Genomic DNA, 57,671 nt, shown 5'->3' on the forward strand with positions numbered 1-57,671 from the left:
CCCGAATCTTCGGCGAGGGCAGGGTTTATCTGCGAGGGCAGGGTCTATAGCCCCTGCTCTCGACGCTTAACCCTGCCATGGAGGAGTCGGGGTAGGGGCGATGGTTTCCGCGGCACCGGCGTCCGCTCGATTTGTCGAACGGGCCCGCCCTCGTGCTAAAGTTTCATCGTCCTCGGGGATGTAGCTCAATGGTAGAGCCTCAGTCTTCCAAACTGATTACGCGGGTTCGATTCCCGTCATCCCCTCGCGTCAGGGAGGCGGCCCAGCACGGGCCGCCTTTTCTGTTCGCAGCCGATGCAGTCATGCGACGTGTGCCGGCGGCGTCCGGTTGCACGGGGATTGTGCAGCAGGCCGCGAATGCCCGTAGACTTGCGTGTGCACTACGGGGCGTAGCGTAGTGGCTAGCGCGCCTGCTTTGGGAGCAGGAGATCGCAGGTTCGAGTCCTGTCGCCCCGACTCTGTATTCTTGGTGCAGATTTAACCCCAATAGCTATCAGGAGTTCTAACGCTGTGAAGAGCGCTGTCGAAAACCTCACCCCTACCCGGGTCAAGCTCAATGTTGAGGTCCCCTTTGAGGAACTCAAGCCCAGCATCGACGCGGCGTACAAGACCATCGCGAGCCAGATCCAGGTTCCCGGCTTCCGCAAGGGCAAGGTTCCGGCGAAGCTGATCGACCAGCGCGTGGGCCGCGGCTACGTGATCGAGACGGCTATTAACGAGGGGCTGAACGGCTTCTACCAGGGCGCCATCGAAGAGACCGGCATCCGCCCGCTGAGCCGCCCCGAGGTTGAAATCACCGAGGTTCCCGACCCGGCCGCCACCGAGGGCCAGCTCGCCTTCCACGTTGAGGTTGACATCCGCCCCGAAATCGAGCTGCCCGAGTACTCCGGCCTCGAAGTCACCGTCGAAGCCACCGAGGCTTCCGAGGAAGACATCCAGAAGGCCCTGGACGACCTGCGCGGACGCTTCGGCACCCTGAAGACCGTTGACCGTCCGGCCGTTGCCGACGACTTCATCACCATGGACCTGTCCGCCACGGTGGACGGCGAAGAGGTCGACTCCGCCGCGGACCTGTCCTACCAGGTGGGGGCGGGCACCATGCTTGAGGGCCTGGACGAGGCCGTGACCGCGCTGAGCGCCGGCGAGGACGCCACGTTCGAGACCAAGCTCGCCGGCGGCGAGCACGCCGGCAAGGACGCCACGGTCACCGTGAAGGTCAAGGCCGTCAAGGAGCGCGAGCTTCCCGAGGCCGACGACGACTTCGCCCAGCTGGCCAGCGAGTTCGACACCATCGCCGAGCTGAAGGAAGACCTGGCCAAGCAGGCCGCCGACGCCAAGGTCATGGAGCAGGGCGTCGAGGCCCGCGACAAGGTGCTGGACAAGCTGATGGAACTGGTCGAGGTTCCGGTTCCGGACTCCGTCGTCGAAGAGCAGATGGAACAGCACTTCCGCCCGGAGAACAGCCACGGTGAAGACCACGACACCGAGGAGCACCGCGCCGAGGTCCGCGAGAACACCGAGAAGGCCTTCCGCAACGAAATCGTGCTGGACGCCGTGGCCGACAAGGAAGAGCTGGGCGTCAGCCAGGCCGAACTGATCGACTACATCGTTTCCTCCGCCGGACAGTACGGCATGGACCCGAACCAGTTCGCGCAGCTGCTGGACCAGTCCGGCCAGGTCGGCATGATGGTGGGCGAGGTCCGCCGGCGCAAGGCCCTGGCCAAGGTGCTGGAGCTGGCCAAGGTCACCGACACCAACGGTGCCGAGGTGGACCTGAGCGACTTCGTCCGCCCCGCCGGCGAAGAAGAGCCCAACGTCGAAGACATGATCCAGGCCGCCGAGGCCGAAGCCGCCAACGCGGAATCCGCCGAGGAAGCCCCGGCCGCCGACGAGGCAGCCGAGGAAGCCCCGGCCGCCGACGCCGAGAAGAAGTAGGCAGCAGCAGGTACTGCTGCCGCACGGACTGACCGCCGGATCCCCTTTACGGGGACCGGCGGTCCGCCGCTTTAACGCCCACGGCTGGGGGACCGGCGGTCCGCCGCTTTAAGTTCCACGGACGACTTAACTCCCACGGACGACGCCGGTGCCCGGCTCCGGTGCGCGGGTTTCCCTCCCTGATGGGCGGCGACGGTGCCGGTGGAACCAAGCCCGCCGCCGGTCGGGGCATGCCCGCCGAAGGGGGCTCCGCCGTCGTTATTTCTGCTGGAGGCAGAGCGCTTTCCCGCGCCATCACAGGCCTGATGCGCCGTCAGCGAACAGCGCGCCGTGCGGGAGGAATCGGGCAGCGGAACACGTTACTGTCCAAGTAGGTAAACGACCTTAGGGCCACCGGTGACGGTAGTGCCCGGGGAAGAAGCGAGAGGTATTTCAGCATGTCGAATGAATCCGCCACTCCGAGAATGGCTTCGGTCGATGCGGCCAGCCGCGAAGACTACATCTACAACCGCCTGCTCAAAGAGCGCATCATCTGGCTGGGCTCCGAGGTCCGCGACGAGAACGCCAACGCCATCTGCTCGCAGCTGCTGCTGCTCTCCGCGGAGGACCCGGAGAAGGACATCTACCTCTACATCAACTCGCCCGGCGGGTCGGTGACCGCCGGCATGGCCATCTATGACACCATGAAGTTCATCCCGAACGACGTGGTGACCGTGGCCACCGGCCTGGCGGCCTCCATGGGCCAGTTCCTGCTCTCCTCGGGCACCAAGGGCAAGCGCTACGCCACCCCGCACGCACGCATCCTGATGCACCAGCCCTCCGGCGGCATCGGCGGCACGGCGTCCGACATCAAGATCCAGGCCGAGCTGATCCTGCACATGAAGCAGGTCATGGCCGAGCTGACCGCGGAGCAGACCGGCCAGTCGGTGGAGCAGATCCTGATCGACAACGACCGCGACAAGTGGTTTACGGCCGAGGAAGGCCTGGCCTACGGCTTCTTCGACAAGATTTCGGCCCACGCCGGCGGCGTTTCCGGCGGCGGCGGGACCCAGAGCGGCTCCGCCTCCCAGGATTCCTGAGCCCACGCGCCACCGACCCGAATACAAGCAGGAGAATCTCATGGACTACAACTTCGGTGCCGCTGCCGGCGGTTTCGCCGCCAACATGCCGCAGAACCGCTATGTGCTGCCCCAGTTCGAGGAGCGCACGCCCTACGGCTTCAAGCGCCAGGACCCCTACACCAAGCTGTTCGAGGACCGGATCATCTTCCTGGGCGTCCAGGTCGACGATGCCTCCGCCGACGACGTCATGGCCCAGCTGCTGGTCCTTGAGTCGACGGACCCGGACCGCGACATCACCATCTACATCAATTCGCCCGGCGGGTCGTTCACCGCGATGACCGCGATTTACGACACCATGCAGTACATCCGCCCGGAGATCCAGACCGTGTGCCTGGGCCAGGCGGCCAGCGCCGCGGCGGTGCTGCTGGCAGCGGGTACGCCGGGCAAGCGGCTGGCGCTGCCGAACGCCCGCGTCCTGATCCACCAGCCGGCGCTGGGCGGCGGCGAGCACGGCCAGGCCTCCGACCTCCAGATCCAGGCCGACGAGGTCATGCGGATGCGCAAGTGGCTGGAAGACGCGCTGGCCATGCATTCGGGCAAGGACTCCGCGCAGGTCAACAAGGACATCGAGCGGGACAAGATCCTCACGGCCGCGGGTGCCTTGGAATACGGACTGATCGACCAGGTGCTCGATTCCCGCAAGATCCACAAGCCGGCGATCACCAAGTAAGTTTCGTAAAATAGTCTCAATGCCTGCACTGCCCGTGGCGCGTCATATCGCACCACGGGCAGTGTTGTTACTGAAACTGTCGGCGCAGTGAATTAGAGTTGTTGTCAGCTGGCCTCGGCAGCGCAGTGCCTGCCCGGCAATAGTCGGGCGGCGCGGCTGCCGCGACGAGTTGCCGACGTAGACCAAGTAAGGGGACGGATATGGCTCGCATAGGTGAGAGCGCTGACCTGCTCAAGTGCTCTTTCTGCGGCAAGAGCCAGAAACAGGTCCGCAAGCTGATCGCCGGCCCCGGCGTGTACATCTGCGACGAATGCATCGAGCTCTGCAACGAGATCATCGAGGAGGAGCTGGCCGAGGTGTCGGACCTGGGCAGCTTCGAACTGCCCAAGCCGCGGGAGATCTTCGACTTCCTGCAGGAATACGTGATCGGCCAGGAGCCCGCCAAGCGCGCGCTGGCAGTGGCGGTCTACAACCACTACAAGCGGATCCAGTCCGGTCATGCGCCCAAGGGAACGGCCAACCTCTCCGATGCCAGCCCGCTGGAGGACGTGGAGGTCTCCAAGTCCAACATCCTGCTGATCGGCCCCACGGGCTGCGGCAAGACCTACCTGGCCCAGACGCTGGCCCGCCGGCTGAACGTCCCGTTCGCCGTCGCGGACGCCACGGCGCTGACCGAAGCCGGCTATGTGGGCGAAGACGTGGAGAACATCCTGCTCAAGCTCATCCAGGCCGCCGATTACGACGTGAAAAAGGCCGAGCAGGGCATCATCTACATCGACGAGATCGACAAGATCTCACGCAAGAGCGAGAATCCCTCAATCACCCGCGACGTCTCCGGTGAAGGCGTCCAGCAGGCCCTGCTGAAGATCCTCGAGGGCACGGTCGCGTCCGTGCCGCCGCAGGGCGGCCGGAAGCATCCGCACCAGGAATTCATCCAGATCGACACCACGAACGTGCTGTTCATCGTCGCCGGCGCCTTCGCCGGGCTGGAGGAGATCATTGGCTCCCGGGCCGGCCGCAAGGGTATCGGCTTCGGCGCCCCGCTCAAGGACGCGGCGGGGGAGAAGGACAGCTACGGCGAGGTCATGCCCGAAGACCTGCTGAAGTTCGGCCTGATCCCGGAGTTCATCGGCCGCCTGCCGGTGATCACCACGGTGTCCAACCTGGACCGGCCGGCGCTGATCAAGATCCTGACCGAACCGAAGAACGCCCTGCTGCGCCAGTACCAGAAGATGTTCCAGCTGGACGGCGTGGAGCTGAGCTTCGAGCAGGAGGCGCTCGAGGCCGTGGCGGACCTCGCGCTGGAACGGGGCACCGGGGCCCGCGGGCTGCGCGCGATCATCGAAGAGACCCTGCAGCCGGTCATGTTCGACCTGCCCAGCCGCGAGGACATCGCCTCCGTCGTGATCACCGCGGACGTGGTGCTGAACAAGGCGGAACCGGCGCTGATCTCCCACGACGTGGTCGCCAAGCGCCGGAACAAGTCGGCCTGACACTGCACTGCTCCGGATTTCCGGACGATCGATCGAGGACCAGACAAGGGGACACACACTATGGCCCGGACCGCCGGAAGCTCAGAGCTGCTCACCTGCTCGTTTTGCGGCAAGAGCCAAAAGCAGGTGAAGAAGCTCATCGCAGGCGGCGGCGTGTACATTTGCGACGAATGCGTGGGGCTGTGCAACGAACTGCTGGAGGAAGAATTCGGCGCCGGTGCTGCCTCCGAACTGCTGGAGCTGCCCAAACCCCGTGAGATCTTCGGCTTCCTGCAGGAGTACGTGATCGGCCAGGAGCCGGCCAAGCGCGCCCTGGCGGTGGCGGTGTACAACCACTACAAGCGCATCCGCTCCGGCCACGCTGCCCCGGGCAACGCCGGCCTGACTGCCGCCGGCGCGCTCCAGGACGTGGAGATCGCCAAATCCAATGTCCTGCTCATCGGCCCCACCGGTTGCGGCAAGACCTACCTGGCCCAGACGCTGGCCCGCCAGCTGAATGTGCCGTTCGCGGTGGCGGACGCCACGTCGCTGACCGAAGCCGGCTATGTGGGCGAGGATGTGGAGAACATCCTGCTCAAGCTGATCCAGGCCGCCGGCAACGACATCAAAAAGGCCGAGCAGGGCATCATCTACATCGACGAGATCGACAAGGTGACCCGCAAGAGCGACGGCCCCTCGATCACCCGCGACGTCTCGGGTGAAGGTGTGCAGCAGGCCCTGCTGAAAATCCTGGAAGGAACCGTGGCTTCGGTGCCGCCGCAGGGCGGACGGAAGAACCCGCAGCAGGAGTTCCTCCAGATCGACACCACCAACATCCTCTTCATCGTCGCCGGCGCGTTCGCCGGGCTGGAAGAAATCATCGGCTCCCGGGCCGGACGCAAGGGCATCGGCTTCGGCGCCCCGCTCAAGGATGTCGTCGCCCAGCAGGACAACTACGGCGAGGTCATGCCCGAAGACCTGCTCAAGTTCGGGCTGATCCCGGAGTTCATCGGCCGCCTGCCGGTGATCACCACCGTGGCCGAACTCGACAAGCCCGCGTTGATCCGGATCCTCACCGAGCCGAAGAATGCGCTGATCCGCCAGTACCAGAAGATGTTCCAGCTGGATGGCGTGGAGCTGGCCTTCGAGCAGGACGCCTTGGAAGCGGTGGCCGACCTGGCCCTGGAACGCGGAACCGGCGCGCGGGGCCTGCGGGCGATCATGGAGGAAACGCTGCAGCCGATCATGTTCGACCTGCCCGGCCGCGATGACATCGCCACCGCCGTGATTACCGCGCAGACGGTCCTGGCCGGGGCGGACCCCACCCTCATCCCGCACGACGTCGAGGCCATCCGCCGCCGCGACTCCGCCTGACCGTCCCGTATCCGGGCGCCGGTGCACGGTACCTGGCGCGTAGGCGGAACAAAACCGCCGGCGGGGCAGTTACCCACAACAGTACGTATAACCAGTCCTCCTGAAGGAGCTTTTGCCGTATGTCTGAAAGTGCTGCACCGTCGACCGTCGATTTCTGGTTCGATCCGGCCTGCCCGTTCGCCTGGATCACCTCCCGCTGGATGCTGGAGGTGGAGAAGGTCCGCGACGTCAAGGTCGACTGGCATGTGATGAGCCTGGCCGTGCTCAACGACGGCCGCGACGAGCTGCCGGAGGACTACAAGGAGTTCCTGAAGAAGGCCTGGGGCCCGGTCCGCGTGATCATCGCCGCCCGGGAACTGCACGGCAACGCCTACGTGGGGAAGCTCTACGACGCCATGGGCACCCGCATCCACAACGAGGGCAACAAGGACTATGAGTCGGTCGCGGCCGCGGCGCTGGAAGAAGTCGGCCTGCCCGCCGACCTGGCCCGCTTCGCCACCTCCGACGAATATGACGAGCAGCTGCGCGCCAGCCACGAAGAAGGCATCTCCAAGGTGGGCGACGAGGTCGGTACCCCCGTCGTGGCCTTCAACGGCACGGCCTTCTTCGGCCCGGTGCTGACCCGCATCCCGCGCGGCGAAACCGCCGGAAAGATCTTCGACGGCGCCGTGGCGCTGGCCGACTTCCCGTACTTCTACGAGATCAAGCGCTCCCGGACGACCAGCCCCGAGTTCGACTGACCGGTAGGGGCCCGGCCGGGCCCCTCATGCGGAGGTCGTCCGCGGGACCCGTGACGCCGCCGGCCGGCACGCCGTCGTTGCGGAAAACAATTTCGCAAAACTATGGCGTGTCGGCTTGCGCAGGAGTATAAATATCTATACGCATCCCCCAAAAGATGCGGGACCGAACACCAAAGATTCAGTGACAAGTAGTGGACTAGCTCCACAAACTGCCAGCCTGTGACGAGGCTCGGAAGACCTGAAGATCGGCGGAGTTCGCGAGATCCAAAGCGTCACCTTTGGATCAAAGAGTCGAAGCCCCACCAACGGCTAAACGCTGATGGGGCTTCCCCTCGTTAACGGGCCCGAACCGGACACCGAACGGCCTGGAGCCAGCTACCCGAACGCCCTGGGGCGCTCTACTCGGCCGGGGCCTCGGCGGCCGCCAGCTCGACCTTCGCGACCGTCAGCTCACCCTCCGCCTCGCTCAGCAGGACCTCGCGGGCATTGCCGGCGGCCTTCAGGTCACCGAGCCCGGCCTCAAGCTGGGCCACCTGGGCGGCCGAACCGGTGATGGTCGCGGTGAGAACCTCGGTGCGCTGCTTGACCTTGGCTTCGGACTTCGCCTTGCGGATACCCCCCAGCGCCTGGCCGACCGTCCCGAGCAGCCCCGTGTCGGCGGCCGAGGCAATCGGGGCGAGCCCGGCCGTCGTCGGCCATTCGGCGCGGTGCACCGAACCGGCGCGCCACCAGCTCCAGACCTCTTCGGTGGCAAAGGGCAGGAACGGTGCGAAGAGGCGCAGCAGGGCATCCAGCGTGGTGGCCAGGGTGGCCAGGACCGATGCCTGCTCCGCCTCGCCTGCGGCACCGTACGCGCGGTCCTTGATCAGCTCGACGTAGTCGTCGGTGAAGGACCAGAAGAAGCTTTCGGTGACCTGCAGGGCGCGCGCATGGTCGTACTTCTCGAACGCGGCCGTCGCGGTCTCCACCACCTCGGCCAGCTGGCCGAGCAGCGACTTGTCCAACGGATTGGTGACCACGGCGTCGTCGTTGGCGAGCACCGAAGCCTCGGTGGCGCCCAGGTTCAGCACGAACTTGGAGGCGTTCAGCAGCTTGATGGCCAGGCGGCGGCCGATCTTCATCTGCGCGACCTCGTAGGCCGTGTCCGCACCCAGCTTCGCGGAAGCCGCCCAGTAGCGCACCGCGTCCGCGCCGAACTGGTCCAGGACGTCGGTGGGGACCACCACGTTGCCCTTGGACTTGGACATCTTCTTGCGGTCAGGGTCCAGGATCCAGCCGGAGAGCGCCGCGTGCTTCCACGGCGCGCAACTGTTCAGCGCGTCGCCGCGCACCACGGTGGAGAACAGCCAGGTGCGGATGATGTCGTGGCCCTGCGGGCGCAGGTCGAACGGGAAGACGTTGTTGAAGAACGCCTCGTCCCGGCTCCACTTGCCCACGATCTGCGGCGACAGCGACGACGTGGCCCAGGTGTCGAGCACATCGGCGTCGCCGATGAAGCCGCCGGGCTGGTTGCGCTGCGACTCCTCGTAGCCCGGAGCGGGATCCGCGGCCGGGTCCACCGGCAGCATCTCGTCGGAGGGCACCACCGGGTTGTCGTAGTCGGGGTTGCCGGAGGCATCCAGCGGGTACCAGACCGGGATCGGCACGCCGAAGAAGCGCTGGCGGGAAATGAGCCAGTCGCCGTTGAGGCCTTCGATCCAGTTCTCGTAGCGCGAGCGCATGAACGCCGGGTGGAACTCGATCTCCCGGCCCCGGCTGATCAGCCGTTCCCGCCGGTCCGCGTCCCGGCCGCCGTTGCGGATGTACCACTGCCGTGAGGTGACGACCTCCAGCGGCTTGTCGCCCTTTTCGTAGAAGTTGACCGGGTGGGTCATCTTCTGCGGCTCGCCGTCCAATTCACCGGCCTCGGACAGCAACTCCACGACCTTCTCCTTGGCGGAGAAGACGGTCTTGCCGGCCAGCTCGGCGTAGTTCGCCTTGCCTTCCTCGGAGGTGATCCACTCCGGAGTGTCGGCCAGGATGCGGCCGTCGCGGCCCACGATGGAGCGGGTGGGCAGCTGCAGCTCCCGCCACCACGTCACGTCGGTCAGGTCGCCGAAGGTGCAGACCATCGCAATGCCGGCGCCCTTGTCGGGCTTGGCCAGCGGGTGCGCCTTGACCTCCACCTCCACGCCGAACAGCGGGGACTTCACGGTGGTGCCGAACAGCTTCTGGTAGCGCTCGTCGTCGGGGTTGGCCACCAATGCCACGCAGGCGGGCAGCAGCTCGGGGCGGGTGGTCTCGATGTGGATCTTCTCGCCGTCGGCGGTTTCGAAGGCGTAGCGGTAGTAGGCGCCGGGCATCTCCCGGTCCTCGAGCTCGGCCTGCGCCACGGCGGTGCGGAACGTGACATCCCAGAGCGTGGGTGCTTCGGCCATGTAGGCGTCGCCGGAGGTCAGGTTGGCCAGGAAGGCGCGCTGGGAAACGGAGCGGGACACGTCGTCGATGGTCCGATAGGTCAGTTCCCAGTCCACGGACAGGCCCAGGGTGCTGAAGAGGTTCTCGAAGACCTTCTCGTCCTCCACAGCCAGGGTCTCGCAGAGTTCGATGAAGTTCCGGCGCGAGACGACGTCGAAATCGCGCTGGTTCTTCGCGGGCGTGGCCGGCGGCTGGTAGTCCGGGTCGTACGCCACCGACGGGTCGCAGCGGACGCCGTAGTAGTTCTGCACCCGGCGCTCGGTGGGCAGGCCGTTGTCGTCCCAGCCCATCGGGTAGAACACGTTCTTGCCGCGCATCCGCTGGTAGCGGGCCAGCACGTCGGTCTGGGTGTAGGAGAACATGTGTCCCACATGCAGCGAGCCCGAAGCCGTCGGCGGGGGAGTGTCGATCGAGTAGACCTGCTCCCGCGTGGTCTCGGGATTGAACTTGTAGGTCCCCTCCTCGCGCCAGCGCCGGGTCAGGGCGTCCTCAAGGCCTTCGAGGGCGGGCTTGTCGGGAACGTTAACGGTGACGGGCGTGTCTGTGCCCGGGGTATGTTCTGCCATGCTGGCCATTCTTTCATGCCGGGCACGGAATGAAGATTCTGCACGACGGCGGTGCAGCCTACCTGCCTTGGCCCGCCTCGCGTAGCATGCGGCCATGGCGAACGTTCACATCAAGCGGGTCTACGAACCGGCCGACGACGGCGACGGCTACCGGGTGTTGGTGGACCGGATCTGGCCGCGGGGGATCAAGAAGGACGAGGCGGGGCTGGACCTCTGGCTGAAAGAGGCGGGAACCTCGGCCGAGCTGCGCAACGAGTTCAGTCACCAGCCAGAGAAGTTCGACGCGTTCACGGTGGCGTACCGTCAGGAACTGGACGGTTCGGAGGCGCTGAAGCGCTTGTTGGAACTGGCCCGCGAGCATCCGAAGCTTTGCCTTCTCTACGGCGCCAAGGATGAGACGCACAACCAGGCCGCGGTGCTGCGGGACCTGATCCTGGAAGAACTCGGCGAGGAATCCGGCTGACATGCCGCGGCGGATGGGGGAGTTGCTTGGTGTCGGCGGCCCGCGAGTGCGGGTGACTCGAGCCGGTAGCCGTGACACATGGCGCGGTGCCGTCCTGGCCCTGGTGGGCGCGGCGGTTCTGGGCGGTTCCATGGCGGGCTGCGGGGTTGTCCCCGGGCTCGATGCACCGCCGTGTCTCCCGCCGGAGTATTCGGTGAGCCCTGCGGAGGCGATTTCAGGCCAGGCTGTGACGGTGTCAGCGCCGGACGCCGACTGTGACCCGCGTTATGGCAGTGACGCCCGGATTGAAGTGATCGTGACAGATGCTTCCGGCGCAGAAGTCGTTCACGAAACCGCTCCGATGAACGACGGCGGCGGCTTCACCTATACCTTTACGGTCCCCTCCGAGACTGCGGCCGGCAAGGCCTCGGTGACGGCGCTGCCCTACAACGTCGACTGGTGTGATGACACCGGCCGGAACGACCGCGATTCGGGAACTGCTGGCGAAGACAGCGTCGAACTGGAGCGCGTATCGTGCGCGATCCCGGTGAGACCCCTCCTGATCAACCGGTAATCCCTGCTGATCACTCGGTAATTGCGCCCTCGCTAGGCGAGTTGGTCTTTCCCGCCACTCAGGCACAACTGGGCCTGCAAGTGACGGACGGATCCAGGGCAGGCTGTGGCATCGGCGAGGCGTCGTACCGTGGGTCCCGTTTTCGTTGGCCATTAGGCTGGGATCCATGACCAAACGCGCAGTAGTAACGGGAGCAAGCTCAGGTATCGGCGCCGCCACCGTGCGGGCACTGCGCGGAAGCGGTTGGGACGTAGTGGCTGTGGCCCGGCGTGCAGACCGGCTTGCCGCGCTCGCCGAAGAAACCGGCGCATTGGCGATGCCAAGCGATGTGACCGACCAGGCCTCTGTAGATCAGTTGGCGGCCGACGTGCTTGCGGGCGGCGGGATCGACGCGCTGGTGAACATCGCCGGGGGAGCCTTCGGAGCGGACACCATCGGTGAGGGCAAGCTTGCCGATTGGCAGAAGATGTACGAGGTCAATGTCCTCGGCTCCCTGCGGATGATCCAGGCGTTTCTTCCGGCCTTGCGCGACAACGGCGAAGGATCGGTCGTGCTGCTGACCTCCACCGCGGGGATCGTGGCCTACGAAGGCGGCGGAGGCTACGTAGCCGCCAAGTTCGCCCAGCACTCGATGGCCGGCACCCTGCGCCTGGAAGAAGCGGAACACAACGTGCGCGTGATCGACATCCTCCCGGGCTTGGTGCAGACGGAGGAGTTCTCGCTGAACCGGCTCGGCGGTGACCGGCAGGCGGCCGACAACGTCTACGCCGGTGTGGAGAAACCGCTGCTGGCCGAGGACGTCGCCGACGTCGTGGCCTACTCGCTCAACCTGCCGCATCACATAAACCTTGACCAGATCGTCATGCGTCCGGTGGCACAGGCCGCCGCCCACAAATTGATCCGGAAGTAGCATGCGCAAAGAACGGCAAATTTCTTCCTACTGTGGATGCCTGGACTAGGAAGGCCAGACTCTCCGATTCTTGCCGTGGTGGGCGACTATGTGTCCGCGCTGAGTTCATCAGGAGTAGCGAATACCAGTGGCCGACTTGTCCGCCAACCCTCTACACGCGCAGACTCGTTCTCCAGAAGCGCCCGCCTGTCCTCTGCACTGCAGACTCTCCCTCCACAGGCGTGCTGTGGCTGGCAGTTTTGCACTTACGTCGAAGATCCTTTCTACCCGTGACGCGCGGTGCGTAGCGTTGAAGTATGGCAGCGGAACCGTTGGACGAGGCACAGGAGCCGGAGGAACAATCCGGCGTTCCTGCCCTGCCCGACGGCGGTGTCCCCACCCGTGAGTTGTGGGCGAAGGATTGGCAGGAGCTGGGTCCGGAGGAACTGGCCGTTCTGCTCGCCGGAACGGATCCGGGAACCTTGGATGACTGGTCAGCCCTGGAGTACCTCAAAGCGGTCCGCAAGCATGAGGCGTGGACCCAGTCGCGGCGGTTGCGAGCCGTGCACCGCATGGCGCTGCTGCGCCCGGCCACCGGCGCCGATGCCGGGGCGCCGGACGGGATTTCCCGCCACGCCGCAGCCGAACTCGCACCTATCCTGGCTGTGCGTCGCGAGCGGGCCGCTGCCGAACTGGCCGACGCGCAGCAGATCGGCACGTACCTGCCCGCCACCCTTGCTGCCCTGGACGCTGGCGAGATTGATATGTCCAGGGCCGTGGCGATTGCCCGCAAAGGCATGGACCTGACGCCGGCCGTCATGGCCGACTATGAGGCCAACGTCGTTCCCGGCGCCGGGGCCATCACGCTGGAATCCGTTCAGGCCCGGGCACGCACCGCCCGCGACCGGCTGCACCCCGAACCCCTCGATACCCGGCACAAGGCAGCGATGGAACGCCGCACCGTCCAGTACCTGCCTCAGGACGACGGGATGGCCGAACTCTACATCCGCACGTCGGCGGAGAAAGCGATGCTGGCCTACAACCTGATGCAGGCCCACGCCAGGAAACTGCAGACCGCCGACGAGACCCGCACTTTGGGGCAGCTCCGCGCCGATGTCTTCACCGACATGCTCCTGCGCTACCCCGAACACGCCTACCAGCCCGCCGCCACAGTACAAGGAAGCGGCACCGCTGCCGCAACAACGGCAGTGGCGGAGGCAACCGCCGAACCAGCCACTAGGCACGCAACGAGCGGGCCGTGCATCTGCGGGGCGGGGAACGTCACCGCGTCCGTCGCCGTGACTGCGCCCCTTGCAACCTTGCTCCGGATCTCCGAAGAACCCGGTGACCTCACCGGCTACGGGCCCATCCCGCCGGGCATGACCCGCGACCTTGCCGCGCTGGCCAAGTCCTGGCTGATCGTGCTCACCGACGACTACGGCAAGGCCGCCGCCGCCGCCGCCAAAGACCTGCGCCACCCGCCCGAATGGCTCAAACGCCTCGTCCGGCTGCGCGACCGCCACTGCCGCGACTACGGCTGCACCGTCCCCGCCGACCACTGCGACATCGACCATACGATCGCCTGGGAAAACGGCGGCAAAACCGTCCTCGAGAATCTCAGTGCCAGATGCAGACCCGGGCACAAAACCAAACACCACGGCGGCACTACCGTCACTCAGGACAGTGAGGGGACGCTGCGCTTCACCACCCGCTCCGGCCACACCCACAGCACCGCCCCCGACGAAGGTTGGTCTCTCACCGACCCGACAACAATCAGAAGCCGCGACGCGGCCGCGAACGCACATGAACCCGCCGCCGCGAACGGGCAAGAAGCCGCCGCCGCTGGTAACGGACATGAAGCCGCCGCCGCGAACGGGCAAGAAGCCGCCGCCGCTGCTAACGGACATGAAGCCGCCGCCGCGGACGCCGAGAACGGACATGAACCCGCCGCCTCTAACGCGCAGGAGGCCGGGGGAGAGAACATGCAAGAGAACCGACAAGAACAGGGACCCCCGGACGGCACTCCGCCACCCTTCTGAAGACTGCACAGCAGCACCCGACTGAGGGCCCAGACGTTCGGGCCAGACGTTGGCGCTGATTGGAGGACTGACGGGCTTCACGAGTGAACGGCAGGTGGTGCAAAGACGGGTTGGCCAACCACCGGACGAACGAACGGTCCGGGAACGATGCCGGCTTTTCGCCGCGTTTCGACAGCCGCGCCGCCGTGGCCGTAAACTTGAGTCATCAGCACTGACCCGGCCATCACCGGTGAGCTTCCGGAAGAACAGCGCAGGCCAACATCCTGGGCTCAGTAGAACCGGACGGGTATGCCCGTCACAGCAGCGAATGAGTGGCTGTCCCTTTGCGTCGGTTCCGGCGCATCAGGCCAGCAAGTGAGGTGGTACCGCGGGTTCCGCCCCGGCAGCACGGTGAGGCTTTTTCAGCCGCACCGGAGGCACCGGAGCAGGACACGTCCTCGCAGAAGTACCCACACTTGCCGAGCTGTCTTTTCAGGATGACGAACATGCCACAGATCTATCCCAAGGCTTCCACCGCCGGCGCTGCCGCTGCCGAGAGCTCGCCTAAGTTCCCCGAGATCGAGGAGCTGGTGCTCAAATACTGGCAGCAGGACGGTACCTTCCAGGCCTCCGTCGATGCCCGCGATGCCGGCAGCGACGGCAGCAACGAGTTCGTCTTCTACGACGGCCCGCCCTTCGCCAACGGCCTGCCGCACTACGGCCACCTGCTGACCGGATACGTAAAGGACCTGGTGGCCCGTTACCAGACGCAGCGCGGCCACAAGGTGGAGCGCCGCTTCGGCTGGGACACGCACGGGCTGCCAGCCGAGCTGGAAGCCATGAAGCAGCTGGGCATGACGGATAAGCAGCAGATCCTGTCCATGGGCATCGACAAGTTCAATGACGCCTGCCGCACCTCCGTGATGAAGTACGCCGACGAATGGCAGGAGTACGTCACCCGCCAGGCACGTTGGGTGGATTTCGAGAACGACTACAAGACGCTCAACGTCGAGTACATGGAGTCGGTCCTCTGGGCCTTCAAGCAGCTGCACGAGAAGGGCCTGACCTATCAGGGCTTCCGCGTGCTGCCGTACTGCTGGCGGGACGAGACGCCACTGTCCAACCACGAGCTGCGGATGGACGACGACGTCTACAAGATGCGCCAGGACCAGACGGTCACGGTCACCTTCCCGATCCGCGCCGACGGGTCGGACAACGCGCTGGCGGCGGAGCTCGCCGGCGTCAACGCCCTCGCCTGGACCACCACGCCGTGGACGCTGCCCACCAACGCAGCCCTCGCCGTCGGGCCGGAGATCAGCTACGCGGTGCTGCCGGCCGGCCCCAACGGGACGCAGGCCGCGGGGGATAAGTTCCTGGTGGCGGAGGACCTGCTCGGCTCCTACGCCAAGGACCTGGGCTACGACGACGCCGCTGCCGCCACCGATGCGGTGACGGCCACGTACCTGGGCTCCCAGCTGGCCGGGCTGCGCTACGAGCCGCTCTGGGACTACTACGCCGACGCCGGGAAGTGGGGCACCGGGAACGCCTGGCAGCTCGTCGTGGCCGACTACGTGACCACCACCGACGGCACGGGCCTGGTCCACCAGGCGCCGGCGTTCGGCGAAGACGACCAGAAGGTCTGCGAAGACAACGGCATCCCCGTGATCGTCTCCGTGGACGAGGGCGCCAAGTTCCTGCCCTACTTCGCCGAGGGCGCGCTGGCCGAGATCGCCGGTGTGCAGGTGTTCGAGGCGAACAAGCCGATCACCCGCGTGCTGAAGGCCGAAGGCCGGCTGGTCCGCCAGGCCAGCTACGAGCACAGCTACCCGCATTGCTGGCGCTGCCGCACGCCGCTGATCTACCGCGCCATCTCCTCCTGGTACGTGGAGGTGACCAAGTTCAAGGACCGGATGGTCGAGCTCAACCAGCAGATCAACTGGATCCCGGAAAACGTCAAGGACGGCCAGTTCGGCAAGTGGCTGGAGAACGCCCGCGACTGGTCCATCAGCCGCAACCGCTTTTGGGGTTCGCCCATCCCGGTGTGGGAATCGGACAACCCGGAGTACCCGCGCCGCGAGGTGTACGGCTCATTGGCCGAGCTGGAGGAAGCATTCGGCATCCTGCCGCGCAACCACGACGGCGAGGTCGACCTGCACCGCCCGTACATCGATGAGTTGGTCCGGCCCAACCCGGACGACCCGACCGGCCAATCCATGATGCGCCGCGTGGAGGACGTGCTGGACGTCTGGTTCGACTCCGGTTCGATGCCCTACGCCCAGGTGCACTACCCGATGGAGAACAAGGACTGGTTCGACAGCCACAACCCGGCTGACTTCATCGTGGAATACATCGGCCAGACCCGTGGCTGGTTCTACACGATGCATGTGCTCGCCACCGCGCTGTTCGACCGCCCAGCGTTCCGCAACGTGATCAGCCACGGCATTGTGCTCGGCTCCGACGGGCAGAAGATGTCCAAGAGCCTGCGCAACTACCCGGACGTGTCCGAGGTCCTGGACCGCGACGGCTCCGACGCCATGCGCTGGTTCCTGATGGCCTCCCCGATCCTGCGCGGCGGCAACCTGATCGTCACCGAGCAGGGCATCCGTGACGGCGTCCGCCAGGTGATGCTGCCGCTGTGGAACGTCTGGCACTTCTTCAAGCTCTACACCAACTCCGCGAACAAGGGGGCGGGCCATGAGGCCGTCTCCGTGCTCGGCGACGCCGACCGGATCAAGGGCATGGAGTCCCTGGACCAGTTCATCCTGGCCAACACCGGGGACCTGGTCCGCGACATGACGGCGGCCCTCGATGCCTACGACGTCTCCGGCGCCTGCGACGCGCTGCGCGAGTACCTGGACACGCTGACCAACTGGTACGTCCGCCGTTCCCGCCAGCGGTTCTTCGACGAGGACCGCGACGCGTTCGACGTGCTCTACACGGCACTGGAAGCGGTCTGCCGCGTGGCCGCTCCGCTGCTGCCGCTGGTCATCGAGGAGATCTGGCGCGGGCTGACCGGCGGGCGTTCGGTCCACCTGACCGACCTGCCCGACGCCGGTGCGTTCCCGCGGCTGGCCGAACTGGTGGAGCTGATGGACACCACCCGGCAGATTTGCTCGTCCGGCTCAAGCCTGCGCAAGGCCGCGAACCTGCGCGTCCGGCTGCCGCTGGCCTCGCTGACCGTGGTGGTTCCGGGCGCCGAACGGCTCTCCGGCCAGTACGCCGTCATGATTCAGGACGAGCTGAACATCAAGTCCGTCCGGCTGATCGACGCCGCCAACGCCGCCCCGGAAGAATTCGGCATCTCGCAGAGGCTGGTGGTCAACGCACGCGCGGCCGGCCCACGGCTGGGCAAGAACGTGCAGCAGGCCATCAAGGCCGCCAAGTCCGGTGACTGGTCAGTGGACGACGCCGGTGCCGTCACCGCAGGGGGACTGCTGCTGGAACCGTCGGAGTACTCACTGGAAACCGTCGTGGCCGGTGACGCAGCGGCCGGTGCCGCCGTCACCATGCTCCCCGGTGGCGGGTTCCTGGTGCTGGATACAGCCGTGACCGCCGAACTGGAGGCCGAGGGCGTGGCCCGCGACTACGTCCGCGCCATCCAACAGGCACGCAAGGACGCCGGCCTGGTGGTCAGCGACCGCATCCGCACCACGGTGACGGCGGACCAGTCCGTCTTGGACGCGCTGACCCTGCACCAGGGGCTGGTCTCGCAGGAAACCCTCACCGTGGACCTCGTCCTGGTGGCCGGGGACGGCGACGCCGTGTCCGTGGAAAAAGCCGGATCCTGAAGGGGCACCAAACCATGAGTGATGAATTCGGCGTCGAGAGCGTCTACGCGGAACTGCTGGGCCGCGCCCCGGAAAACAAGATGGAACCACGCATGGAGCCGCTGTTCCGGGCGATGGACATCTTGGGCGAACCCAACAAGGCCTTCGCCAGCATCCACCTGACCGGCACGAACGGCAAGACGTCCACGGCCCGGATCATCGAGGCCGGGCTGCGGGCGCACGGACTGCGGACCGGGCGTTACACCAGCCCGCACCTGTCCAAGGTGACCGAACGGATCAGCATCGACGGCGAGCCCGTCGCGGACGAGACGTTCGTGCGGGTCTGGGACGAAATCCGGCCGTACTTGGAGATCGTCGACCAGGAACTAAACGCGGAGGGCGCGCCGCGGCTGACCTACTTCGAGTGCGTGACCATCCTGGCCATCGCCATCTTCGCCGACGAGCCGGTGGAGGTGGCAGTGATCGAGGTCGGCCTGGGCGGCATCACCGACGCCACGAACGTGGTGGACGGCCAGGTCTCGGTGATCACCCCGATCTCGCTGGACCACACCGACCTCCTGGGCGACACCACCGAGGATATTGCGCGGGAAAAGGCCGGCATCATCAAGCGCGGCGGATACCTGGTCAGCGCGGCCCAGCCACTGGACGCCGCCCAGGTGCTGCTGGAGCAGGCGCGGGACCTTCAGGTGCCCTTCCGCTTCGAAGGCGTCGAGTTCGGCGTCGAGTCCCGCAAGGTAGCCGTCGGCGGCCAGCAGCTGACCATCAACGGGCTGGCAGGCCGCTACCAGGACCTGATGCTGCCCCTGCATGGCGCGCACCAGGCCCAGAACGCCGCGGTCGCCGTGGCCGCGCTGGAAGCGTTCCTCGGCGGCGGCGAAAAGGAACTCAACGTGGAAGTCCTGCGCGAGGCGTTCCTTGAAGTGACCTCGCCCGGCCGGCTGGAAGTGGTCCGCACCGCGCCGACCATCATCGTGGATGCCGCCCACAACCCCGACGGGATGAAGGCCAGCGCGCAGGCCATCCTGGAGGCGTTCCGCTTCAGCAAGCTCATCCCGGTGGTGGGCGTGCTGCAGGAGAAGGACGCCGTCGGCCTGCTGGAACAGTTGCGCGAGCAGCTCAGCGACCTCACCGACGAAATCTGCGTCACCGAGTCCAACTCCCCGCGGGCCATTCCCGCCGAGCAGCTGGCCGAGGATGCCATTGCCGCCGGGTTCCACGAGAACGCAGTGCACATCGCGCCCCGGCTGGACGATGCCATCGAATGGGCCGTCGGCCGAGCCGAAGCCGACAACGACCTCGCCGGCGGCGTGCTGATCACCGGGTCCATCACCCTGGTCGCCGACGCCCGCATCCTGCTAGGAAAGTAACAAGATCCATGGCCAAACTGACCAAAGCCCAGCGCGAGTGGCGTCCCGACATGCCGAAGAAACGGCGCTCGATCAAGACGATGTTCGCCTCCACCGTGCTGTTGCTGGAAGCCTTTGTCGCCTTCTTCGCCACGCTGGCGGTGTTCGGGCTTTACCGGGACGACGTGCCTGCGGCGCTGATCCTCGGACTGGGGATCGGCCTGAGCGTCCTGCTGTTGCTCTGCTGTGCCCTGCTGCGCCGCCCGGCCGGCTACGCCATCGGCTGGGCGATGCAGGTGGTCCTGATCGCCACCGGCATCGTCGAACCCGTGATGTTCGTCGTCGGCGTGCTCTTCGCCCTGTCCTGGTGGTACGCCGTGCGCACGGGCGGCAGGCTGGACCGCGAGAACGCGCAGCGCGACGCCGAACAGGCGGAATGGGAACGCCGGCATGGTTCGGAGGCCGGCAGCGCGGACGACGCCGGCACCGCTGACGACGCCGGGCACTGACGACGCGGGCACCGCGGACGACGTCGGCACCGCGGACGACGCCGGGCGCTGACCTGCGCCGCGCGCGCGTCCCGTAGGATTGAACGGGGTTTTCGGAGCTAATCGTGAAGCGAATGAGGAGAAATTGTGAGCGTTGAACGCACACTGGTACTGGTCAAGCCCGACGGCGTATCCCGCGGTCTCACCGGCAGCATCCTGGCCCGCATCGAGGCCAAGGGCTACACGCTGGTCGAACTGAAGCTGGTCAACGCCACCCGCGAACTGCTGGAACAGCACTACGAAGAGCACGTCGGCAAGCCGTTCTACGAGCCGCTGGTCGAGTTCATGCTCTCCGGCCCGGTTGCCGCCGCCGTGTTCGAGGGGCACCGGGTGATCGAGGGCTTCCGGTCGCTGGCCGGCACCACCGACCCCACCACCGCCGCCCCCGGGACAATCCGCGGCGACTTCGGCCGCGACTGGGGCGTGAAGGTGCAGCAAAACCTCGTGCACGGTTCCGACTCGCCCGAGTCCGCCGCGCGCGAGATCGGCATCTGGTTCTCCTAGACGCTAAAAGCCGGCAGAGGCCGCGGCCCCGGACGGGGACGCGGCCTCTGGTATATCCCGGGTCAGCCCAGGAAGCCATCCGGGTCAGCCCAGGAAGGCGTCGATGAAGGCCAGGAAGATGGTCCCGGCGGTCACGATCCACAGCAGGGCCGTCAGGGTCCAGGCCCAGCTGCCGGCGAAGCGGACCACCGCCGGCGGCGCCTTGATCACGCCGTGCGCCAGGTTCCGCGCCGTGGTGTGCACCATCAGCGGGATCATCGCGGCCCACACGCCCATGCAGTACAGGCACAGGATGTGGATGTCGTAGAGCGCCTGGCTCCACAGCCAGACGACGAAGATGAAGCCCAGCGTGACGCCGATCTGCAGGCCGATCCAGTACCACCGGCGGAACCGCGCCCCCGCAAGGATCGCCACCGCCGTCGTGATGGGAACGGCGAAGGCGACGATCCCGATCAGCGGGTTGGGAAAGCCAAAGAGCCCGGCCTGCCAGTGCAGGAACACCTTGCCGCAGGAAACCCACGGGTTGATGTCGCAGCTGGTCACGTGGCCCGGATTCTCGTAGGTGGCCAGCCGTTCCAGGACCAGGATGCCGGACATGATCCAGCCGAAAACGCCGGTGGCCAGCAGCAGCCAGGCGAAGGGTTTCTCCCGGGCGACGCCGGGGACCTCGCTGTCCGGCAGTTGGCCGGACGCGGTCGCGGCCGGGGAGGTGGAGGTCTGCGCGTGGGTCTGCACCGTTATCCTCGGGCTAGGGGGCATGTGGCTCGATTCTACGCCGGAGCGAACGGCCATTACTCACCAAATCGCACCCGGTGTGAGAGAATGATCGTGGCTAATAGCAGCCCCACATGCTGCTGTTGGTCCAGCGACAGGCTTCCAGGTCCGTCGGCGATGCTTCCCGAACAAGCAGCCCATCAATCCGGATGGGCGCTGGGAATCCGCCGGACGGCCCTGCCGGTGAAGAGAAGGTTACGGCAGACGGAAAAGCGCCGCTGGTCCCCGGGTGTGCCGCGCCCCACGTGATGGCGCGAGCTCGGGTGATACCAAGACGACTTTCGGTGTCGGGCAGCCCAAGGCACCCGGATACCCGGCTACATGCCCCCGAGGGCACCGGGATGTGGCCGGTGCCGCAAGGGTTGGAGCACAACTTTAAATGGACAATGAACAGGTAATTCCCGCTACCTCCTCTCCGGTCGACGTGCCGGAGGTACCAGCCAAGAAACCGCCGCGGCCCCGCCGCAAGCCCACCGTGTCCGCACCGTCGCAGGACCAGCTGGACGTTGATGTGCCAGCAGCGGCGGCCACTGCCCCAAACAACCACGGCGATGCCTCCGCCGCTTCCCCCTCGACCGCCGCGGCGCCCGACGCCGCGATAGCCGCCGGCGAGCAGCCCGCGGGGGAGCAGCCCGCTGGCCAGGATTCCGCCGGGCAGGACCCCGCAGGCGGCCAGCCGGCCGAGGCGGCTCCGGTGACAACCCGCGTCCGCCGGCCGCGCAAGACCGCGGCCCAGAAGGCCGCGGAAGCCGCGGCCGCCCAGGCCGCGCCGCCAGAAGATGCCGCCGCGGCGGAGTCGGGCAGTGTCCCGACGGCAGCTGGTGCACCCGCCGCCGACCAGCCGGACGAAACGGCTCCCGTCAAGACCCGCACCCGCCGGCCGCGCAAGACCGCCGCCGAAAAGGCCGCCGAGGCCGCAGCACCGGAAACCCTCCAGGACGGGGCCGGCGCACAGCCTGCCGCCGAACCGGTCGAAGCCGACGCCAGCCCGGAAGCCGACGGAGCGGCGGAGCCCGCCGAACAGCCGGCAGGCCGACGTCGCACCGCCTCCACCGGAACCCGCACCCGCCGCAGCAGCAAGGCCCAGGCCACCGCGGCAGCAGCCGCCGAACTCACCATCGCCGAGGGTGAAGCCCCGGCCACGGCGCCGGCCCCGGTGACGGCCGACGCAGGCGATGCAGCCGAAGCCATGGCCGGCAACACCGCCGGGACGGAAACGGCAGCCGGCAGTACGGCAGGGGAGCAGCCCGCGAAGGCGCCCCGCCGTCGTCGCTCCGCCACGGCCGCCGCAGCTGCCCCTGTTGCCGAGGAAACCCCCGCCACCGCGGAGACGGCCCCGGCCGCCGAACCGGAGCAGGCCGCCGCCACGGGAGACCCGGTTGAAGAAACCGCCGCAGAAGCGGTCGCCGGGACCGATCCGTTCACGATTCCGTCCTCGCCGGTGTCCCTGCTCTTCCACGCCCCGGACTTGTCCGCCGTCGCCGCCAAGCCGGAACCGGCCGCGGCCGACGACTCGGACGAGGACGACGAAGACGGCGGGCGCCGCCGCAGCCGGCGGAACCGCCGCGGCCGCACCCGCAACCGCTCCGAGGCCGAAACCGGCAGCGATGAGGCCGGCAGCACGGAAGAAAGCGACGAGACCGCAGAAGCCGCCGACGAGGGTGCCGCGGGGGAGAAGGACGGCGTGACCTCGCGCCGCCGCCGCCGTCGCCGCCGCGGCGATGCCGATCTTGAACTCACCGGCGGCGCCGACGACGACCCGCCCAACACGGTCACCCGGGTGCGGGCACCGCGGCCCATCACCGAGACCGCCCCCAGCAACAAGGTGGCGTCGGTCAAGGGTTCCACCCGCTTGGAGGCCAAGAAGCAGCGCCGCCGCGAATCGCGCGAGACGGGCCGCCGCCGCCAGGTCATCACCGAGGCAGAGTTCCTGGCCCGTCGCGAATCCGTCGACCGCCAGATGGTGGTCCGCCAGCGCGACGACAGGATCCAGATCGGCGTGCTCGAAGACGGTGTGCTGGCCGAGCACTTCGTGTCCAAGACCCAGCAGGACTCGTTGATCGGCAACGTCTACGTGGGCAAGGTGCAGAACGTGCTGCCCAGCATGGAAGCGGCCTTCATCGACATCGGCCGCGGCCGCAACGCCGTGCTCTACGCCGGCGAGGTCAACTGGGACGCCGCCCACATGGACGGGCAGCCGCGCCGGATCGAGCTCGCGCTGAAGTCCGGCGACTCGGTCCTGGTGCAGGTCACCAAGGACCCGGTGGGCCACAAGGGTGCCCGCCTGACCAGCCAGATTTCGCTGCCGGGCCGCTTCCTGGTCTACGTACCCGGCGGCTCCATGACCGGCATTTCCCGGAAACTGCCCGACGTTGAACGCAACCGGTTGAAGAAGATCCTGAAGGAACATGTTCCCGACGGCGCCGGCGTGATCGTCCGCACCGCGGCCGAGGGCGCCAGCGAAGAAGAGCTGATGAACGACATCAACCGGCTGCGCGCGCAGTGGGAAGGCATCGAATCGCGTGCCGGTTCCACCAAGACGCTGGCACCGGAGATGCTCTACGCCGAGCCGGACCTGACCATCAAGGTGGTCCGCGACGTGTTCAACGAGGACTTCTCCAAGCTGGTGGTTTCCGGCGAAGAAGCCTGGGACACGATCGAGGCCTACGTGACCTATGTGGCCCCGGACCTGGTGGACCGGTTGGAGAAGTGGACGTCGGAGACGGACATTTTCGCCGCCCAGCGGATCGACGAGCAGATCCACAAGGCGCTGGACCGCAAGGTCTTCCTGCCCTCCGGCGGTTCCCTCGTAATCGACCGCACCGAGGCCATGACGGTGGTGGACGTCAACACCGGCAAGTTCACCGGTTCCGGCGGCAACCTGGAAGAAACCGTCACCAAGAACAACCTGGAAGCGGCCGAAGAAGTGGTCCGCCAGCTCCGGCTGCGCGACATCGGCGGCATCATCGTCATCGACTTCATCGACATGGTGCTGGAGTCCAACCGCGACCTGGTGCTGCGCCGGCTGGTGGAATGCCTGGGGCGCGACCGCACCAAGCACCAGGTGGCAGAGGTGACCTCGCTGGGCCTGGTCCAGATGACCCGCAAGCGCATGGGCACCGGGCTGCTGGAAGTCTTCGGCGAGCAGTGCGAGCATTGCGCCGGCCGCGGCGTGATCACCCACGACGAGCCGGTCGAACACCGCCGCCCCGCCGCGGCCACCGAGCACCACCAGGTCCGCATCGAAAAGCGCTCCGAACGGCAGTCGCGCAGCGAGAAGCGCCGCAGCCGCGGCCAGGGCGGGCAGGAGTCTGCCGCCGAGGCCCCGGCCGCCGTGGTCCAGGAAGACGACGCCGAGCGCCGGGCCAAGGCCGAGGCCGCCCGCGCGGCGCTGGCCAACATCGCCGCCGCAGCCCACGCCGCCCACGAGGCGGAAGAGCACCCGGAGCCGGCCAAGGCCAAACGGCACGACGGCGAAGAACCCGCCGCGGCAGCCGTTGCCGGCAAGCCTGAAGCGGCGGCGGCCGGTACGTCCGCCGGAGCGTCGGGCCAGCCCGCAGGCTCCGGACGCAAGCGCAGGTCGCGCCGCGCGGACGATCCCGGCGTCGCAACCGCCGTCCCCGCGGCATCGGCCGGCAAGAAACCCGAAGCCGCCGTGCTCGAGATCAACGGAGAAACGGTGGCCATCCCGCGCGCCGTGCACACCCCGGTGGCCGCGCCGGAAGAGCCGTCGCTGACCTTGGAGAGCCTCACCGAGGCTTTCAACAAGGTTGCCCCGGTGGAGAAGCCGGAGCCCAAGGTCGCTCCGGCGGAGACACCGGAGCCAGCCGCGGTGGGGACGTCCGGGGCTGCCGAACCCCAGGCCCCGCAAAGCGATGCACGGCCCGCGAAGGCCGCCGAACCACAGGCCCCGCAAGGCGATGCCCGGCCGGTGAAGGCTGCCGCACCGCAGGCCCCGCCGGCGGCCGCCGTCCGCAAGCCGCGCCGCCGTCGTGCAGCCAGCAGCCCGCAGGGTGCTGCCGATGCTCCCGTCCAGACGGTGGATGCCGCCGTTTCTTCGGAGAGCGACGGCGGCCACCGCCACGCCGCCACCGCTCCGGCCGCGTCCGCGCTGGCCGAAGCGGCAGGGGACAAGAACGAAGCTGCGGCTCCGGTGGTGCTGGGTGTAGGAGTACCGGCCTCGGAGCTGTAGGCGCCGTCGCATGCCGGGCAGGCCGCGGACCGCATCGGTTCCGCGGCCTGCCTGTGCCCGGCCTGCCTCGTGCTCGGCTCGGCCTGTGCCGGGCTCCGAGGGGCTGCCTGTTCCCGCCTCCGGCTTGCTTGCACCCGGCTGCCGCGGGCAGGCCGGCAGGACACCGATCTCAGGTTTGTTTCCGCCGCGGAATCGGCGGACGCCGTGTCGCGACGGCGAAATGCGCGTTCCCGGGCTGCGCGGCCGGTAGTATTGTGTGGTGCGCCCGAGCGGATTGCAGTCCGCCCGCGCCAGGAGAAGATGACGCCAGAGCCCGTCCCGGCACCCCCGGAGCCCCCTGGTTTGCGGCTGATAGCCGCAATAGCGTAATCTAGATCTTCGGTGCGTACGCCTTCGAAGGGTTTCCACCCGCAGGCGCGGATGCACAGTGCTTTCCAGGCCGTCACGTCGTGCCTGCGTATTCGAGCAAAAACTGTAATAAACGTCTAGAGAAGTGAGTTCCCAAGTGGTGTACGCGATTGTCCGCGCCGGCGGCCGCCAAGAAAAGGTTTCCGTTGGAGACCTCGTGACCCTTGACCGCGTCCCCGGCGAGGCCGGTAGCACCATCGAGCTGCCTGCTCTGCTCCTGGTCGACGGCGACAAGGTCACCTCTGCTGCCGATGCTTTGGCCAACGTCAAGGTCACCGCCGAGATTGTCGAAAATCTCCGCGGCCCGAAGATCGTTATCCAGAAGTACAAGAACAAGACCGGCTACAAGAAGCGCCAGGGCTACCGTTCTGCACTGACCAAGGTCAAGGTCACCGACATCGCGTAAGCGGTTCGCTGACTTTTAGTAAACGTTCCTTCAGAAACAAAGGTAGGCAAATCAGATGGCACATAAGAAGGGTGCGAGCTCCACTCGCAATGGTCGCGATTCCAACGCACAGCGCCTTGGCGTGAAGCGCTTCGGTGGCCAGGTAGTTTCCGCCGGCGAGATCATCGTCCGCCAGCGCGGCACCCACTTCCACCCCGGCGCCAACGTCGGCCGTGGCGGCGACGACACGCTGTTCGCCCTCGAGGCCGGTGCCGTTGAGTTCGGCACCCGCCGCGGACGCCGCGTCGTCAACATCGTGGCTGCCGCTGGGGAGTAATCCAAGCAGCTAACAGCTTTCCAGTGAGGCGGGCCGTCGGTCCGCCTCACTGGTGTTTTAACCAGACTAGAATCACTGGTGGGCCGTTTCGGTTCGCGCCCACCGGCACAGAGGAGATCGATCACGTGGCAACATTCGTTGACCGGGTAGTCCTGCATGTATCCGGCGGATCCGGTGGCCACGGTTGCGTCTCCGTCAAGCGCGAAAAGTTCAAGCCGCTGGGCGGGCCCGACGGCGGCAACGGCGGCAACGGCGGCGACGTGATCCTCCGCGTGGACCCCCAGACCACCACGCTGCTGGACTACCACCACGCCCCGCACCGGCACGCCACCAACGGCGGCCCGGGAATGGGGGACTGGCGCGGCGGCAAGAACGGCGCCACGCTGGTGCTGCCCGTCCCCGACGGCACGGTGGTCAAGACCAAGAACGGTGATGTTCTCGCCGACCTCGTGGGCGAGGGCGCCGAGTTCGTGGCCGCGGCCGGCGGCCAGGGCGGGCTGGGCAACGCCGCGCTGGCGTCGGCCAAGCGCAAGGCACCCGGATTCGCCCTGCTCGGCATCCCGGGCGACGAACGGGACATCGTCCTGGAACTGAAGTCCATCGCCGATGTGGCGCTGGTCGGCTTCCCGTCCGCGGGCAAATCGAGCCTGATTGCGGCCATGTCCGCCGCCCGGCCGAAGATCGCCGAGTACCCGTTCACTACGCTGGTGCCGAACCTGGGCGTGGTCCAGGCCGGCGACATCCGTTTCACCATTGCCGACGTGCCGGGCCTGATCGAGGGAGCCAGCGAAGGCAAGGGCCTGGGCCACAACTTCCTGCGCCACGTGGAGCGCTGCGCCGCACTGGTCCATGTGTTGGACTGCGCGGCACTGGAGGCCGACCGTGACCCCCTCTCCGACCTCGAGATCATCGAGCGGGAGTTGGAACAGTACACGGTGGACATGAGCTACGCCGGCGCCGACGGCGACGTGGTCCCGCTGAACCAGCGCCCCAAGCTGGTGGCGCTGAACAAGGTGGACGTGCCCGACGGCCGCGATATGGCCGAATTCGTGCGCCCCGAGCTGGAAAAGCGCGGCTACACGGTGTTCGAGGTCTCCGCCGCCAGCCACGAGGGGCTGCGCCAGCTCGGCTTTGCCATGGCCGGGATCGTCGCCGCCGCCCGCGCCGAAGCGAAGGCCGCCCCGCCGAAGGTGGCCCCCGCCGTCCTGCGCCCGCGCTCCGTGAACGAGCGCGGCTTCACCATCCGGCGCGAGGAAAAGAACCTGGAACCGCTGTTCCGGGTGCTCGGGGACAAGCCGGAGCGCTGGGTCAAGCAGACCGACTTCAACAACGACGAGGCGGTGGGCTACCTCTCCGACCGGCTGGCCAAGCTGGGCGTCGAGGACCAGCTGTTCAAGTCCGGCGCCCGCCCGGGCGACACGGTGGTGATCGGCGAAGACGACGCCGTGGTCTTCGACTGGGAGCCCACCATGGCGGCCGGCGCCGAACTGCTGTCCTCCCCGCGCGGCACCGACCTGCGCCTGATGGAGTACATCCGGCCCACCCGCGAAGAGAAGCGCGAGCAGTACCAGGAGCGGAAGGAAGCCAGGGCTGCCACCCGCGCCGAACTCGAGGCCGAGCGCAAGTCCGGCATCTGGACAGCAGGGGAAGACAGTGACGACGACGATGCGCGCTGAGCCGGCCACGGCGGCTGACCGGACGCTGCTCGCCACGGCCGAGCGTCTGGTGGTCAAGGTCGGCTCTTCGTCGCTGACCTCGGTGGCCGGAGGCATCTCCGAAGAGACCCTGCTGTCCCTGGTAGAGGTGCTGGCCGCCCGCCGCAACGCAGGCACCGAAGTCATCCTGGTGTCCTCCGGAGCGATCTCCGCCGGATTGGCCCCGCTGGGTTTGGCCCGCCGTCCGCGGGACCTGGCGACCCAGCAGGCAGCCGCCAGCGTGGGTCAGGGCCTGCTGATGGCCCGCTACACCCAGGCCTTCGGCGCCCGCGGCATTACCGTCAGCCAGGTGCTCCTGACCGCCGAGGACCTGATGCGGCGCCAGCACTACGCCAACGCCTACCGGGCGCTGCACCGGTTGCTGCACCTCGGCGTCGTCCCCGTGGTTAACGAGAACGACACCGTGGCCACCCACGAAATCCGCTTCGGCGACAACGACCGGCTGGCCGCCCTGGTGGCCCACCTTGTCAAGGCCGACGCGCTGGTGCTGCTCTCGGACGTGGACGCGCTCTACGACGGCCCGCCCAAGGACGGCGCGCGGCGGATCCCGCTGGTGGCCCGGCCGGAGGACCTGGACGGCGTGAACATTGGCCGCACCGGGGCCGCGGGCGTCGGCACCGGCGGCATGGTGACCAAGGTGGAGGCCGCCGGAATCGCCGCAGGGTCGGGCATTCCGGCCCTGGTCACGTCCACGCCGAACGCGGCGCGGGCGCTGGCCGGCGAGGACGTGGGCACCTGGTTCGCGGTCAGCGGCACCCGCCGGCCGCCCCGGCTGCTCTGGCTGGCGCACCTGGCCTCCGTACAGGGCAGGCTGGTGCTGGACGACGGCGCCGTGCAGGCCGTGCGCGAAAAGCACCGGTCGCTGCTGCCGGCCGGCATCGTGTCGGTCAAGGGCGACTTCGAACCGGGGGATCCCGTGGAGCTGGCCGACGGTGACGGCCGCGTGGTCGCCCGCGGCCTGGTCAACTTCTCCTCCTACGAGCTCCCGCGCATGCTGGGCCGCTCCACCCGGGAGCTCGCCGCGTCGCTCGGCCGGCAGTACGAGCGCGAGGTCATCCACGTGGACGACCTCGTCCTGCTCTGAACCACCGCGTCAGCCGGCGGCGGCAGCGTAACGTGACCTCCGTCGTCGTGCAGTGCCGGGCCCACGGGCTAAAATCAAGGGTATGACCCAGACAGCCCCTTCCCAGTCCACGGCCGAAGAGCTCCAGGACGGCCGGAAACCGGACGCCACCGCCGCCGTCGAGGCCATCGCCGGACGGTCCCGGACCGCCGCGCGCCGGGTGGCGCGCGCCAACCGGGCCTGGAAGGACAAGGCGCTGCAGGAGATTGCCGACTCCCTGATCGCCAGGCGCGACCTGGTGCTGCAGGCCAACCGCCAGGACCTGGACGAGGGCAAGTCGAACGGCACCAGTGCCGCCCTGCTGGACCGGCTGACCTTGGACACCAAGCGCATCGACTCGCTGGCCGCTGCCCTGCAGAACCTGGCCGCGCTGCCGGACCCGGTGGGCACCGTGATGCGGGGGCAGACCCTGCCGAACGGCCTGCGGCTGCGCCAGGTCCATGTCCCCATGGGCGTGGTCGCGGCCATTTACGAGGCGCGCCCGAACGTCACCGTCGACATTGCCGGCCTTGCACTCAAGAGCGGCAACGCCGTGATCCTGCGCGGCGGCAGCGCGGCGCGGCACACCAACGTCGCCCTGCTGGGCATCATCCGCGATGCGCTGGACCGGGTGGGCCTGCCCTCCGACGCGGTGCAGAGCGTGGACGACTACGGCCGCGAGGGCGCCACCGCGCTGATGCAGGCGCGCGGCCTGGTGGACGTGCTGATTCCGCGCGGCGGCCGCGAGCTGATCCAGTCCGTGGTGAACAACGCGAAGGTGCCGGTGATTGAGACCGGTGAGGGCAACGTCCACATCTACCTGGACGAATCGGCCGGCACGGAGATGGCCGTGGACATCCTGCTCAACGCCAAGACGCAGCGGCCGTCGGTGTGCAACACCGTCGAGACCCTGCTGGTGCACCGCGATGCGGCAGCCTCAGCAGACGTCCTCGCGGCGCTTGCCGGCGCGGGCGTGCGGCTGCATGTGGACGAGCGGGTGGCCGGCATCCTTCCCTCCGGCGTCGAGGCCCAAGCCGCCACCGACGAGGACTGGGGCCGCGAGTACATGGACCTTGACCTGGCGGTGGCGATGGTGGATTCCATGGACGATGCGGTCAAACACATCCGCACCTGGACGACCGGCCATACCGAGGCCATCATCACCAACGATCTGCGCAACGCGGAGAAGTTCATCGCCGAAATCGATTCGGCGGCAGTGATCGTCAACGCCTCCACCCGGTTCACCGACGGCGGGGAACTGGGCCTGGGCGCGGAGGTCGGCATTTCAACCCAGAAGATGCACGCCCGCGGGCCGATGGGCCTGCGTGAACTGACCACCACCAAGTGGATCGTTCAGGGCGACGGCCAGGTCCGCGCCTAAGCAGGTGCCGGCCGGGCCGGTCCCGGCCGAATCACGGTTCCGCCGCCGGAACGCGTACCATGAGTAGGAAGCCATATCCCGTCCGCCTGCGTGCGGCCGGGTTGAAGAACCGCAAGGGAGAATCATGCTGTCTCAGGTCCTCGACGCCGCACTCGTGGCCAGCGAAGCCGCCCACGTCGAACTGCCGGTCCCCGCGTGGGTGGTCGGCGCCGGTTTCATGGCGGTCTTCCTGATCATGATGTTCGCCACGATCGCGTTCACCAGTGTCGGACAGCGCCACTCGGCGGTCGAGGAGCACGTGGACCCGCACCGCCAGCATCCGAACAAGCACGATCACGGCCAGGCCACGCGCCGCTAGCCGTTCGTGTCCGCGCTGCCCGTCAAAGCCCCGCACGCCGGAGACCTGCACCTCACTTACCCGGGGCGCAAGCTCCGGCTGGGCGTCATGGGCGGAACCTTTGACCCGATCCACCACGGGCACCTGGTGGCGGCCAGCGAGGTAGCCTCTGTCTTCGGCCTGGACGAGGTGGTCTTCGTGCCCACCGGCCAGCCCTGGCAGAAGAGCGGACGCGAGGTCAGTCCGGCCGAACACCGCTACCTGATGACCGTGATCGCAACGGCCTCGAATCCGCAGTTCACGGTCAGCCGGGTGGACATCGAACGGCCTGGGCTGACCTACACCATCGACACGCTGCGGGACTTGCGCGCGGCGCGTCCCGATGCGGAACTGTTCTTCATCACGGGAGCGGACGCACTGGCGCAGATCATGTCCTGGAAGGACATCGACGAGCTGTGGTCGCTGGCGCACTTCGTGGGCGTGACCCGGCCGGGCCACGAGCTGCACAACTTGGGCCGCAAGGATGTGAGCCTGCTGGAGGTTCCGGCGATGGCCATTTCCTCCACGGACTGCCGGGAGCGCGTGGCCGACAACCAGCCGGTCTGGTACCTGGTGCCGGACGGCGTAGTACAGTACATAGCCAAGTATGGTCTCTACCGGCGCGCGCCGGACGGCGCCGTCGCCCTGAGCCAACTGCAACCAAGCCAATGAAATCAGTCGTTTACTACTGGGTGATCAGCAAAGCATGAGCAATCAATCCCAGCCGCCGCCCAGCCGCCGGGACATCCGGCGGCAGCGCGACGGCGCCGGCACGGGTCCGGAGACTGCCTCCGGGAACGTCTCCCAGGCATCGGATGCCCAGGCAGCGGCCCCAGTCGATGGCGGGGGAGAAGTTGCCCAGGCGTCCGGCGAGAGCCGGACAGAATCCCGCGAACGCCAGGGCGAGCGGTCCTCACAGACCCGCGCCCGCGAGCGTGAAGCGCGCCGTGCACTCAAGACCCTGACCGCGGCGCTGCCCAAGATTCCGGCCCCCGAGCAGGAAGAGGTGCCGACCCGGCGCCAGCTGCGCCAACAGCAGTTGGAGCGCGAGAACCGCGTCCCCGCGTCCGGCGCACCGGCCGAGGGCCGGCCCGGGAATTCGGGTGCCCCGGCTGCCCCCACAGACACGCGCTCCCGTTCGTTAGGTGCACCGGGCGCACCGGCTGCTAAGGCGGACACCCGCGCCCGGGCGTCGGCCGCCCCCGCAGACGCCCGCGCCCGGACGTCGGACGCCCCCGCAGACGCCCGCGCCCGGACGTCGGACGCCCCGGCGGATGTCCCGTATGAACCGCAGCGTCCGCCGATCGAGGGCGGACGGCGGGCCCGGCGCGGCGGGAACACCGGCCGGCATCCGGTTCAGCCGCCGGCCGACGCGCAAGCGAAGTCGCTCTCGGCGGCCGGACGCGAGGCCGTCGACGCCGGCGAGATGACCGTTGAGCAGGCGCTGGCTGCCCGCGATCTGCTGATGGGCCAGGCCAAGAACATGGTGGCCATGATGGAGTCCCGGCAGGAGCAGGATCCCCACGACGTGGACCTGGAACTGCTGGCCCAGCAAAAAGCCCTCGCCGAGCGTGCCGCGGTACTGAACCGCCGGGCCGCGGACAAGAAGCGGCTGAGTGACGAAAACGAACAGCGCCGGCACACGGCCACGGACCGGCCGGCGGCCGACATTGCGTCCGCTCCGATGGAATTCGTGGCCGTCCCGGGGACCGACCGGCACGTGCTCCGGCCGTCGTCGACTTCCTACGTTCCGGTGGTGACGACGCCGGCTCCGGCGCAGGCGCCGCCCGTCCGGCAGCCGGCTCCCGCACGCCGGCAGCCGGCTCCCGCACGTCGGCAGCCGGAATCAGCCAAGCCGCAATCGCCGGCTGCAACGGAAGCTGTGCCGGCAGTGGCAGGGACACCTGCGGGACAGGACCGGAACCCCGCCCCGGGACCCGTCGACACGGCCGCTTCGGCACCGCCTCGGTCTAAGATCCTGGCCCAGGCCGAAGCACTGGCCGAAGGGCGCGCTGCCACGATCCATCCGCTCAAGGCCAGCAGTGCCTACGGACTGGATCCCCTCGACGCCCGGACGGCAGGGCTCGACCGGGTCCGGCGGATCAGGCTCGCGGTCGGTGGTGCACTGGTGCTGGGCGCCGCTGCGTTCGCAGCGGGAATTGCCATGATGCTCGGAGTCTTTGGCGGCTAAAGCCGCCGCTCAAACGCTGGTTCACATTCCAAGGAGACACATGACCGCACCCGAGAGCTCAATCGCCATTGCGCGCACTGCCGCGAAGGCAGCCAGCGACAAAATTGCCGAAGACATCGTCGCCATCGACGTCAGCGAGCGGCTGGCCATCACCGACGTGTTCCTCATCGCTTCGGCACCCACCGAGCGGCAGGTGAATGCCATCGTTGACGGCATCGAAGAGGAGCTGCACAAGCAGGACCTGCGTCCGATCCGCCGTGAAGGCCGGTCCGAAGGGCGCTGGGTACTGCTTGACTACGCAGGCGTCGTCATCCACGTCCAGCATCAGGAAGACCGCGTCTTCTACGCCCTGGAGCGCCTGTGGAAGGACTGCCCGTTCATCGATTTGCAGCTGGACGAGAAGCCCGCGTCGACGGGCACGGAGTAGCCGCAGCGAGCGAGCCCTGCCAGGCCGGACCACTCTGTCCGGCCGGTGGGCCCGCCCGGAGTCCATCCGCTGATTTGGAATCCGTGAGAGTCTCTGCATAGAATATTCAAGTTGCTTCGAAGGAAGCGACGCGGAATCCGCAAGGATAACGGGGCTGTGGCGCAGCTGGTAGCGCACCTGCATGGCATGCAGGGGGTCAGGGGTTCGAGTCCCCTCAGCTCCACTCCGTGAAGCACCATCGGTGATATTCACGCAGCGGAATATAACCGCCGGTTCGGCGAATCACTTCCAGTCCAGGGGCTGTGGCGCAGCTGGTAGCGCACCTGCATGGCATGCAGGGGGTCAGGGGTTCGAGTCCCCTCAGCTCCACCCATCAACGAAGGTCCGGCACAAACAACCGTTTGCGCCGGATTTCTTCGTTTCCTGTGAAGCGGACGTTCCGAGGGTCCCGGGAACCCACGGTTTTCGCCCCTTTCTATCCCAGAGCCTGCCGCCTGCTAGCCGGCATTCCTCGGCCGATCTCCCCTCAATTCGGCTGTGAGCGAACGGGGAATTGCCCGCCGAGTCGTTTGAGAACGCCATGCTTACTGAGGCAGACGCCGGCGACTATGGTCCGCCGGCCGGCGCTCCCTCAGGTGCGCCTGGTCGTGATGCTCATGTCGCGCAGGATCACCGACAGCTGGTCCATGAACAGGCCCAGCTGGGCGTTCTGCCGGTCGTTGATCAGCAGCGCAAAGATGTTCCGCGCCAGCCGGATTTCCGGAACGTCCAGCACCACGATGCCGTACGCTCCGTTGTGCATGGCCAGCTCCGGCACCAGCGCAGCGCCCAGGCCGGCCGCGGCCATGGCCAGGCTGGCATTGAAGTCGTCGCAGTAGGCGACCACCCGGGGGTGGAGGTTGCAGCTGGCGAAGAGGCGCTCGATCACGGTGGCGTCCGCCGTGCCTGGGTGGTGCATGATCCAGGGCATCTCGGCCAACTGCGAGGCCGTCACCGAGGCCCCGGCGCGGATGCCCCACGATTCGGGCAGCACCACCCGGAAATTGTCGTCGCCGATCCATTGCCGGCTTACCGTGTTGGGCCACGCCAGCCCACCTTGGCCCACTTGGAATACGAGGGCGACGTCTAGGCCGCCGCCGGCCCGCAGCCCCTGGATCGTCTGTCCCGGCTCGGCGACGGATACCTTGAGGTTGATCCCCAGGCCCGGCCATCCGGGGGCCTGCAGCAACCGGGGGAGTACGTAGGTGGCCAGGCTGGGAAAGATTCCCAGCCTGACTTCCTGTGTGCTGGTGTCCTGGCTGCGGGCCGTGGCAGCCAGCAGTGCATCGATGTCCGTGAGGACCTTGGCCGCGTGACGGGACATCACCATCGCCGTTTCGGTCGGCTGCACGCTGCGCGCCGACCGCTCGAACAGCTTGGCGCCAGTCTCGCGTTCCAACGCGGACATCTGCTGGGAAACGGCCGAGGCCGTATAGCCCAGGTTGGCTGCGGCCGCGGCAAACGACCCCCGCCGGGTCACCTCGAGCAGTGTGCGCAGATGCACCGTGTTGACCATCAGCTCTCCTGTCGCTCGTTCCTTCCTGCGCTAAGCCTACCTTGGGCTCTGCTGGAACCGCGGGCCGTTTCGGGACGGGGCGACGGGGCCCCGGTGCGGAGGGGCATCGCCGTGCGCGGGTCCGGAGCCGGGCGCAAGAAACACCTCAGACCCGGTTGTGCGCTCCCGGACTGTGCTGTCCGGGAGGAATGTCGCGGCCCTCCGAAGCGTTGTGTTAATGGTGCCAAAAAGGACCGAGGGGGAGTGGTTCGAGCCCCGGGCATGCTGCCGAGACAGCCGCCTGATAAACGCCATCGGACTGCGGAGCGTGGAGCCGGCGAAAGCGGCGCGGCCGATTGTCCGAAGGGGCCGCTATAGTCCGGATCACTGGAGCGGCAGCAGGAGAGACGACCAAACCGGGGAACCACAACATCTAGTGGTCGTGGCACTACGAACGACACGCCGAGGAAACAGCGACACGAGACTTTCCGAAGTTGTGGGCAGTCCATCCACAGGCTGTGGACGGCGACCTGGAAAGGCCGGAATATCAACTGTTTAACCGCAGAAAATATCCCCATGGGCTGTGGACGAAGGCGGACCCGGAATGACATACTTGTAATACATCATCTTGGGGTTCCGAATGGCCGAGTCCACAAGATGTAGTATTGGAACCGCTGGCGGGCAGCGAGCGCGGGTTCTTCTCAGGGACAGCCGCACAGCCAGAAAACAGCAGAACGCCGTACCGAGAATTAGGGGAGAAGGACCATGACTGTAACGGTTTACACCAAGCCAGCATGCGTGCAGTGCAATGCCACGTACCGGGCTCTGGACAAGAAGGGCATCGCCTACCAGAGCGTTGACCTGTCCCAGGATCCGGAAGCGCTGGAGCGTGTCCGTTCCCTTGGTTACATGCAGGCGCCCGTCGTCGTCACCGAGCAGGACCACTGGTCCGGGTTCCGCCCGGACAAGATCGAGGAGCTGGCCCAGGCCGCTGCCTCAGTAGCCTGAGCGGACTCGTTCGGAACCAGCACCAAACGCCATGACCGAGCTGCTGATGAGTGAGGCCGCCAGGCGCGAGGCGGGTCCGGCAACCGGCGGGACCGCCGACACGGACCTGATCTATTTTTCCTCCGCCTCCGGCTACACCGACCGCTTCATGCAGAAGCTGGGGCTGCCGGCGGCACGGATCCCGCTGCGCACCCAGCAGGAGACGCTTCACGCGCTCCGGCCGTTCGTCCTGGTACTGCCGACGTACGGCGGGGAATCCGGCAGGAACTCGATTCCGCCACAGGTCATCAAATTCCTCAACCGCGAGGAGAACCGGCGCCTGCTCCGCGGAGTGATCGGTTCCGGAAACACGAACTTCGGCACAACGTACTGCCTGGCGGCGGAGAAAATCGCCGCCAAGTGCCAGGTGCCGCTTCTCTATCGATTCGAACTCATGGGCACGTCCGAGGACGTCGACCGGGTCAAGCAAGGATTGGAACACTTTTGGAAACGACAGTTGCACACGCGGCCATAGCCGATGCCAAGGCAGAACTGCCGGCGGCATTCAAGGGACTGGGCTACCACGAACTCAATGCCATGCTGAACCTTTACGGTCCGGACGGGAAGATCCAGTTCGAAGCCGACCGCGAAGCTGCGCGCCAGTACTTCCTGCAGCACGTTAACAACAACACGGTGTTCTTCCATGATCTGGAAGAAAAACTCGACTACCTGATCAAGAACGACTACTACGAGCGCGAGACGCTCGACCAGTACACGATGAACTTTGTCCGGTCGCTCTACGACCGGGCCTACAAGAAGAAGTTCCGTTTCGAGACCTTCCTGGGCGCGTTCAAGTTCTACACGTCCTACACGCTGAAGACGTTCGACGGCAAGCGTTTCCTGGAGCGCTACGAAGACCGCGTCTGCATGGTGGCGCTGCATTTGGCCAGGGGTGACGAGGAGCTGGCGAACCGGCTGGTGGACGAGATCATCGACGGTCGCTTCCAGCCAGCTACGCCCACGTTCCTGAACGCCGGAAAGAAGCAGCGCGGCGAGCTGGTCTCCTGCTTCCTGCTGCGCATCGAAGACAACATGGAGTCGATCGCCCGCGGCATCAACTCCGCCCTGCAGCTGTCCAAGCGCGGCGGCGGCGTGGCGCTGTCGCTGACCAACATCCGCGAGCACGGCGCGCCGATCAAGCAGATCGAGAACCAGTCCTCCGGCGTCATCCCGGTCATGAAGCTGCTCGAAGACAGCTTCTCCTACGCCAACCAGCTCGGCGCCCGCCAGGGCGCCGGCGCGGTGTACCTGCATGCGCACCACCCGGACATCTACCGCTTCCTGGACACCAAGCGCGAGAACGCCGACGAAAAGATCCGGATCAAAACGCTCTCGCTGGGCGTCGTCGTCCCGGACATCACGTTCGACCTGGCCAAGAAGAACGAGGACATGTACCTGTTCTCCCCGTACGACGTCGAACGCGTCTACGGGGTGCCTTTCTCGGACATCTCCGTCTCGGAGAAGTACTACGAGATGGTCGACGACAGCCGGATCAAGAAGACCAAGATCAGCGCCCGCGAGTTCTTCCAGACGCTGGCCGAGATCCAGTTCGAATCGGGCTACCCGTACATCATGTTCGAGGACACGGTGAACCGCGCCAACCCGATTCACGGCAAGATCATCATGTCCAACCTCTGCTCGGAGATCCTGCAGGTTTCCTCGCCGTCGCTGTACAACGAGGACCTCACCTACGCCGAGATCGGCAAGGACATTTCCTGCAACCTGGGCTCGATGAACATCGCCAAGACCATGGATTCGCCGGACTTCGGCACCTCCATCGAGACCGCCATCCGCGCGCTCACCGCGGTGTCGGACATGTCCTACATCAACTCGGTGCCCTCGATCGCCGAAGGCAACCTGCAGTCGCACGCCATCGGCCTGGGCCAGATGAACCTGCACGGCTACCTGGCCCGCGAGCGGGTGCATTACGGTTCCGAGGAAGGCCTGGACTTCACCAACATCTACTTCTACACGGTGCTGTTCCACGCGCTGCGTGCCTCGAACAAGCTCGCGATCGAACACCGCCAGACCTTCGGCGGCTTCGAGAAGTCCAAGTACGCCTCGGGCGAGTTCTTCGACAAGTACACCGAGCAGGAATGGGTGCCGCAGACCGACCGGGTAAAGGAACTCTTTGCCCATGTGGAGATCCCCACCCAGGCCGACTGGCGGGAGCTGAAGGCCTCTGTCATGGAGCACGGGATCTACAACCAGAACCTGCAGGCCGTTCCGCCCACCGGTTCGATCTCCTACATCAACAACTCCACGTCCTCGATCCACCCGGTGGCATCCAAGATCGAGATCCGCAAGGAAGGCAAGCTGGGGCGCGTGTACTACCCGGCCCCGTACCTGACCAACGACAACCTGGAGTACTATCAGGACGCGTATGAAATCGGCTACGAGAAGATCATCGACACCTACGCCGCGGCCACCCAGCACGTGGACCAGGGCCTGTCGCTGACGCTGTTCTTCAAGGACACCGCCACCACCCGCGACATCAACAAGGCGCAGATCTACGCTTGGCGCAAGGGCATCAAGACCATCTACTACATCAGGCTCCGTCAGCTCGCGCTGGAGGGGACCGAGGTGGAGGGCTGCGTCAGCTGCATGCTTTAGCAGCCCACACCAACTGAAAGTACGACGGCGGGTGCCCGCCCGCCGTCGTACGGGCACCGACGGGGCGCCGGCAACCACCGGAACCGGCGGACCACTGCCGGCCGCAGCGACGGCCGGCATTCGGGCACCATGAAACAACACAGATTTGCGAAGAAGGGGAAGCGATGTCAGCCGAGAAGGTCAAGCTTCTGCACCACGTGGAAGCGATCAACTGGAACCGGATCCAGGACGAGAAGGACGTTGAGGTCTGGAACCGGCTCTGCAACAACTTCTGGCTGCCGGAAAAGGTGCCCCTGTCCAACGACGTGCAGTCATGGAACACGCTCACCGAAGACGAAAAGCTGCTCACCATGCGCGTCTTCACCGGCCTGACCCTGCTGGACACGCTCCAGGGCACCGTCGGCGCCGTGTCGCTGATTCCGGACGCCCTGACGCCGCACGAGGAGGCCGTCTACACGAACATCGCCTTCATGGAGTCGGTGCACGCCAAGAGCTACTCCTCGATCTTCTCCACCCTCGCCTCCACCAAGGAGATCGACGAGGCCTTCCGCTGGTCCACGGAGAACGAGAACCTGCAGAAGAAGGCCCGCATCATCGAGGGCTACTACTACGGCGAGGACCCGCTCAAGCGGAAGGTTGCCTCCACGCTGCTGGAGTCCTTCCTCTTCTATTCGGGCTTCTACCTGCCGATGTACTGGTCTTCGCGGGCCAAGCTGACCAACACCGCGGACCTGATCCGGCTGATCATCCGTGACGAGGCGGTGCACGGCTACTACATCGGCTACAAGTTCCAGAAGGGCATCGAAGGCGAGTCCGAAGCGCGCAAGCAGGAGCTGAAGGACTACACCTTCGAGCTGCTCTACGAGCTGTACGAGAACGAGGTGCAGTACACCCACGACCTCTACGACGCTGTTGGCCTGGCCGAGGACGTCAAAAAGTTCCTCAACTACAACGCCAACAAGGCGCTGATGAACTTGGGCTACGAGGCCATGTTCCCGTCCACCGTCACCGACGTGAGCCCGGCCATCCTCTCCGCCCTGAGCCCCAACGCGGACGAGAATCACGACTTCTTCTCCGGCTCCGGCTCCTCCTACGTGATCGGCAAGGCCGTCAACACCGAAGACGAGGACTGGGACTTCTAGTTCTGCAGCCGCCAAATATCGTCGTAGAGCGGATCCCCGATCCGGTCGAGGGCCCTTTCGCCACCGCAGGACAAGAACCGGCAATCTCTATAGCCTAGGGATGTGGAGGGCGTATGACAGTTCGCAGCGCAGGCATCCTGCTGTACCGGCGGAGCCTGGAAGGGCACTTGGAGGTCTGGATCGCCCATAATGGTGGCCCTCACTGGACCGGCATGGACACCCGCGCCTGGACAATTCCAAAGGGAATATACCTCGACGCGGAGGACCCTCTGGTGGCCGCGCTGCGGGAGTTCGCCGAAGAAATCGGGACGCCGGCGCCTCGGGCGGACTACCTTGAGCTGGGCGCTTTCCGCCAGCCTTCGGGGAAGGTCATCACCGCCTTTGCCGCCGAATCGGATTTCCAGCCAGAGCACATCACCAGCAACACGTTCCCGCTGGAATGGCCGAAGGGTTCCGGTGTTGTGCGGGAGTATCCCGAAATCGACGATGCCAGATGGTTCCGAGAGTCCGAGGCGCGCAGCAAACTGGCGAAGGGGCAGGTGCCGATCCTCGATGCCCTTGCCGAGTACCTCGGGAAGCTGGGCTGGTCCTGAGCTGGGCAGCTTTCAGGCGACATCGTTCTCCGCACTGGGCAGTAGTAACGAGCGTATGGCGCCGGTGTAGAGCCTGGCCGTGCCGTTCAACCCGGCGATGGATGACCTGAGCTGGTTCGCCGCATCTAGGCATTGCTCAGTTTCGGTTCAGGCCATACTTTCGGCTGACGTGGCCACGAAGATGTGTACCTTTCAGCTATGAACAGGGTGATACTTCGCATTGCCCATCAGTTTCGCCAAGTAGGTCAGTCAGCCGACATGGGCAGTAGTCCACCGAAACCGCGGAAACACGGTGATTCGCATCTGGCGCTAACCGCCAACCAGCCTCCGACCTCACATCTCCGAAATCTTATAAACATAACTTCGTGCTCTGACCGGGTGCGGAGCAGAAAGCTGAAACGACCTATCCGGGCAATTTGCCGGGATAGGTCGTTTTTTCTGTAGGCTGCGGCCCTCCCCTTTTTTCCAAAGGGTAGAGATATTGCGCCGGAACCCGTTGACAGCCCGAAAACCGCGGGCTTATGTTGAGGCCACTATGCGCCCGGTTGGGGGGACGCAGGAACCGTCGTTCTCTCCACGGACCTGTCGCCTTTATGGCATTTACGCATAATCGTGCAGGATGAGCGACCAGCCCTCCTGCTGCCCAGGAGTTCCCATCATGAACCTCAAAAAAGCACTGCGCCTGCCCGTTTTCGTTGCATTCTTCCTCGCCGTGGGGGCCGCGCCGACCGTTGCGACGCCTGCGGAGGAAGCCCCCGTCACCTGGCCTCCCCCGGACACGGGAGGCCAGTACCTGCCCGTTCCGGAAGAATATTTCGACCCGATTGAGATCACGGCGTGCGGCACCACCGTCACCATGGAAGCCGGAGACGTCCGGGATGTTTATTACAAGTCCCGGGTGAAGCAGAACGGATCAACGATGCTGAAGTTCAAAGGGGATGCCACCGTGGACCTAACCCGTGCCTCGGATGGCGCCTTTATCGACGAACTCGACATTTCCGGAACTGCCTATCAATACATCTCAGCCGATGAGCTGACCGTTGTGGAACTCCTCAGTGGGCGCTCCATCGTGGCAGCAGCGAGCCCCGAAGAAGCCGAAATGATGGCCGCAGAAGGTTTGCCGGAGTTTGCCTACTACACACGGGGGTGGTTGGGTTTCTACAGCCAATTCTCTGAAGACCCAGAGGTGATGGAGCCAATCGCTTCGGATATCGTGCTGAACACTACCAAGCACGTGCACGATGTGTGCGAAATGCTCGATGAGGCGGCCTGGAAGTAACACCACCACCCGCCCCTTGAGGCTTTGAAGGGGATGAGACAAGCTCAGGTGCAGGTTTTGCAGGGCATCGCCTTGCCGCGACGGAGGAAAGACCCCCTGCACGACCGCGATTCCTAAGCAGGGATTTCAAGCGAAAACCGGCCTCTTTGAACTTTGTTCGTTTAGGCCGGTTTTTACGCAATGATGAAGCACACCCGCGTACCGGCTGCATGGAAGCGCCTGATGGCGCTACGCGGGGCTCGATTTTCCCACGACCAAAGCCCGCCTGAGCGGCAGGGGGTGATTTTATCGAGGTGTCAGATCTACGTGAAGGCTCCTTGACCTCGGCCTTGAAGATGCGCATCGACTGGCCCAAACTGCGGGCCACGCCCGGCAGTTTCGGTGCTCCGAACAGCAGCACGAGCAGTTCTTTTGTTGAAAGGAAACGACGAATCATTCGCCCGCTGGTTCAGCTAGGCGGAGCACGTGGTAGAGGTCCTGCACTTCCTCGCAGAGCAGGCCGGGCAAAGTATCGGGAGGTTGGAGTCTTTCACCGGTACGCAGGGCCGCGGCCATGGCCCCAAGTAGCCGGTGCAGCACGGCCGTTTCCGATGGCTGCAGCGTTGTGGGCTCGCCCTGCTGCTTGCCGTGCTCGAACTGCCAGCATGCTGCGAGTGTACGGTAGGCAAGCTGCTGCGTCGCAGCCACTGTTGGCCACGCTCTGTACCCGGTCGCACGTTGGTCGGCTGAGCCGTTGACGGCCCCGTCGAAAGTTTGTGCTAGCCGCAGGACTGCCCGCTCGAGATTCCTCCGGGCCGCCCGGAGTGGGAGCGGGTTGGTTTCTGCGAAGCTGAGTGCGGCGACGGCAGTGGCGGCCGCGTCGATCGTGTCAGCGATCACGGACGGCAGCCCGGTCCTCGGGCCCGAGGGAACGATCAGCACGAATACGGCGAGGGCGACGGCGCATCCGACCGCGGCGTCCAGGCCGCGGGCGAGCAGCAGCCCCCGGGATCCATGCCACCCTGGCCTCCGGTGGCGATCAGCAATGCTACGGCGGTAATGAAGACCACGGCCAGTACGAAGTTGCGCGCCATCGTCACCTCGATCAGGAAAGTCAGGATCATGATGGCGGCGACAAGCCCGAGGGCGTGCGGCGGGACGAGGATAAGTGCTGCCGCCAGTCCGATCCCAAGCGCCGTCCCGATAAAATACTCCAATCCGCGCTGGCTGGTGCGGCGTCGGTTGAGTCCCTGATGCAGGATCAGTACCGCGGTCGACATTGCCCAGTAGGCATGTTCCAACCCGAGGAATCCGCTGATCGTCCCGGCCAGTGCGGCTGCTGTGCCGACCCGGATAATGACCAGCAGGGACGTGGAACGGGGCTTCAGGCTTTCCGTGAGCCGCACCCAGGCTCCGGGGCGGCCTGACGCCGGCCGGCGTGGCGGAGGAAGTTCGCCGGCGATCGACCACTCCGACGCCTGACGGGCGTGAGTGCGGGCAGCTGCCGGGTCCGTCGGAGGGTCGGCGAAACGGGTGCGCGTGCCCGTCATGGCATCGGCGAAGATCAGGTTGAGTCGACGTGCCCGCTTCTGCAGCTCCCGCACGCTGCTGTGAGGAAGAGAGTATGAGGGTTCGCGGTTGATAAGCACGGTCCAGGCATCGTGCAGCGCCCTCGCCGCACTGTGCCGGGCGGCGTCCCGGCCGACGGTGCCGGCCGCATCGATGTAAGCGGTGACCGCGGTTTCCGCGGCGGCCACGGCGGACTCCTCCGGCCCGTGCGGGCGGAAGAGCGCTCCGGCCATGTGGGTCAGCCATGCAAATGCCCCGCCGGCCAGCACCAGCAGTGCGGCGCGACCAGGATCCTGTTGCGGCCCGTTCAGGCTCGTGCCGACAGCGCATACCAGGACGAACTGATACGCTCCGGGAGGACCGACGTCAAAGGCATTGCAGGCCAGTGTCGCCAGGACGGCGATCGCGACGATGGTAAGGATTCCGAGCCAGGTGACAGACGCGGCTGCGACGCCCAGACCGACGGCGGCGCTGAGGCCGAGCGCGATCACGGCAAGCAGCACAGCACGATTGCGATAGGGCCGCCCGTAGCCGTAGAGCGCAGTGAATCCGCCCAGCGCGGCCGTCAGCCCCAGGGAAAGGTCGTCGGCCAGCCATCCGATGAGCACCGGAATGCCCATGGAGGCGGCCGTTCGCAGACCGGCAGGCCAGCGCCGGGGCCCGGAGCGCACCAAGAACACGGCCCCCAGTCCCCGCGGAGCCTGAGGCGGTCTTGTGGGACCGGATTGTTCCTGCATGATTTTCCCATTCCCGCCAGGTCCGGGAGGGACGCCAGGGCGCATCCGAGGGGTTACCCGTCGGCGTGGGCGGCCCGGGGCCGCCGTCCTGCCCGTTGATGTCACAGATGTGTACACGCTCCCGTCGGCGGCGAACGCCTTTTCTAGCCGCCAGTGCGTCCACCCGGCTCCCGCAGTTACGACGGCCCGTCGCCCGTTGGCCAGGGGTTTCCTCTTTTTTCAGGGCTGCACTGACCCGCTGCGACCGCTGCCGCCGCCGGACCGGATATGCGTCACGGTGCCTACGTTCAGAACCACGGAAAGCATCCCCATCCAAATTGACGGCGAATCATGGCCGTCGGCGCCGCAACGGACGTAGTCGTGGAGTCGGCGGTACCCAGAGCCTTGGCGGTGATCGGCTGAAGCTGACCCAGTGGGCGGCTTCACGGAGCATCGCCGAATCACCTTCGGCGATTTCGATTCCGCCGCCAGTTCGACGGCCGCAGCTTGGGCAAGGATTTGGATAACCGAGGGATCCTTGCAGTACGAGTAGGAGGGGGAGTTCGAAGCCGCGCGGCACCGGCGCTGACCGCTGTGATCGCGTCCTCCGCGTCCGCACCGGCGAAGATCATCATGTCGGCTACGACCACCCGGAGTGCGACGTCCAAAGCGACCGGGAATGGGCCGGGAGACCCGTCTGGGGTGCTGATGTCCTTGAGTAAAGCTGGGACGCGGTCGACGACGGCCTGGCGCACTGTAGTATCGCCAGGTGAGCCGGCCAACTCTGCCAAGAGCCCTGCGACCCGGTCCATGGCGTTGCTGAGAGTGCCATTGTCTCCTGGGCCGCTGGCCAGCGCGGTCCTGACAAGCATGAGGCAGCTGACTCCCAGCAGGTCGAGGTGCTCGGCGCTCTCCTGTTCTTTCACGACCGGTGTGATTCGCGAGCGTCCCACCAGGGAATGCCGGGCAATCCGCCCGCTGGCACCGCGCGTCTTGCTCAGCCCGAGCAGCAGCTCGGGCAGGGCCCGCAACCGGCGCAAGGCCTGCTCGCCAGCCTCCCTATCAGCCTGGGCCAAAGCGCGAGCGGTCAGGCGGAGTCCGTCCGCCATGCCGTTCAATGCGGCCGACTCGGCCCGGCGCAGTAGCCGGACGGGCTCGGGCGTAAACAGGATCTGACTGAATACCAGCGCGACGCCGGCACCGATGACCGCGTCGACCATCCGGTCGGGGCCGACCTCACCGTCTGCGACGGCTATCGTGAGGATGGCGGCCGACGCCGCTTGTGCTATTACGAGCGGTGCGCCACCGAGGCCACGAGAGATGATCATCGCCGCGAAGGTCGCCACCGCAAGGCTGCCGAAGCCTTCACCCATGAGTAAGAGCGTAATCTCGCCGGCCAGGATCCCGACGATCAGCCCCAGCAGCAGCCGCAGCGCGTTCAGCCCGCGGCTGCCGAACGGCGCGTTGAGAGCAACGACCGCGGCGATCGGCGCGAAGAAGGGGTCCGGATGATCCCCGATCAACTGCGCAAGCAGCCAGGCGATGGTAGCGGCCACCGCTCGTTGCACTATCGGCCATGCATCGCTCCGCACCCGCTGCCATGCGCGACGGCCAGCAGCGGCCAACCGCTCGCTCCACGCAGACTCAGCGACGTCGGTGCTCACGGGTGAACCCCACCAATACTGATCTGGGTCATAGTGACGAACTGGACGCGTAACGCCCTGCCCTTGAGTTCAGCAGCACCGTCACATCGAGGGGACGATCGCTGTGGGCGGCTTCATCCGGCTGAGGTGCACAGTAGACAAATGCATTCACAGGGTATCCCACGATCAGGGATCTCCACGTGGCGCCGCACAGCGCCCGGCTTCACGATCTGGCGGTGGTGCCGGCCTTTCCCATGTCGACATAATCCCACGGGGCCGACACCTTAACAAGGCGCTGGCGACACTGGCGTAACTCTCAGCCGGCGAACTCGCGTGCCGGGACACCGGCTACTTGCACGTCTGCGCTAAAAAGGGATCCGGCGAGGGGATCGTCCTCGGGTTCGAGATGCTCCCGTGAGGTGGTTATGAACAGCTGGTTCAGGGCCGGTCCGCCGAACGTGCAGGCGGTGACTTGGCGGGCGGAAACCTGCACCACTTCGTCGAGGTGGCCCTCCGGGGTATACCGCCGCACCTCTCCCGCACCGTTGATTGCCGCCCACACGGCACCCTCTGCGTCTACGGTGAGCCCATCGGGGTGTTCGTGGTCGGGCATCGCCACGAAAGTGCGTCGCCGGGTCAGTCCCGCGTTACGGTCGTAGTCGAAGACGGCAATGCTGTGGGTTGCCGTGTCGTTGTAATAGGCGAGTGACCCGTCCGGACTCCAGTCCAAGCCGTTCGAAATGGTTACTCCGTGCAATACCGGGTGAACCGAAAGATCGGGATCCAGCCGAAAGAGCGCGCCAGCGCCGGGCTGCTGATCGTATGCCATTGAACCGCAGTAGAAACGGCCGTCGGGATCGCAAGCACCCTCATTCATCCGGATGCCGGTATCGGTCCACGCATCGTCCAAGTGTGTGAGAGTTCCCTCCGGATCTTCGAGACAGAACCAGCGATCGACGCCGATCACCGCGCCGCCGCCCTGTCGCGGTCTTACTGCTGCAGCAATCGCGGCGACGTGACGACGTGTTATCTCACCGCCGGTCGTCAAGGACAGGATGTCGCCGGCGAACATATCCACCCAGCGCAGACCGCCCCACGGGGTGGACCAAACCGGACCTTCCGCGTGGTGGGCGATGGGATCGGTGCGCTGTTCCGCACGCATGAAACTAACTCCTCGTCCGCTCTCAGCATGGCTGATACGGCGACTGCAGCTCTCTCGTCACGTTTCTCGCGTAATAATACGCTGTAACGGGGGGGGCCGCGGGGTATCAGGACGACATCCGCGGTGCTAAATTGTCGTGCATATTTAGGCCAGCAGTTTCGGTCGATGAGACGGGGTCAAACTATGGTTCTGGCCGACCATCAAACCCTTCTGATTTTGGGCGCGAGCGGCGACTTAACCGCACGGCTGCTGCTGCCGGGACTGGGCGCGCTGCTGGCTACCGGCAGCGTGGAGCGCCTCCAGCTCATCGGCAGCGCAGGGGCCGATTGGGATGAGGAGCGCTGGCGCTCACAGGTCGCTGAGTCCTTCGCGGCGGCGGACGCGAGCGGAGAGCAGGTGGAAGCGGTCATCAGGAACGCCCGCTATCTCCAGTCGGACGTGACAGACCAGGACCAGCTGCGCGCGTTGCTGGAGGAATGCCGCGGACAGCTGATCCTCTACTTCGCTTTGCCTCCCGCGATCACACAGAAGGCGTGTCAGGTGCTGGGCGGCATCGGGGTGCCCGAGGGCACCCGGCTGGTCATGGAGAAGCCGTTCGGCAGCGATGCCGACAGCGCTGCGGCCCTCAACGATCTGGTGACCCGGCTCGTGCCCGAGGACCATGTGCATCGGGTGGATCATTTCGTCGCCATGCCCGCGGTGCTCAATATCCTGGGCGTGCGGTTTGCCAACCGCCTGATCGAGCCCGTACTGAACAGCCAGCATGTTGAGAGCGTGGATGTGGTCTTCGACGAGAGTTTGGCGTTGGAGGGCCGGGCCGGCTTTTATGACAGCACCGGCGCCTTGGAGGACATGATCCAGAGCCACATGCTCGAAGTCATGTCGCTGTTCGCCATGGAGCCCGTACCGACGCTGGAGGCAGAGGACGTGCGCGATGCCAAGGCGCAGGTTTTGCGCGCCACCCGGATCTGGAATGATGACCCGGTCACCTACAGCCGCCGGGCGCGTTACAGCGCGGGGGAGATCGACGGACGCAAGGTGCCCTCCTACGTGGACGAGGAGGGCATTGATAGCTCACGTGAGACCGAGACCTTCGCCGAGATCGTGCTGGCCGTGGACACCTGGCGGTGGGCGGGCGTACCGTTCCGGGTGCGCTCGGGCAAGGCCCTGGGCTCGCCGCGCACGGAGGTCACTGTCACCTTCAAGCCGCCGCAGCAGGTACCTGCCGGCATGAGCGGTTACGCTCACCCCAATCGGCTTCACATCGGCATCCCCTTGAACGCCAATGTGCTTGGCCTCGACGTGAACATCAGCGGCCGTGACGATCCGTTCGGAATCGATCCAGTCACCCTGGCAGGTAACTTCGCTGCCGGCGAGCTGCCGCCCTACGGCGAGGTGCTGAAGGGGATTCTAGAGGGTGCGCCGCCGCTCTCTGTGCGGGGTGACATGGCGGTGCAGTGTTGGAAAATTATCGAGCCGGTGCGCAAGGCCTGGCGTGAGAACCAGGTACAGCTGCAGGAGTACGAGGCAGGCAGCACCGGCCCCGGCGGCTGGCCCCTTAACGGACTTCCCGCAGGAAGGACGTGACATGGCGGCCGGCACCGGTGCATCGAGTCCGTTGGACAATATCTCCGGCAAGGGCCTGCGCAAGGTACGGCGCTGGGGGTTGTGGATCAACCTCGCCACGTTCTTGATCGGCTACGCCACCGGCGTGATCGCCGGGGCGCTGCTTTACATCCGCGGTGACCTCGATCTCGATGAGACCCAGCAGGGCCTTGTCACGAGCATCTTGCTACTCGGTGCGATGGTGGCGGCGATTTTCACCGGCAGGCTGGCCGACCGCTTTGGCCGCAGGACGATACTCGGGGTTGCTGGGGTGCTGTTCGCGGTGGGGTTCGCGGTCTCGGCGCTGGCCACGGGCTTCGCGCTGTTGATGCTGGGCCGCCTGGTCATGGGACTCGGGGTCGGCATCGCGTCGGCCCTCGTGCCTACTTACTTGGGTGAAATCTCGCCAGCGCAGATCCGGGGTAGGATGCTCACGCTCAACCAGCTGCTGCAGACCGTCGGGATGCTCGCCGCCTACGTCGTGAACCTCATCTTTAGCGCCAGCGGCAACTGGCAGGCGATGTTCTGGGTGGGCGCGGTACCGGCAGTCCTGCTCGCGGTGATTGCGGTGCGCCTCCCCGAGTCGCCGGCCTGGCTGATCGCGAGAGGACGAATCGACGCTGCAAAGAAGATGCTCGGGTCAGTCGCCGGTTCTGACGGTGCCGACGAGGTGATCGAGCGCTACCGCCACGAAGGCGAGCAGCGCCGGCAGCAGCGGGAGCGGGATCGCAGTCCCGACGAGAAGAAGGGGTGGCGTGCGCTGCTGGCTCCCCGAGTCCGCCCGGCGTTGATCGTGGCGCTCGGGCTTGCCGTTCTGCAGCAGTTCGTCGGGATCAACACGGTGCTCTATTACGCGCCGACAATCATGGAGCAGACGGGTTTGAGTGCCTCGAACTCGATCGTGTACGCGGTCATCATCGGCGTCGTCAACCTGGTGATGACGATCGTTTCTCTGAAATTGATCGACCGCATCGGCCGCCGGCCGCTGCTGCTGGTCTCGCTGATCGGCATGGGCATCTCGGTGGCCGTGCTGGGAGCCGCGTTCCTCGCAGATCTCGGCTCGGTGATCCTGCTCGTGTGCATGCTGGTTTTCGTGTCTTCGTTTGCCGTGGGGATGGGCCCGGTGCTCTGGGTAATCCTGGGGGAGATCTTCCCGTCCCAGCAGCAGGCTGAGGGCTCGGGGGCGGGCTCGGCCGCGAGCTGGCTTTCGAACTTCGTCGTGTCCGCGGCTTTCCTGCCGCTGGCCGGGGTGATTGGAACGGGTGTGGTGTTCTTGATTTTCGCGGTCGTGTGCCTGCTCGCGTTGGCGTTCGTTTACCGCTACGTGCCCGAGACCAAGGGCCGCGACTTCGAGGAGATCGACAGCGACCTGCAGGCCCGCGCGGGTGGGAAAAAGCCAGACGCCTCCGCAGCATGACCCATTCATGCATTCGACTCCGCTGCTGGTTCGCTCGACTGAAGGACTCGGCTTACCGCGCGCTGAGTCCGTCAGTTAGTCTTGTTCCGATTCTCGGATTGTTCCGAGGGCCGCTTGAACGGCTCTGCAGCATTATGCCCGATACCCTGTCTGGCTCGGAACAATCCGCGCGCGCCAGAAGCTCACCCCAGGCGATCTCATTCCAACTTCTCGAGGCGATCAGCACGCCCTGTCGCATCAGAGTTTGATGGGGAAGGTGAACATCACGATGATGCTACCGATCGCCACAACGCCGGCAAGCCCAAGCAGCATCAGACGCATCCAGGGCGCGAGTTCTCGTTGCGACATCGCGGTCAAGAACAGCACCAACGCGAACAGCACGGTCAACAAGGAGTAGTTACCTACCCGCTGATTGTTCGCCAGCGCTTGCTGAAACTTTGCGTCGGCTTGAGCGGACAGTTCAGCGGCCTCGATGGTGCCCGGTGGAACGTACTCGTCGAGAGCGAACGGACTCGGCTCCGTCCGGCCACCGGCGTCCCACGCATCGAACGCGACATGGAAGTGCGGGGTGAAATGCGCCTCGATGAACTCTCGCAGGTCGTCTCTGCCATCGGCGACCGCGAGAATCCACTCCGTGTAGATCCCCACGTCATACAGGCGGGCGTCGCGCGCCATCCCCTCAGCCACAGCCGACTGCGCACGCGCGTTCGCGGCCTGACCGGACGCGATCGACATCTCGCCACCCCAGATCGACGCCTGGAAGCCACACCATGCGGTGAGCACAGCAGTGATCGAGAGCAGGAACACGGACACCACGTCGAGGACCGGACGCTCCCGATCCACGGTGCTCGCCTCACCCATCGTCATCCTTCCCTTTCTCCGACCCCTCGAATGCGACGCAAAGCCACTCAGCCCAGTTTGATAGGTTCACCCCGCTACGGGAGGGGACCTGTTGCATCATGTCAGGGTGCCTCCGGTTGCGTTAGTTCGTTAAACCGTACTGGGTCTGGTAGAGACTCTTTCCTCACCGGAGAATTAATCATGACCAGCGGAATCAAGTACGAACAGGAATTTAAGGACCGCGCCGTGCGCTTGTATATGGAGCGGCGCGCGGAGCACCAGGAGGAGTCCAAGACGGCCACGATTAGGCACGTGGCCAAGATCGTCGGGATTCCGGATGACACATTGCGGACCTGGTCGCGGAAGGCCGAGGTCGACGCCGGGGACCGTCCCGGGGTGAGCAGCGATATGGCCGCTGACCTGCGCCGGGTGCGGCGGGAGAACGCGGAGCTGAAGCGGGCCAACGAAATCCTGACAATCGCATCGGCTTTTTTCGCAGCGGAGCTCGACCGCCCACGGCAATAATCGTTGAGTACATCGATGCTTTCAGGCACCGCTCCGGGGTCGAGCCGATCTGCCGCGTTCTGACCCGGAACGCCGGAATAAAGATCGCCCCGTGCACCTACTACGCGTATAAATCCCGCCCGCTTTCCGCCCGCGCCGCGTCGGATCTGGTGATGACCGAAGTGATCACCACTGTCCATAAGCAGAATTACGGCTGCTACGGAGTGCTCAAGATGTGGCACGCGCTGAACCGGCAGGGTCACCGGATCGGGCGCGATCGGGTGGGCCGGCTGATGCGCCAGGCAGGCCTGTCCGGCGCCGTCAGGGGACGCCACCGCACCGTAACCCCCACCGGGCCCGGGAAGCGCCCCGGCGCCCGGACCGGGTCAACCGCAGCTGGGACATCACCGTGCCGAACACCGTATGGGTCGCGACCTTCACCGCCGGTTCCATCGGAACCGTGGGAGACGCCCTCGACAACGCGCTGATGGAGTCGACCATCGCCTACAAGACCGAGTTGATCGATGCCGATCCGACTCGCACGTGGACGTCGCGGCAAGCCGTTGAGACCGCGACCGCCGAGTGGGTGCACTGGTTCAACCATCAGCGTCTCCATTCATCCATCGGCTACCAGACCCCGATAGAGTACGAACACGATTTCCACCTGAACCGCACCCGGGAACCCCTGAGTGCGTGAATCCCGAGCCTCTACGAAACCCAGCACGGTTCAACTCGGCGCGGCAGATGCCGTCCCTGGGAGCACTCCAGGAGTTGGTCCATGGCTTCGGGTTGGACGGTTGCCCCTTTCAGGTCAAGGGTAATGTCCAGACCGGGTGCGAGGGAATTGGCCCGTCTGGTCACAATGTAGATTTTGGGTGTTCACCGCACCCCTGATCCCGATCCGGGCCTGTGAGCCCTCAATGTCCACCTGGACAAGGGCCTTCAATTTATCGCTCAATCGCCCCTCCAATGCGGTAGCGGATGAGGGTGCGGGGATCCGGGGTTCGTTTGGGGAGCGGGGAAGGCCACGTGGCCGCCATATCTACGGACGAAGGCAACACGGGATACCTATGCATCCGGCATGCCGCACACCGCCGCAGCCGCTCACCCCCGCCGATTAAACCTCTCTAACCGGCACGGGATCGACGGTCCGCCCGACGATCCCACCATCGGTCGATCACCAGGGTGGTCAGGAGCCAGCCGCCAAGCGCGGTCACCAGCCAGACCAGCACAGTCGCGGCGATCCACGCAACGACCCCCTCGATCCGCAGCCCGCCCGGAAAAAGCGTGGCCACCCACAGAGCGAGCAACGTGGAGAGCAGCCCGATCGCCCCGAGCACGGCCGAAGCATACCTGCGGGCCAGCTTGAAGACGATCGGTGCCAGGATCGCCTGGGCCGCCGTGAAGATTCCGATGGCCAGCAGGAAACCCGCGGGCTCAAGGCGGACGCCGTCGACCAGCCAGTTAGCGATCAGCAGGGCGGCCGCCGCCCCGAGCAGATTCACCGCCACCAACAACAAGAAGCGCACCATTACCCTCGCCATCCTCCGCTAGGCAGCCGGGCCCGCAAGGACACGCGGCCGAAACTGTCCGGAATCCCTCTCGGCGATGGCACCGAAGAAGAGAACGATGATATTGGCCAGGGAACCCAGGACATCGACCACAACCACGCCCCTGCCCGATTGATCCCGCCATCGGGGATCCGCTGGCGTGAGGACCTTTCAGGATCCGTAGCTCATCATCCCACCGCAGGGTGGGGTTGTTAATAGCTGGAACTCTGTCCCCCCACGTGTCAGGGTTGTTTGAGGCCAGCCCACTCATGGCAAGTTGATGATGTAGGGCGAGAATTACAACCACGAGCAATGGCCACACCGGATCGGCCTTCATGATGCAGCGGACGTTCACTACGGCTCGGAAGAAGAACGCCGAACGGTTCGCACGAACCACCGATCCCAAGATCTTCGCGCTCGGCCAACGTAGCCTGGATCAACCAACCGGCTGAAACGGAAGAAACAGCCGCCTAACTCCCACTGGCCTCAAAGTCCGACAAATACCGTTCCAGCGGCGCACCAGTGCTGCTGCCTGTTCCGCCAGGATGCCTTCAATAGGGTGACCCCATTGACATCATGGCCGAACGCAAGGAGAAGGGCCTTAACAGCTTCGACGAGATCTACCGTAATGCTCTCGCTGCCGCCCGGTCGGAGGCTGCCCACGGCACCGGTTTTATCGCTCGCAAGTCGACGTCACCGACCCGGACCTGATCGCTCTGAAGGCCATCCTCCAGTTGCGCGAGGACGTCAAGGACTGGATGGAGATACAGATCGTCGCCTTCCCGCAGAACACCGTGCTCTCCTTCCCCCGGGGGGCCGGAACTGCTTGAGGAGGCCCTGAAGATGGGAGCGGACGCCATAGGGGGGATCCCGCACAACGAGGCGACCCGTGAGGACGGGGTCTCGTTCAAGATCATTTTCGATCTCGCTGAGAAGTACGGCGTCCCTGTCGACGTCCACTGCGACGAGATCGACGACGAGCAGTCAACGTTCATCGAAGAGATGGCAGCGTTCGCCAGGAGATCCGCTATCGGCGCCCCCGTCACCGCCAGCCATGCGGTAGCAATGGCGTACTACAACAACTCGTATACGGCGAAGATCACCTCCAATCTGCAGGCCGCGGACCTCAACTTCGCCATTTGCCCCACCGAGAACCTCGCGCTCCAAGGTTGGAAAATGGTGCCGGTGCCCCGCGGGGTCGCACCGATTAAGCGGTTGACCGAGGCCAGGCTCAACGTCGCGTTCGGGCAGGACTCCATGTCCGACCCCTTTTACTCCCTGGGGGAGGGCAACATGCTGCGGATCCTGGATGTGGGTCTGCACGTTGGGCACATGCTCTACGGCCCCTACCTCGCCAACGCGCTCGATTTCATCACCTCCCACGGCGCGAAGAACCTCGGCATCTCGGACCGCTACGGCATCGAGGAGGGCAAGCCCGCCAACTGCATCGCCCTCGACTGCGCCACCGACAAGGAAGCGGTCCGGCACCAGGCCGACGTGCTGTGCTCGGTGCACAGTGGCCGGACCGTCTTCACCCGGCAACCGGCGACCTTCGCGACGAGCATGGACGGCTTCGCGAATCGTGAGAGCCCTCAGGGTTGGCACTAGACTTTGTGACGGCTCTCAGCTTTTCCCTTCGCACTCTGCCTCCCATACACCACGGGCAAAAGCTCGGAGCAGACCGTACCGCAGCCGGGTACACCTGCACGCCGCTACAGCCTTGATGGACTGCGGTTCGCACGGTGTAGCACAACCTCATCATCACTGCGATGTCGGTGGCGGTTGCTTTCCTCGTCGGGGGAGTGAGCCTAGTGGGTGCTGCTCGACATTGCTGCAGGCGGGGTCCGGACCGTTCGTTTCTCAGCCATCGATCTGGAGAGACTCGGATACCCGGTCGCCGCGAATCTCCTGCTGACCTGGCTCGTTGCGGTCGGGCGCTGGAAACTGGTCGAATCGGGTTGCCGGTGCTGGATCAGTCGCCTCAACGCGGATGTTCCCAAACTCAACCTGTGCCGATATGTTGATCGCGGGCGGTGCAAGGAGGGATCGCACGGCCCAACGATCAGTCACAGATAACGGGTACTGATCTCAGCTATTCGATTCCAGGAGGAAGCATGACTGACCCCCAGAAGGATCCGGAGGAGCAGGAAGGCCCGGCGGATGGCGGCGCAGCCGGTGTTCCCGGCGTTCACGACGGTGGTGCTGACGGTGGTGCTGATGGCGGGGCCGACGGTGGTGCTGACAGTGGTGCTGATGGCGGGGCCGACGGTGGTGCTGACAGTGGTGCTGATGGCGGTGCTGACGGTGGTGCTGATGGCGGTGCTGACGGCGGGGCACTTGGCGGTGGTGCCGAAGAGTCGGACAGCCGCTCTTGAGTAGCGCTCGAACTGACCTTCAGGATCCCGGCGCCACGCCAAGGCCCGGGATCCTGGAGACCCGCCTCATTGGCGGAGGACGCGAACAGTTTGCCCACCACGCATGGGGACGAACGGCGCTGCTTACGCGCAACGCCAGCGACTTCTCGGATTTGTTCTCTGCCGAGGCAGTCGACGAACTGATTTCGCGGCGGGGACTGCGCACACCCTTCCTCCGTGTCGCCAAGGACGGCTCGACACTACCCGACTCATCATTCACTTCTTCCGCCGGGGCTGGCGCCACCATTTCTGACCAACTCGACGACACCATGCTTTGGCGAAGGTTCGCCGACGGTGCCACACTCGTCCTGCAGGCTCTGCACCGCACGTGGGAGCCAGTGGCAGACTTCTGCACCAAGCTGAGCTCGGAGCTAGGACACCCGGTTCAGGCCAATGCCTACATCACCCCGCCCCAGAACCAAGGATTCGACGATCATTACGACGTCCACGACGTCTTCGTCCTGCAAATCGAGGGAACCAAGCGCTGGATCATTCACGAACCCGTCCACCCCGACCCGCTGCGTGACCAGCCCTGGACCGATCACCGCTCCACAGTTGCTGAGGCGGCGAAAGGCGAAGCATACATCGACGCGGTGCTCAAGCCCGGCGATTCCCTTTATCTGCCGCGCGGCTGGTTGCATGGCGCCAAGGCGCAGGGCGAGGTATCCATTCACCTCACACTCGGAGTCCACAACTGGACCCGCTATGCGTTGGCCGAACAGCTGGCTCAGGCGGCGCTTGAACTGCTTCGCGACGATCCAGAGATGCGCAAGTCGTTGCCACTAGGTGTCGACAGCCCCACTGGCGAGCTCGACATCGTCCGCGAACGCCTCGCCATAGCCGTCACTGAGGCCGATTCCGCTCCCCAGTTCCACCGCACGCGACGAGGACAGGGACGCCCGGCACCGCTAGGACTGCTGGACCAGCTAGCGGCCGTCGATCACCTCGGGCCCGAGTCCCAAGTGCGGCTGCGTGATGCACTGCAACCACGGTTGGAGGATTCACGCCTGACCACGCGCGTGGGTTGGCTCGACTTCCCCGAAAAGGACTTGCGGTCTGTAACCCGGCTGCTCAACGGCAAGGTTCACACCGCGAACGATCTCGGCGTCGAACTCGTCGAAAGGCTCTTGCGAGCCGGCGTCGTCGTTCCTGCGAAACAGTGATGACACCACGATGCCTGCCACCGAACGCTTCTTCTGCGCCGAAGGCGCCCGGACACGCGGCGACCCGCTGGCAGGCACAGCACCCCGCGGCTTCATCTGGGTCCTCATCGAATACCGAGGTGGGTGGCCGACCAACGGCTTCAGCGACCTCGATCTCGAACCCGAAACCAAAGCACTCGTATTTTCCGCTGCGCAGGCGGCGCGGGCCCGGGTGCTGCTGGTACGACGGCACGGCCGCAGAAGTCGCAAGGGTCCCGGCCGCTGGGCTGTGCTGCGCCACGAGAACTCCGGTGCCCATCGACAGCAATGGGGAATGTGGACCCGTGATGAGGATCTGGCGCAGATCGCCCTGGCCCTCAAAACCCCCGGTGAGCCCGGCCTGCAGCCCGTTATCCTGGTGTGCACCCACGGTCGGCACGACCCCTGCTGCGCTTCGCGCGGACGACCCGTGGCACGAAGACTGAGTGAACGCTGGCCGGAGCTGGTGTGGGAATGCACGCACGTAGGCGGTGACAGGTTCGCCGCCAACGTCATCGTTGCGCCCGACGGCGTCTACTACGGCGGTCTCAATGCGAAATCATCCGTTGCGACAATCGAAGAACACCTCGCCGGCCGTATCCACGCAAAGCATCTGCGCGGATACACAGATCTCGCCCAACCACAGCAAGCCGCTGTCGCGGCCGCGCTGAAATGTTTCGGCCCCGCCAGCCGTCATGACTACACGATCACTGACGCTGTCCGCGACGGCGATCACTGGCGGATTCGCATCACCGGCCGGCCGCCACATGCAGGGAGTATTGAGGTCGAACTGCAGGCACACCGTACTCCGCCGTGTCAGCTGACCTGCAGGGGACCGATGATGAGCTCAGTCACGGTCTACGAACCCACTTCTATCCGCCACTTTTCAAGGGCATGACCCAGCGGCCGCCGGGATTGTCCTCGCAACAGACCCGGCTACGAGATGACCGATATAGTCGACGCGTGTTTGGGTCGGGGACCAGGGGTATTGCGACACCGCCAGCATGGATTTGAAGGCGTTGAGCCCTGGCCGCCGAGCAGCGCGACGCCGACCGACGGCAGTCGAGAGGCATGAGGACCCCCCGGCCGGACAACGTACAGAAAGTGATGGATCGGTCGGTGATATTTGATGGCGGCAATCTATGAGTGCA

45 protein-coding genes, 4 tRNA genes, 4 pseudogenes and 1 other annotated feature (1 of these 54 only partly in view) are annotated in these 57,671 nt (G+C 65.9%); of the genes and pseudogenes, 43 read left to right on the forward strand and 10 right to left on the reverse strand.

The genetic code is table 11. From position 1 onward, the window contains the following. The first annotated feature begins 174 nt into the window (after positions 1-174). The 8 genes from AC5RUK_RS02070 to AC5RUK_RS02105 all read left to right on the forward strand — a co-directional run bounded on the left by AC5RUK_RS02070 (position 175) and on the right by AC5RUK_RS02105 (position 7,312). Positions 175-245 (forward strand) — tRNA-Gly (locus AC5RUK_RS02070). A 138-nt stretch (positions 246-383) separates the two neighbouring features. Next, positions 384-456, forward strand: a tRNA-Pro gene (locus AC5RUK_RS02075). 54 nt (positions 457-510) lie between these two features. Continuing rightward, on the forward strand, positions 511-1,935 hold the full coding sequence (tig, locus tag AC5RUK_RS02080) for a trigger factor (RefSeq protein ID WP_493987035.1): 1,425 nt from the start codon (positions 511-513) through the stop codon (positions 1,933-1,935). A gap of 464 nt (positions 1,936-2,399) precedes the next feature. Next, the gene (locus tag AC5RUK_RS02085; RefSeq protein WP_493987525.1) at positions 2,400-3,014 is read left to right on the forward strand and encodes an ATP-dependent Clp protease proteolytic subunit; all 615 of its coding nucleotides are present in this window, start codon (positions 2,400-2,402) and stop codon (positions 3,012-3,014) included. A 40-nt stretch (positions 3,015-3,054) separates the two neighbouring features. Next, on the forward strand, positions 3,055-3,726 hold the full coding sequence (locus tag AC5RUK_RS02090) for an ATP-dependent Clp protease proteolytic subunit (protein ID WP_493987036.1): 672 nt from the start codon (positions 3,055-3,057) through the stop codon (positions 3,724-3,726). A gap of 200 nt (positions 3,727-3,926) precedes the next feature. Next, positions 3,927-5,219: an ATP-dependent Clp protease ATP-binding subunit ClpX gene (gene clpX / locus AC5RUK_RS02095; protein WP_493977441.1), complete on the forward strand. Its 1,293-nt coding sequence runs from the start codon at positions 3,927-3,929 to the stop codon at positions 5,217-5,219. Between the two features lie 60 nt (positions 5,220-5,279). Further along, entirely contained in the window at positions 5,280-6,572 is a 1,293-nt protein-coding gene (gene clpX / locus AC5RUK_RS02100; protein WP_494108414.1) for an ATP-dependent Clp protease ATP-binding subunit ClpX, read from the forward strand. Positions 6,573-6,691: 119 nt separating this feature from the next. Continuing rightward, positions 6,692-7,312, forward strand: a complete 621-nt coding sequence (locus AC5RUK_RS02105; RefSeq protein ID WP_494108413.1) for a mycothiol-dependent nitroreductase Rv2466c family protein — start codon at positions 6,692-6,694, stop codon at positions 7,310-7,312. A 398-nt stretch (positions 7,313-7,710) separates the two neighbouring features. Here the strand turns inward: AC5RUK_RS02105 and valS are convergent, their stop codons facing one another. Next, positions 7,711-10,335, reverse strand: coding sequence for a valine--tRNA ligase (gene valS, locus AC5RUK_RS02110; RefSeq protein WP_494151256.1), 2,625 nt, complete (start codon positions 10,333-10,335; stop codon positions 7,711-7,713). Positions 10,336-10,429: 94 nt separating this feature from the next. Here valS and AC5RUK_RS02115 point away from each other — a divergent pair, with 94 nt between their 5' ends. The 8 genes from AC5RUK_RS02115 (at position 10,430) to ndk (ending at position 20,444) form a co-directional block, all read left to right on the forward strand. After that, complete coding sequence (locus AC5RUK_RS02115; protein WP_494151257.1) at positions 10,430-10,798, forward strand: DUF488 domain-containing protein; 369 nt, start codon at positions 10,430-10,432, stop codon at positions 10,796-10,798. Between the two features lie 232 nt (positions 10,799-11,030). Next, positions 11,031-11,351: a hypothetical protein gene (locus tag AC5RUK_RS02120; protein ID WP_494151258.1), complete on the forward strand. Its 321-nt coding sequence runs from the start codon at positions 11,031-11,033 to the stop codon at positions 11,349-11,351. A gap of 166 nt (positions 11,352-11,517) precedes the next feature. Then, a complete protein-coding gene (locus tag AC5RUK_RS02125; protein ID WP_494151259.1) occupies positions 11,518-12,261 on the forward strand; it encodes an SDR family oxidoreductase in 744 nt (247 codons plus the stop codon). 296 nt (positions 12,262-12,557) lie between these two features. Then, positions 12,558-14,279: an HNH endonuclease gene (locus AC5RUK_RS02130; protein WP_494151260.1), complete on the forward strand. Its 1,722-nt coding sequence runs from the start codon at positions 12,558-12,560 to the stop codon at positions 14,277-14,279. A 476-nt stretch (positions 14,280-14,755) separates the two neighbouring features. Continuing rightward, entirely contained in the window at positions 14,756-18,046 is a 3,291-nt protein-coding gene (gene ileS / locus AC5RUK_RS02135; protein WP_494151261.1) for an isoleucine--tRNA ligase, read from the forward strand. 14 nt (positions 18,047-18,060) lie between these two features. Then, positions 18,061-19,413: a bifunctional folylpolyglutamate synthase/dihydrofolate synthase gene (locus tag AC5RUK_RS02140; RefSeq protein ID WP_494151262.1), complete on the forward strand. Its 1,353-nt coding sequence runs from the start codon at positions 18,061-18,063 to the stop codon at positions 19,411-19,413. A gap of 8 nt (positions 19,414-19,421) precedes the next feature. Beyond that, a complete protein-coding gene (locus AC5RUK_RS02145; RefSeq protein ID WP_494151263.1) occupies positions 19,422-19,901 on the forward strand; it encodes a DUF4233 domain-containing protein in 480 nt (159 codons plus the stop codon). Positions 19,902-20,027: 126 nt separating this feature from the next. Then, positions 20,028-20,444 (forward strand): nucleoside-diphosphate kinase, encoded by a 417-nt coding sequence (gene ndk / locus AC5RUK_RS02150; RefSeq protein WP_493977451.1) that lies wholly within the window; start codon positions 20,028-20,030, stop codon positions 20,442-20,444. Positions 20,445-20,528: 84 nt separating this feature from the next. Here ndk and AC5RUK_RS02155 read toward each other — a convergent pair whose 3' ends face one another. Next, positions 20,529-21,203, reverse strand: coding sequence for a vitamin K epoxide reductase family protein (locus AC5RUK_RS02155; RefSeq protein ID WP_494151264.1), 675 nt, complete (start codon positions 21,201-21,203; stop codon positions 20,529-20,531). Between the two features lie 394 nt (positions 21,204-21,597). On the opposite strand from AC5RUK_RS02155, the gene AC5RUK_RS02160 reads away from it, so the two are divergent. The 12 genes and pseudogenes from AC5RUK_RS02160 (at position 21,598) to AC5RUK_RS02215 (ending at position 34,101) form a co-directional block, all read left to right on the forward strand. Continuing rightward, positions 21,598-25,410, forward strand: coding sequence for an Rne/Rng family ribonuclease (locus AC5RUK_RS02160; protein ID WP_494151265.1), 3,813 nt, complete (start codon positions 21,598-21,600; stop codon positions 25,408-25,410). Positions 25,411-25,915: 505 nt separating this feature from the next. Next, the gene (rplU, locus tag AC5RUK_RS02165; protein WP_493977453.1) at positions 25,916-26,224 is read left to right on the forward strand and encodes a 50S ribosomal protein L21; all 309 of its coding nucleotides are present in this window, start codon (positions 25,916-25,918) and stop codon (positions 26,222-26,224) included. 55 nt (positions 26,225-26,279) lie between these two features. Beyond that, positions 26,280-26,540 carry a 50S ribosomal protein L27 gene (gene rpmA / locus AC5RUK_RS02170; RefSeq protein WP_493967755.1) on the forward strand — a complete coding sequence of 87 codons (261 nt, stop codon included), beginning with the start codon at positions 26,280-26,282 and terminating at the stop codon, positions 26,538-26,540. Between the two features lie 125 nt (positions 26,541-26,665). Continuing rightward, a pseudogene (gene obgE, locus AC5RUK_RS02175) lies at positions 26,666-28,180 on the forward strand (GTPase ObgE); the annotation flags it as partial. A gap of 25 nt (positions 28,181-28,205) precedes the next feature. Next, positions 28,206-29,339 carry a glutamate 5-kinase gene (gene proB / locus AC5RUK_RS02180; protein ID WP_493987526.1) on the forward strand — a complete coding sequence of 378 codons (1,134 nt, stop codon included), beginning with the start codon at positions 28,206-28,208 and terminating at the stop codon, positions 29,337-29,339. 82 nt (positions 29,340-29,421) lie between these two features. Next, a complete protein-coding gene (locus tag AC5RUK_RS02185) occupies positions 29,422-30,738 on the forward strand; it encodes a glutamate-5-semialdehyde dehydrogenase (protein WP_494151266.1) in 1,317 nt (438 codons plus the stop codon). Positions 30,739-30,862: 124 nt separating this feature from the next. Next, positions 30,863-31,096, forward strand: coding sequence for a hypothetical protein (locus tag AC5RUK_RS02190; protein ID WP_493987050.1), 234 nt, complete (start codon positions 30,863-30,865; stop codon positions 31,094-31,096). Positions 31,097-31,141: 45 nt separating this feature from the next. Further along, the gene (gene nadD, locus AC5RUK_RS02195) at positions 31,142-31,786 is read left to right on the forward strand and encodes a nicotinate-nucleotide adenylyltransferase (protein WP_494113108.1); all 645 of its coding nucleotides are present in this window, start codon (positions 31,142-31,144) and stop codon (positions 31,784-31,786) included. Positions 31,787-31,820: 34 nt separating this feature from the next. Further along, on the forward strand, positions 31,821-33,305 hold the full coding sequence (locus AC5RUK_RS02200; protein WP_494151267.1) for a hypothetical protein: 1,485 nt from the start codon (positions 31,821-31,823) through the stop codon (positions 33,303-33,305). A 40-nt stretch (positions 33,306-33,345) separates the two neighbouring features. Then, complete coding sequence (rsfS, locus tag AC5RUK_RS02205) at positions 33,346-33,732, forward strand: ribosome silencing factor (RefSeq protein ID WP_493987052.1); 387 nt, start codon at positions 33,346-33,348, stop codon at positions 33,730-33,732. A 150-nt stretch (positions 33,733-33,882) separates the two neighbouring features. Next, positions 33,883-33,955 (forward strand) — tRNA-Ala (locus AC5RUK_RS02210). Between the two features lie 73 nt (positions 33,956-34,028). Continuing rightward, a tRNA-Ala gene (locus tag AC5RUK_RS02215) sits at positions 34,029-34,101 on the forward strand. Between the two features lie 262 nt (positions 34,102-34,363). Here the strand turns inward: AC5RUK_RS02215 and AC5RUK_RS02220 are convergent. Beyond that, the gene (locus AC5RUK_RS02220) at positions 34,364-35,287 is read right to left on the reverse strand and encodes a LysR family transcriptional regulator (RefSeq protein WP_494151268.1); all 924 of its coding nucleotides are present in this window, start codon (positions 35,285-35,287) and stop codon (positions 34,364-34,366) included. Between the two features lie 744 nt (positions 35,288-36,031). Here AC5RUK_RS02220 and nrdH point away from each other — a divergent pair. The 6 genes from nrdH to AC5RUK_RS02250 all read left to right on the forward strand — a co-directional run bounded on the left by nrdH (position 36,032) and on the right by AC5RUK_RS02250 (position 41,940). Next, positions 36,032-36,274, forward strand: coding sequence for a glutaredoxin-like protein NrdH (gene nrdH / locus AC5RUK_RS02225; RefSeq protein ID WP_127513743.1), 243 nt, complete (start codon positions 36,032-36,034; stop codon positions 36,272-36,274). Between the two features lie 31 nt (positions 36,275-36,305). Further along, the gene (gene nrdI, locus AC5RUK_RS02230; RefSeq protein WP_493987054.1) at positions 36,306-36,788 is read left to right on the forward strand and encodes a class Ib ribonucleoside-diphosphate reductase assembly flavoprotein NrdI; all 483 of its coding nucleotides are present in this window, start codon (positions 36,306-36,308) and stop codon (positions 36,786-36,788) included. Between the two features lie 17 nt (positions 36,789-36,805). Next, positions 36,806-38,926 (forward strand): class 1b ribonucleoside-diphosphate reductase subunit alpha, encoded by a 2,121-nt coding sequence (gene nrdE, locus AC5RUK_RS02235; RefSeq protein ID WP_493977561.1) that lies wholly within the window; start codon positions 36,806-36,808, stop codon positions 38,924-38,926. 164 nt (positions 38,927-39,090) lie between these two features. Continuing rightward, positions 39,091-40,068, forward strand: coding sequence for a class 1b ribonucleoside-diphosphate reductase subunit beta (gene nrdF, locus AC5RUK_RS02240; RefSeq protein ID WP_493987055.1), 978 nt, complete (start codon positions 39,091-39,093; stop codon positions 40,066-40,068). 113 nt (positions 40,069-40,181) lie between these two features. Next, positions 40,182-40,661 (forward strand): NUDIX hydrolase, encoded by a 480-nt coding sequence (locus tag AC5RUK_RS02245; protein WP_494151269.1) that lies wholly within the window; start codon positions 40,182-40,184, stop codon positions 40,659-40,661. Between the two features lie 658 nt (positions 40,662-41,319). Continuing rightward, complete coding sequence (locus tag AC5RUK_RS02250) at positions 41,320-41,940, forward strand: hypothetical protein (protein WP_494151270.1); 621 nt, start codon at positions 41,320-41,322, stop codon at positions 41,938-41,940. A gap of 316 nt (positions 41,941-42,256) precedes the next feature. Here AC5RUK_RS02250 and AC5RUK_RS02255 read toward each other — a convergent pair. The 5 genes and pseudogenes from AC5RUK_RS02255 to AC5RUK_RS02275 form a co-directional block, all read right to left on the reverse strand. Further along, positions 42,257-42,376: pseudogene (locus AC5RUK_RS02255) on the reverse strand (twin-arginine translocase TatA/TatE family subunit); the annotation flags it as partial. Next, positions 42,373-42,627 (reverse strand): hypothetical protein, encoded by a 255-nt coding sequence (locus AC5RUK_RS02260; protein WP_493987058.1) that lies wholly within the window; start codon positions 42,625-42,627, stop codon positions 42,373-42,375. The pseudogene AC5RUK_RS02255 and the gene AC5RUK_RS02260, both read right to left, overlap by 4 nt. 227 nt (positions 42,628-42,854) lie before the next feature. Continuing rightward, positions 42,855-44,108: an FUSC family protein gene (locus tag AC5RUK_RS02265; RefSeq protein WP_494108862.1), complete on the reverse strand. Its 1,254-nt coding sequence runs from the start codon at positions 44,106-44,108 to the stop codon at positions 42,855-42,857. Positions 44,109-44,665: 557 nt separating this feature from the next. Further along, positions 44,666-45,868, reverse strand: coding sequence for an FUSC family protein (locus AC5RUK_RS02270; RefSeq protein WP_494151271.1), 1,203 nt, complete (start codon positions 45,866-45,868; stop codon positions 44,666-44,668). 295 nt (positions 45,869-46,163) lie between these two features. Continuing rightward, the gene (locus AC5RUK_RS02275; RefSeq protein WP_494151272.1) at positions 46,164-47,009 is read right to left on the reverse strand and encodes an SMP-30/gluconolactonase/LRE family protein; all 846 of its coding nucleotides are present in this window, start codon (positions 47,007-47,009) and stop codon (positions 46,164-46,166) included. A 183-nt stretch (positions 47,010-47,192) separates the two neighbouring features. On the opposite strand from AC5RUK_RS02275, the gene AC5RUK_RS02280 reads away from it, so the two are divergent. Beyond that, entirely contained in the window at positions 47,193-48,596 is a 1,404-nt protein-coding gene (locus tag AC5RUK_RS02280; RefSeq protein WP_493987062.1) for a glucose-6-phosphate dehydrogenase, read from the forward strand. A gap of 1 nt (position 48,597) precedes the next feature. Further along, positions 48,598-50,031 carry a sugar porter family MFS transporter gene (locus AC5RUK_RS02285; RefSeq protein ID WP_494108865.1) on the forward strand — a complete coding sequence of 478 codons (1,434 nt, stop codon included), beginning with the start codon at positions 48,598-48,600 and terminating at the stop codon, positions 50,029-50,031. A gap of 237 nt (positions 50,032-50,268) precedes the next feature. On the opposite strand, the gene AC5RUK_RS02290 is transcribed toward AC5RUK_RS02285, so the two are convergent. After that, positions 50,269-50,892 (reverse strand): hypothetical protein, encoded by a 624-nt coding sequence (locus AC5RUK_RS02290; RefSeq protein WP_493987064.1) that lies wholly within the window; start codon positions 50,890-50,892, stop codon positions 50,269-50,271. Positions 50,893-51,072: 180 nt separating this feature from the next. On the opposite strand from AC5RUK_RS02290, the pseudogene AC5RUK_RS02295 reads away from it, so the two are divergent. Next, positions 51,073-52,072 (forward strand): annotated as a pseudogene (locus tag AC5RUK_RS02295) (IS3 family transposase). After that, positions 51,357-51,488: a sequence feature (AL1L pseudoknot), on the forward strand. (Overlaps the previous pseudogene by 132 nt.) Before the next feature lie 430 nt (positions 52,073-52,502). Here the strand turns inward: AC5RUK_RS02295 and AC5RUK_RS02300 are convergent. Beyond that, a complete protein-coding gene (locus AC5RUK_RS02300; RefSeq protein ID WP_493987067.1) occupies positions 52,503-52,907 on the reverse strand; it encodes a phage holin family protein in 405 nt (134 codons plus the stop codon). 594 nt (positions 52,908-53,501) lie between these two features. On the opposite strand from AC5RUK_RS02300, the gene AC5RUK_RS02305 reads away from it, so the two are divergent. The 6 genes and pseudogenes from AC5RUK_RS02305 to AC5RUK_RS02330 form a co-directional block, all read left to right on the forward strand. Beyond that, the gene (locus tag AC5RUK_RS02305) at positions 53,502-53,636 is read left to right on the forward strand and encodes a hypothetical protein (RefSeq protein WP_494151273.1); all 135 of its coding nucleotides are present in this window, start codon (positions 53,502-53,504) and stop codon (positions 53,634-53,636) included. A gap of 90 nt (positions 53,637-53,726) precedes the next feature. Next, a pseudogene (locus tag AC5RUK_RS02310) lies at positions 53,727-54,533 on the forward strand (amidohydrolase family protein); the annotation flags it as partial. 552 nt (positions 54,534-55,085) lie between these two features. Further along, on the forward strand, positions 55,086-55,304 hold the full coding sequence (locus AC5RUK_RS02315) for a hypothetical protein (RefSeq protein WP_494151274.1): 219 nt from the start codon (positions 55,086-55,088) through the stop codon (positions 55,302-55,304). Continuing rightward, positions 55,297-56,502 carry a cupin domain-containing protein gene (locus AC5RUK_RS02320; RefSeq protein ID WP_494151275.1) on the forward strand — a complete coding sequence of 402 codons (1,206 nt, stop codon included), beginning with the start codon at positions 55,297-55,299 and terminating at the stop codon, positions 56,500-56,502. Before AC5RUK_RS02315 ends, AC5RUK_RS02320 begins: the two co-directional genes overlap by 8 nt. 10 nt (positions 56,503-56,512) lie before the next feature. Next, positions 56,513-57,418, forward strand: a complete 906-nt coding sequence (locus AC5RUK_RS02325; protein ID WP_494151276.1) for a ferredoxin family protein — start codon at positions 56,513-56,515, stop codon at positions 57,416-57,418. A 248-nt stretch (positions 57,419-57,666) separates the two neighbouring features. Beyond that, positions 57,667-57,671 carry the 5' end (the start) of an iron chaperone gene (locus tag AC5RUK_RS02330; RefSeq protein WP_494151277.1) on the forward strand. 439 nt of this gene lie beyond the right edge of the window, so only the first 5 of its 444 coding nucleotides appear in the window; the start codon lies at positions 57,667-57,669; its stop codon lies off the right edge, out of view.

This window comes from Arthrobacter sp. Y3223065 (assembly GCF_059090885.1).

Excerpts from the sequence above, each read along its gene's own strand:
- rsfS (WP_493987052.1), top strand. The coding sequence starts at position 33,346 with ATGACCGCACCCGAGAGCTCAATCGCCATTGCGCGCACTGCCGCGAAG.
- AC5RUK_RS02115 (WP_494151257.1), top strand. The coding sequence starts at position 10,430 with ATGGCGAACGTTCACATCAAGCGGGTCTACGAACCGGCCGACGACGGC.
- ileS (WP_494151261.1), top strand. The coding sequence starts at position 14,756 with ATGACGAACATGCCACAGATCTATCCCAAGGCTTCCACCGCCGGCGCT.
- AC5RUK_RS02090 (WP_493987036.1), top strand. The coding sequence starts at position 3,055 with ATGGACTACAACTTCGGTGCCGCTGCCGGCGGTTTCGCCGCCAACATG.
- AC5RUK_RS02185 (WP_494151266.1), top strand. The coding sequence starts at position 29,422 with ATGACCCAGACAGCCCCTTCCCAGTCCACGGCCGAAGAGCTCCAGGAC.
- AC5RUK_RS02145 (WP_494151263.1), top strand. The coding sequence starts at position 19,422 with ATGGCCAAACTGACCAAAGCCCAGCGCGAGTGGCGTCCCGACATGCCG.
- AC5RUK_RS02140 (WP_494151262.1), top strand. The coding sequence starts at position 18,061 with ATGAGTGATGAATTCGGCGTCGAGAGCGTCTACGCGGAACTGCTGGGC.
- AC5RUK_RS02085 (WP_493987525.1), top strand. The coding sequence starts at position 2,400 with ATGGCTTCGGTCGATGCGGCCAGCCGCGAAGACTACATCTACAACCGC.
- nrdI (WP_493987054.1), top strand. The coding sequence starts at position 36,306 with ATGACCGAGCTGCTGATGAGTGAGGCCGCCAGGCGCGAGGCGGGTCCG.
- nrdH (WP_127513743.1), top strand. The coding sequence starts at position 36,032 with ATGACTGTAACGGTTTACACCAAGCCAGCATGCGTGCAGTGCAATGCC.
- rpmA (WP_493967755.1), top strand. The coding sequence starts at position 26,280 with ATGGCACATAAGAAGGGTGCGAGCTCCACTCGCAATGGTCGCGATTCC.
- AC5RUK_RS02325 (WP_494151276.1), top strand. The coding sequence starts at position 56,513 with ATGCCTGCCACCGAACGCTTCTTCTGCGCCGAAGGCGCCCGGACACGC.
- AC5RUK_RS02155 (WP_494151264.1), bottom strand. The coding sequence starts at position 21,203 with ATGCCCCCTAGCCCGAGGATAACGGTGCAGACCCACGCGCAGACCTCC.
- AC5RUK_RS02280 (WP_493987062.1), top strand. The coding sequence starts at position 47,193 with ATGGTTCTGGCCGACCATCAAACCCTTCTGATTTTGGGCGCGAGCGGC.
- AC5RUK_RS02315 (WP_494151274.1), top strand. The coding sequence starts at position 55,086 with ATGGCGGCGCAGCCGGTGTTCCCGGCGTTCACGACGGTGGTGCTGACG.
- AC5RUK_RS02300 (WP_493987067.1), bottom strand. The coding sequence starts at position 52,907 with ATGGTGCGCTTCTTGTTGTTGGTGGCGGTGAATCTGCTCGGGGCGGCG.
- AC5RUK_RS02265 (WP_494108862.1), bottom strand. The coding sequence starts at position 44,108 with ATGGGCATTCCGGTGCTCATCGGATGGCTGGCCGACGACCTTTCCCTG.
- nrdF (WP_493987055.1), top strand. The coding sequence starts at position 39,091 with ATGTCAGCCGAGAAGGTCAAGCTTCTGCACCACGTGGAAGCGATCAAC.
- AC5RUK_RS02290 (WP_493987064.1), bottom strand. The coding sequence starts at position 50,892 with ATGGGTGAGGCGAGCACCGTGGATCGGGAGCGTCCGGTCCTCGACGTG.
- proB (WP_493987526.1), top strand. The coding sequence starts at position 28,206 with ATGCGCGCTGAGCCGGCCACGGCGGCTGACCGGACGCTGCTCGCCACG.
- AC5RUK_RS02130 (WP_494151260.1), top strand. The coding sequence starts at position 12,558 with ATGGCAGCGGAACCGTTGGACGAGGCACAGGAGCCGGAGGAACAATCC.
- AC5RUK_RS02105 (WP_494108413.1), top strand. The coding sequence starts at position 6,692 with ATGTCTGAAAGTGCTGCACCGTCGACCGTCGATTTCTGGTTCGATCCG.
- AC5RUK_RS02190 (WP_493987050.1), top strand. The coding sequence starts at position 30,863 with ATGCTGTCTCAGGTCCTCGACGCCGCACTCGTGGCCAGCGAAGCCGCC.
- AC5RUK_RS02305 (WP_494151273.1), top strand. The coding sequence starts at position 53,502 with ATGGCCGAACGCAAGGAGAAGGGCCTTAACAGCTTCGACGAGATCTAC.
- AC5RUK_RS02200 (WP_494151267.1), top strand. The coding sequence starts at position 31,821 with ATGAGCAATCAATCCCAGCCGCCGCCCAGCCGCCGGGACATCCGGCGG.
- AC5RUK_RS02245 (WP_494151269.1), top strand. The coding sequence starts at position 40,182 with ATGACAGTTCGCAGCGCAGGCATCCTGCTGTACCGGCGGAGCCTGGAA.
- AC5RUK_RS02250 (WP_494151270.1), top strand. The coding sequence starts at position 41,320 with ATGAACCTCAAAAAAGCACTGCGCCTGCCCGTTTTCGTTGCATTCTTC.
- AC5RUK_RS02220 (WP_494151268.1), bottom strand. The coding sequence starts at position 35,287 with ATGGTCAACACGGTGCATCTGCGCACACTGCTCGAGGTGACCCGGCGG.
- AC5RUK_RS02275 (WP_494151272.1), bottom strand. The coding sequence starts at position 47,009 with ATGCGTGCGGAACAGCGCACCGATCCCATCGCCCACCACGCGGAAGGT.
- AC5RUK_RS02285 (WP_494108865.1), top strand. The coding sequence starts at position 48,598 with ATGGCGGCCGGCACCGGTGCATCGAGTCCGTTGGACAATATCTCCGGC.
- clpX (WP_493977441.1), top strand. The coding sequence starts at position 3,927 with ATGGCTCGCATAGGTGAGAGCGCTGACCTGCTCAAGTGCTCTTTCTGC.
- AC5RUK_RS02125 (WP_494151259.1), top strand. The coding sequence starts at position 11,518 with ATGACCAAACGCGCAGTAGTAACGGGAGCAAGCTCAGGTATCGGCGCC.
- clpX (WP_494108414.1), top strand. The coding sequence starts at position 5,280 with ATGGCCCGGACCGCCGGAAGCTCAGAGCTGCTCACCTGCTCGTTTTGC.
- valS (WP_494151256.1), bottom strand. The coding sequence starts at position 10,335 with ATGGCAGAACATACCCCGGGCACAGACACGCCCGTCACCGTTAACGTT.
- AC5RUK_RS02160 (WP_494151265.1), top strand. The coding sequence starts at position 21,598 with ATGGACAATGAACAGGTAATTCCCGCTACCTCCTCTCCGGTCGACGTG.